This window comes from Micromonospora sp. NPDC048040, from assembly GCF_055587185.1.
This window is the reverse complement of the sequence record NZ_JBVJGT010000001.1, coordinates 115,066-171,518: the sequence shown is the minus strand read 5'-3', so window position 1 is coordinate 171,518 and position 56,453 is coordinate 115,066. Positions and strand designations below refer to the sequence as shown.

General features: G+C 74.7%; 55 protein-coding genes and 1 pseudogene (2 of these 56 only partly in view). 18 read left to right on the top strand and 38 right to left on the bottom strand.

Annotation, left to right across the window (positions count from 1 at the left end):
- The 8 genes and pseudogenes from lepB to proS all read right to left on the bottom strand — a co-directional run.
- A pseudogene (gene lepB, locus ACZ6O2_RS00765) lies at positions 1–684 on the bottom strand (signal peptidase I); it reaches 191 nt to the left of the window's first position.
- 185 nt (positions 685–869) lie between these two features.
- Complete coding sequence (gene rplS, locus ACZ6O2_RS00760) at positions 870–1,226, bottom strand: 50S ribosomal protein L19 (RefSeq protein ID WP_089001547.1); 357 nt, start codon at positions 1,224–1,226, stop codon at positions 870–872.
- Positions 1,227–1,367: 141 nt separating this feature from the next.
- On the bottom strand, positions 1,368–2,141 hold the full coding sequence (trmD, locus tag ACZ6O2_RS00755) for a tRNA (guanosine(37)-N1)-methyltransferase TrmD (RefSeq protein ID WP_350704866.1): 774 nt from the start codon (positions 2,139–2,141) through the stop codon (positions 1,368–1,370).
- Between the two features lie 20 nt (positions 2,142–2,161).
- Complete coding sequence (gene rimM / locus ACZ6O2_RS00750; RefSeq protein WP_350680457.1) at positions 2,162–2,716, bottom strand: ribosome maturation factor RimM; 555 nt, start codon at positions 2,714–2,716, stop codon at positions 2,162–2,164.
- A 2-nt stretch (positions 2,717–2,718) separates the two neighbouring features.
- Positions 2,719–2,979: an RNA-binding protein gene (locus ACZ6O2_RS00745; RefSeq protein WP_350680397.1), complete on the bottom strand. Its 261-nt coding sequence runs from the start codon at positions 2,977–2,979 to the stop codon at positions 2,719–2,721.
- Entirely contained in the window at positions 2,954–3,412 is a 459-nt protein-coding gene (gene rpsP / locus ACZ6O2_RS00740; protein WP_350704864.1) for a 30S ribosomal protein S16, read from the bottom strand. The genes ACZ6O2_RS00745 and rpsP overlap by 26 nt, the downstream gene beginning before the upstream one ends.
- A gap of 248 nt (positions 3,413–3,660) precedes the next feature.
- Entirely contained in the window at positions 3,661–4,308 is a 648-nt protein-coding gene (locus ACZ6O2_RS00735) for a ribonuclease FAU-1 family protein (RefSeq protein ID WP_466021550.1), read from the bottom strand.
- Positions 4,309–4,414: 106 nt separating this feature from the next.
- Positions 4,415–5,821: a proline--tRNA ligase gene (gene proS / locus ACZ6O2_RS00730; protein ID WP_350704860.1), complete on the bottom strand. Its 1,407-nt coding sequence runs from the start codon at positions 5,819–5,821 to the stop codon at positions 4,415–4,417.
- A 113-nt stretch (positions 5,822–5,934) separates the two neighbouring features.
- On the opposite strand from proS, the gene ACZ6O2_RS00725 reads away from it, so the two are divergent.
- Entirely contained in the window at positions 5,935–6,531 is a 597-nt protein-coding gene (locus ACZ6O2_RS00725) for a TetR/AcrR family transcriptional regulator (RefSeq protein WP_466021549.1), read from the top strand.
- A gap of 63 nt (positions 6,532–6,594) precedes the next feature.
- Here the strand turns inward: ACZ6O2_RS00725 and ACZ6O2_RS00720 are convergent, their stop codons facing one another.
- From ACZ6O2_RS00720 to ftsY, 8 genes are all read right to left on the bottom strand, one after another.
- Complete coding sequence (locus ACZ6O2_RS00720) at positions 6,595–7,674, bottom strand: amidohydrolase family protein (protein WP_350704856.1); 1,080 nt, start codon at positions 7,672–7,674, stop codon at positions 6,595–6,597.
- Between the two features lie 228 nt (positions 7,675–7,902).
- Positions 7,903–8,481: a Uma2 family endonuclease gene (locus tag ACZ6O2_RS00715; protein WP_350704854.1), complete on the bottom strand. Its 579-nt coding sequence runs from the start codon at positions 8,479–8,481 to the stop codon at positions 7,903–7,905.
- Between the two features lie 67 nt (positions 8,482–8,548).
- Positions 8,549–10,105, bottom strand: coding sequence for a signal recognition particle protein (gene ffh, locus ACZ6O2_RS00710; RefSeq protein ID WP_466021548.1), 1,557 nt, complete (start codon positions 10,103–10,105; stop codon positions 8,549–8,551).
- Between the two features lie 307 nt (positions 10,106–10,412).
- Entirely contained in the window at positions 10,413–12,770 is a 2,358-nt protein-coding gene (locus ACZ6O2_RS00705) for a [protein-PII] uridylyltransferase (protein ID WP_466021547.1), read from the bottom strand.
- Between the two features lie 16 nt (positions 12,771–12,786).
- Positions 12,787–13,125, bottom strand: coding sequence for a P-II family nitrogen regulator (locus ACZ6O2_RS00700; protein WP_350705125.1), 339 nt, complete (start codon positions 13,123–13,125; stop codon positions 12,787–12,789).
- 25 nt (positions 13,126–13,150) lie between these two features.
- Positions 13,151–14,560, bottom strand: coding sequence for an ammonium transporter (locus ACZ6O2_RS00695; protein WP_466021546.1), 1,410 nt, complete (start codon positions 14,558–14,560; stop codon positions 13,151–13,153).
- Between the two features lie 195 nt (positions 14,561–14,755).
- The gene (locus ACZ6O2_RS00690) at positions 14,756–15,619 is read right to left on the bottom strand and encodes an aminoglycoside phosphotransferase family protein (protein WP_350704846.1); all 864 of its coding nucleotides are present in this window, start codon (positions 15,617–15,619) and stop codon (positions 14,756–14,758) included.
- A 7-nt stretch (positions 15,620–15,626) separates the two neighbouring features.
- On the bottom strand, positions 15,627–16,814 hold the full coding sequence (ftsY, locus tag ACZ6O2_RS00685; protein WP_350704844.1) for a signal recognition particle-docking protein FtsY: 1,188 nt from the start codon (positions 16,812–16,814) through the stop codon (positions 15,627–15,629).
- 151 nt (positions 16,815–16,965) lie between these two features.
- On the opposite strand from ftsY, the gene ACZ6O2_RS00680 reads away from it, so the two are divergent.
- The 4 genes from ACZ6O2_RS00680 (at position 16,966) to ACZ6O2_RS00665 (ending at position 20,338) form a co-directional block, all read left to right on the top strand.
- Complete coding sequence (locus tag ACZ6O2_RS00680; protein WP_466021545.1) at positions 16,966–18,678, top strand: alkaline phosphatase D family protein; 1,713 nt, start codon at positions 16,966–16,968, stop codon at positions 18,676–18,678.
- Positions 18,679–18,702: 24 nt separating this feature from the next.
- Positions 18,703–19,143, top strand: coding sequence for a MarR family winged helix-turn-helix transcriptional regulator (locus ACZ6O2_RS00675; protein WP_350704840.1), 441 nt, complete (start codon positions 18,703–18,705; stop codon positions 19,141–19,143).
- A 66-nt stretch (positions 19,144–19,209) separates the two neighbouring features.
- The gene (locus ACZ6O2_RS00670; RefSeq protein WP_350704838.1) at positions 19,210–19,704 is read left to right on the top strand and encodes a universal stress protein; all 495 of its coding nucleotides are present in this window, start codon (positions 19,210–19,212) and stop codon (positions 19,702–19,704) included.
- A 112-nt stretch (positions 19,705–19,816) separates the two neighbouring features.
- Positions 19,817–20,338, top strand: coding sequence for a DinB family protein (locus tag ACZ6O2_RS00665; RefSeq protein ID WP_350704836.1), 522 nt, complete (start codon positions 19,817–19,819; stop codon positions 20,336–20,338).
- A 113-nt stretch (positions 20,339–20,451) separates the two neighbouring features.
- Here ACZ6O2_RS00665 and ACZ6O2_RS00660 read toward each other — a convergent pair whose 3' ends face one another.
- The 3 genes from ACZ6O2_RS00660 to ACZ6O2_RS00650 all read right to left on the bottom strand — a co-directional run bounded on the left by ACZ6O2_RS00660 (position 20,452) and on the right by ACZ6O2_RS00650 (position 25,196).
- Positions 20,452–21,075 (bottom strand): HAD family hydrolase, encoded by a 624-nt coding sequence (locus tag ACZ6O2_RS00660; protein WP_350704830.1) that lies wholly within the window; start codon positions 21,073–21,075, stop codon positions 20,452–20,454.
- The gene (gene smc / locus ACZ6O2_RS00655; RefSeq protein ID WP_466021544.1) at positions 21,075–24,689 is read right to left on the bottom strand and encodes a chromosome segregation protein SMC; all 3,615 of its coding nucleotides are present in this window, start codon (positions 24,687–24,689) and stop codon (positions 21,075–21,077) included. Before smc ends, ACZ6O2_RS00660 begins: the two co-directional genes overlap by 1 nt.
- A 312-nt stretch (positions 24,690–25,001) precedes the next feature.
- On the bottom strand, positions 25,002–25,196 hold the full coding sequence (locus tag ACZ6O2_RS00650; RefSeq protein ID WP_091096806.1) for a hypothetical protein: 195 nt from the start codon (positions 25,194–25,196) through the stop codon (positions 25,002–25,004).
- A 372-nt stretch (positions 25,197–25,568) separates the two neighbouring features.
- Between ACZ6O2_RS00650 and ACZ6O2_RS00645 the strand changes: the two genes are divergently transcribed.
- Both ACZ6O2_RS00645 and ACZ6O2_RS00640 read left to right on the top strand, forming a co-directional pair.
- Positions 25,569–26,831, top strand: a complete 1,263-nt coding sequence (locus ACZ6O2_RS00645) for a CAP domain-containing protein (protein ID WP_466021543.1) — start codon at positions 25,569–25,571, stop codon at positions 26,829–26,831.
- 108 nt (positions 26,832–26,939) lie between these two features.
- Positions 26,940–27,782: an endo alpha-1,4 polygalactosaminidase gene (locus tag ACZ6O2_RS00640; RefSeq protein WP_466021542.1), complete on the top strand. Its 843-nt coding sequence runs from the start codon at positions 26,940–26,942 to the stop codon at positions 27,780–27,782.
- A gap of 166 nt (positions 27,783–27,948) precedes the next feature.
- Here ACZ6O2_RS00640 and ACZ6O2_RS00635 read toward each other — a convergent pair whose 3' ends face one another.
- From ACZ6O2_RS00635 to ACZ6O2_RS00585, 11 genes are all read right to left on the bottom strand, one after another.
- Positions 27,949–30,165: an MMPL family transporter gene (locus ACZ6O2_RS00635; protein WP_466021541.1), complete on the bottom strand. Its 2,217-nt coding sequence runs from the start codon at positions 30,163–30,165 to the stop codon at positions 27,949–27,951.
- A gap of 221 nt (positions 30,166–30,386) precedes the next feature.
- On the bottom strand, positions 30,387–31,244 hold the full coding sequence (mutM, locus tag ACZ6O2_RS00630; protein ID WP_350704821.1) for a bifunctional DNA-formamidopyrimidine glycosylase/DNA-(apurinic or apyrimidinic site) lyase: 858 nt from the start codon (positions 31,242–31,244) through the stop codon (positions 30,387–30,389).
- On the bottom strand, positions 31,237–32,019 hold the full coding sequence (rnc, locus tag ACZ6O2_RS00625; protein WP_466021540.1) for a ribonuclease III: 783 nt from the start codon (positions 32,017–32,019) through the stop codon (positions 31,237–31,239). Before rnc ends, mutM begins: the two co-directional genes overlap by 8 nt.
- Positions 32,016–32,990: a phosphate acyltransferase PlsX gene (locus ACZ6O2_RS00620; protein WP_466021704.1), complete on the bottom strand. Its 975-nt coding sequence runs from the start codon at positions 32,988–32,990 to the stop codon at positions 32,016–32,018. Before ACZ6O2_RS00620 ends, rnc begins: the two co-directional genes overlap by 4 nt.
- Positions 32,991–33,125: 135 nt before the next feature.
- The gene (gene rpmF / locus ACZ6O2_RS00615; RefSeq protein WP_091096818.1) at positions 33,126–33,299 is read right to left on the bottom strand and encodes a 50S ribosomal protein L32; all 174 of its coding nucleotides are present in this window, start codon (positions 33,297–33,299) and stop codon (positions 33,126–33,128) included.
- A gap of 5 nt (positions 33,300–33,304) precedes the next feature.
- The gene (locus tag ACZ6O2_RS00610) at positions 33,305–33,868 is read right to left on the bottom strand and encodes a YceD family protein (protein WP_350704818.1); all 564 of its coding nucleotides are present in this window, start codon (positions 33,866–33,868) and stop codon (positions 33,305–33,307) included.
- A gap of 108 nt (positions 33,869–33,976) precedes the next feature.
- A complete protein-coding gene (locus ACZ6O2_RS00605) occupies positions 33,977–34,474 on the bottom strand; it encodes an SPFH domain-containing protein (protein ID WP_350680447.1) in 498 nt (165 codons plus the stop codon).
- Between the two features lie 219 nt (positions 34,475–34,693).
- Positions 34,694–35,182 carry a pantetheine-phosphate adenylyltransferase gene (coaD, locus tag ACZ6O2_RS00600; RefSeq protein ID WP_350704816.1) on the bottom strand — a complete coding sequence of 163 codons (489 nt, stop codon included), beginning with the start codon at positions 35,180–35,182 and terminating at the stop codon, positions 34,694–34,696.
- The gene (gene rsmD, locus ACZ6O2_RS00595) at positions 35,179–35,742 is read right to left on the bottom strand and encodes a 16S rRNA (guanine(966)-N(2))-methyltransferase RsmD (protein ID WP_466021539.1); all 564 of its coding nucleotides are present in this window, start codon (positions 35,740–35,742) and stop codon (positions 35,179–35,181) included. Before rsmD ends, coaD begins: the two co-directional genes overlap by 4 nt.
- Before the next feature lie 111 nt (positions 35,743–35,853).
- A complete protein-coding gene (recG, locus tag ACZ6O2_RS00590; protein WP_466021538.1) occupies positions 35,854–38,055 on the bottom strand; it encodes an ATP-dependent DNA helicase RecG in 2,202 nt (733 codons plus the stop codon).
- On the bottom strand, positions 38,052–39,665 hold the full coding sequence (locus tag ACZ6O2_RS00585; RefSeq protein ID WP_466021537.1) for a DAK2 domain-containing protein: 1,614 nt from the start codon (positions 39,663–39,665) through the stop codon (positions 38,052–38,054). Before ACZ6O2_RS00585 ends, recG begins: the two co-directional genes overlap by 4 nt.
- 367 nt (positions 39,666–40,032) lie before the next feature.
- Here ACZ6O2_RS00585 and rpmB point away from each other — a divergent pair, with 367 nt between their 5' ends.
- Positions 40,033–40,224, top strand: coding sequence for a 50S ribosomal protein L28 (gene rpmB / locus ACZ6O2_RS00580; RefSeq protein WP_088963534.1), 192 nt, complete (start codon positions 40,033–40,035; stop codon positions 40,222–40,224).
- Between the two features lie 306 nt (positions 40,225–40,530).
- Positions 40,531–41,787 (top strand): ATP-grasp domain-containing protein, encoded by a 1,257-nt coding sequence (locus ACZ6O2_RS00575; RefSeq protein ID WP_350704810.1) that lies wholly within the window; start codon positions 40,531–40,533, stop codon positions 41,785–41,787.
- A 60-nt stretch (positions 41,788–41,847) separates the two neighbouring features.
- Here ACZ6O2_RS00575 and ACZ6O2_RS00570 read toward each other — a convergent pair whose 3' ends face one another.
- A complete protein-coding gene (locus tag ACZ6O2_RS00570) occupies positions 41,848–42,315 on the bottom strand; it encodes a GNAT family N-acetyltransferase (RefSeq protein ID WP_350704808.1) in 468 nt (155 codons plus the stop codon).
- Positions 42,316–42,344: 29 nt separating this feature from the next.
- On the bottom strand, positions 42,345–43,283 hold the full coding sequence (locus tag ACZ6O2_RS00565; RefSeq protein ID WP_466021536.1) for a thiamine-phosphate kinase: 939 nt from the start codon (positions 43,281–43,283) through the stop codon (positions 42,345–42,347).
- 123 nt (positions 43,284–43,406) lie between these two features.
- Here ACZ6O2_RS00565 and ACZ6O2_RS00560 point away from each other — a divergent pair, with 123 nt between their 5' ends.
- Together ACZ6O2_RS00560 and ACZ6O2_RS00555 are read left to right on the top strand one after the other, a co-directional pair.
- Positions 43,407–43,640: an Lrp/AsnC ligand binding domain-containing protein gene (locus ACZ6O2_RS00560; protein ID WP_350686149.1), complete on the top strand. Its 234-nt coding sequence runs from the start codon at positions 43,407–43,409 to the stop codon at positions 43,638–43,640.
- Complete coding sequence (locus ACZ6O2_RS00555; protein ID WP_350704804.1) at positions 43,641–44,285, top strand: DUF3515 family protein; 645 nt, start codon at positions 43,641–43,643, stop codon at positions 44,283–44,285.
- Between the two features lie 79 nt (positions 44,286–44,364).
- Here the strand turns inward: ACZ6O2_RS00555 and ACZ6O2_RS00550 are convergent, their stop codons facing one another.
- Positions 44,365–45,471 carry a D-alanine--D-alanine ligase family protein gene (locus ACZ6O2_RS00550; RefSeq protein ID WP_350705121.1) on the bottom strand — a complete coding sequence of 369 codons (1,107 nt, stop codon included), beginning with the start codon at positions 45,469–45,471 and terminating at the stop codon, positions 44,365–44,367.
- A 208-nt stretch (positions 45,472–45,679) separates the two neighbouring features.
- On the opposite strand from ACZ6O2_RS00550, the gene ACZ6O2_RS00545 reads away from it, so the two are divergent.
- Entirely contained in the window at positions 45,680–46,963 is a 1,284-nt protein-coding gene (locus ACZ6O2_RS00545) for an ATP-binding protein (RefSeq protein ID WP_350704802.1), read from the top strand.
- 114 nt (positions 46,964–47,077) lie between these two features.
- Here ACZ6O2_RS00545 and ACZ6O2_RS00540 read toward each other — a convergent pair whose 3' ends face one another.
- Positions 47,078–47,296 carry a hypothetical protein gene (locus tag ACZ6O2_RS00540; protein ID WP_350704800.1) on the bottom strand — a complete coding sequence of 73 codons (219 nt, stop codon included), beginning with the start codon at positions 47,294–47,296 and terminating at the stop codon, positions 47,078–47,080.
- A 279-nt stretch (positions 47,297–47,575) separates the two neighbouring features.
- On the opposite strand from ACZ6O2_RS00540, the gene ACZ6O2_RS00535 reads away from it, so the two are divergent.
- The gene (locus tag ACZ6O2_RS00535) at positions 47,576–48,421 is read left to right on the top strand and encodes a helix-turn-helix domain-containing protein (protein ID WP_350704798.1); all 846 of its coding nucleotides are present in this window, start codon (positions 47,576–47,578) and stop codon (positions 48,419–48,421) included.
- Positions 48,422–48,425: 4 nt separating this feature from the next.
- A complete protein-coding gene (locus tag ACZ6O2_RS00530; RefSeq protein WP_466021535.1) occupies positions 48,426–48,626 on the top strand; it encodes a DUF397 domain-containing protein in 201 nt (66 codons plus the stop codon).
- A 181-nt stretch (positions 48,627–48,807) separates the two neighbouring features.
- Here ACZ6O2_RS00530 and ACZ6O2_RS00525 read toward each other — a convergent pair whose 3' ends face one another.
- The 4 genes from ACZ6O2_RS00525 to ACZ6O2_RS00510 all read right to left on the bottom strand — a co-directional run bounded on the left by ACZ6O2_RS00525 (position 48,808) and on the right by ACZ6O2_RS00510 (position 52,732).
- Positions 48,808–49,596 carry a putative protein N(5)-glutamine methyltransferase gene (locus tag ACZ6O2_RS00525; RefSeq protein ID WP_466021534.1) on the bottom strand — a complete coding sequence of 263 codons (789 nt, stop codon included), beginning with the start codon at positions 49,594–49,596 and terminating at the stop codon, positions 48,808–48,810.
- A 209-nt stretch (positions 49,597–49,805) separates the two neighbouring features.
- Positions 49,806–50,918 (bottom strand): cystathionine gamma-lyase, encoded by a 1,113-nt coding sequence (locus ACZ6O2_RS00520; protein WP_466021533.1) that lies wholly within the window; start codon positions 50,916–50,918, stop codon positions 49,806–49,808.
- 4 nt (positions 50,919–50,922) lie between these two features.
- Complete coding sequence (locus ACZ6O2_RS00515) at positions 50,923–51,921, bottom strand: NAD(P)H-dependent glycerol-3-phosphate dehydrogenase (RefSeq protein WP_350704791.1); 999 nt, start codon at positions 51,919–51,921, stop codon at positions 50,923–50,925.
- Positions 51,922–51,997: 76 nt separating this feature from the next.
- Positions 51,998–52,732, bottom strand: a complete 735-nt coding sequence (locus tag ACZ6O2_RS00510) for a lysophospholipid acyltransferase family protein (RefSeq protein ID WP_350704789.1) — start codon at positions 52,730–52,732, stop codon at positions 51,998–52,000.
- A gap of 118 nt (positions 52,733–52,850) precedes the next feature.
- Here ACZ6O2_RS00510 and cofC point away from each other — a divergent pair, with 118 nt between their 5' ends.
- The 4 genes from cofC to ACZ6O2_RS00490 form a co-directional block, all read left to right on the top strand.
- On the top strand, positions 52,851–53,495 hold the full coding sequence (gene cofC / locus ACZ6O2_RS00505; protein WP_466021532.1) for a 2-phospho-L-lactate guanylyltransferase: 645 nt from the start codon (positions 52,851–52,853) through the stop codon (positions 53,493–53,495).
- A 72-nt stretch (positions 53,496–53,567) separates the two neighbouring features.
- Positions 53,568–53,765, top strand: coding sequence for a cold-shock protein (locus ACZ6O2_RS00500; protein WP_350684722.1), 198 nt, complete (start codon positions 53,568–53,570; stop codon positions 53,763–53,765).
- A 221-nt stretch (positions 53,766–53,986) separates the two neighbouring features.
- Entirely contained in the window at positions 53,987–56,152 is a 2,166-nt protein-coding gene (locus ACZ6O2_RS00495; protein WP_466021703.1) for an RNA degradosome polyphosphate kinase, read from the top strand.
- A gap of 24 nt (positions 56,153–56,176) precedes the next feature.
- A protein-coding gene (locus ACZ6O2_RS00490) for an NUDIX hydrolase (RefSeq protein ID WP_466021531.1) crosses the window boundary here: on the top strand, positions 56,177–56,453 show its start. 692 nt of this gene lie beyond the right edge of the window; the window shows 277 of its 969 coding nt (coding positions 1–277); the start codon lies at positions 56,177–56,179; the stop codon falls past the right edge of the window.

Sequence of the window (56,453 nt, the reverse complement as noted above, 5' to 3'; positions counted from 1 at the left end):
CGGCCAGACCACCGCGAAGGCGCGGCCCACCACGTTGTCGATCGGCACCGGCCCCTGGCAGCGGGCGTCCTGGGAGACCAGCCGGTGGTCGCCCATCACGAAGATCTGCCCGGGCGGAACCAGGACCTCCTCGAAGCGCCGGGACCGGCACTCGCGGGGGTTCGGCGGGATGTCGAGCGGCGAGTCCCGGATGACGTACGACGACTCGTCGAGCGGCGTGCCGTTGACCAGCACCCGGCCCTGGGCGTCACAGCACCTGACGCGGTCACCGGGCAGCGCGATGACCCGCTTGATGAAGTCCTTCTCGCCGGGGCGGCTGACGCCGACCAGGTCGCCGACCGTCCGGCCGAGCTTGCCCACGAACCCGGGCTCCGGCTGCTCGTCGACCTGCGGGGCCCACCGGTCGGTGCCCCGGAAGACGACCACCTCGCCCCGCACCGGGTCGCGTACGTCGTAGACGACCTTGTTGACCAGGACCCGGTCGCCGACGAGGAGCGTGTCCTCCATCGAGCCGGAGGGGATGAAGAACGCCTGGAGCAGGAAGGTGCGGATCAGCACCGCGAGGCAGAACGCGACGACCAGTAGCAGCGGCAGCTCCTGCCAGAGCGGCATCTGGCGGCGGGGACGTCGCGCCCGACGGCGCCACGGGTCGACGCCGCCGTCCTCGTCGAGCGTCTGCACCACGCCACTCCCCGGTCAGCAGATATGACAACTACCGCCCGGGAGCCTCGTCGAGGCCCCCCGGGCGGTAGTGGACGTCTCCCCCGCCCTCGTGGCGGGACGTCGCCCGGCTGCGCCCGTACGACCAGGGTAGTGCGGTCCGGTCGGTACGACACGCGCGCAGCTCGGGCGGCGTGGCGAGCGTGAGGTCAGCTCGGCTGCTTCTCGCGCTTCTCCTTGATCTTGGCCTTCTTGCCCCGCAGCTCGCGCAGGTAGTAGAGCTTGGCGCGACGCACGTCACCGCGGGTCACGACCTCGATCCGGTCGATGGCCGGGCTGTTGATCGGGTAGGTGCGCTCGACACCGACACCGAAGCTGATCTTGCGGACCGAGAAGGTCTCGCGCAGACCGTCACCCTGGCGGCGGATGACGACGCCCTGGAAGATCTGGACACGGGACCGGTTGCCCTCGACGACCCGGGCGTGCACCTTGACGGTGTCACCGGCACGGAAGTCGGGGAGGTCGGTCCGCTTCGACTGGGCGTCAAGGGCGTCCAGGATGTTCATCGCTGCGTCCTCGTGAGGCTCACGGCGCACCGTCAATCGGTGCGCGGGTGGGTGATTCTGATCCCCGGGTGTGGTCGATGGCCCGACCTCGGTCGAGGATCCTCGCAGCCGTCCGCGGCGCGGCCGGTTGCGGCAACCCCCCTACTTTGCCACATCCCCCGGGGGCACCTGAAATCCGGCCCCGTCCAGCGCGGCGATGTCCCGTTTGTCCAGGCGCTCCGGGTCGAGCGCAGCGAGCATGTCCGGGCGGCGCCGGGCGGTGCGGGTCAGCGCCTGGTCCCGCCGCCAGCGGGCGATCCGCCCGTGGTCGCCGGAGCGGAGCACCTCCGGCACCTCCAGCCCGCGCCAGGTCGCCGGCTTGGTGTACATGGGGGCCTCCAGCAGCCCGTGGGCGTGCGACTCCTCGTCCAGCGAGCCCGCGTTGCCGAGCACCCCGGGCAGCAGCCGGGTGACCGCCTCCAGGATCACCAGGACGGCCACCTCCCCGCCGAAGAGGACGTAGTCGCCGAGGGAGACCTCGGTCACCGGCATCCGGGTGGCGGCGTGGTCGAGCACCCGCTGGTCGATGCCCTCGTACCGGCCGCAGGCGAAGAGCAGGTGCGGCTCGGCCGCCAGCTCGTGCGCCATCGCCTGGGTGAAGGGGGTGCCCGTCGGCGCGGGCACCACCAGCCGGGGCGGGGCCACCTCCGCCGGGGCGAGGGCGTCGAGCGCCTCGCCCCACGGCTCCGGCCGCATCACCATGCCGGGCCCGCCGCCGTACGGCGTGTCGTCGACCGTGCGGTGCACGTCGTGGGTCCAGCTCCGCAGGTCGTGTACGGCCAGCCGCAGCGTGCCGTTCGCCCGCGCCCTGCCGATCAGCGACAGGTCCAGCGGGGCGAAGTACTCCGGGAAGATCGACACGATGTCGACGCGCATGCGGGGGTGCTCCAGCGGCTCTAGAGGTCGAGCAGACCGGCCGGCGGGTCGACGACGACGCGACCGCCGGCGAGGTCAACCTCGGGGACGATCGCCTTGACGAACGGGATGAGCGCGGTGCGGCCCTCAGGGCGGCGCAGCACCAGCAGGTCGGAGGCGGGAGCGTGGTCGATCCGGGCCACCTCGCCCAGCCGCTCGCCGCCCGGGGTGACCACGGCCAGCCCGACGAGCTGGTGGTCGTGGAACTCCTCCGGGTCCTCCGGCGGGGCGACGTCGGCGCTGTCGACCGCGACGAGGGTGCCGCGCAGCGCCTCGGCGACGTCCCGGTCCAGCACGCCCTCGAACGCCACCAGCAGCCGTCCCTGGTGCCAGCGGGCGGACTCCACGGTCAGCTCGGCGGGGACCCGGAACGGTTCCCCGTGCTCGGGCGCGGCCTGCTGCGGCGGCGCCGCTCCCGGCTCGGTACGCAGTACCGAACCGGGAGCGAATCGCGCTTCGGGCTCGTCGGTCCGCACCTCCACGGTGACCTCACCGCGGATCCCGTGCGGCTTGCCGATCCTGCCGACGATGAGCAGCATCAGTACGAGTCGACGATGTCGACGCGTACGCCGCGCCCGCCGATGGAGCCGATCACCTGGCGCAGCGCCTTGGCGGTCCGGCCGGACCGCCCGATCACCGTGCCGAGGTCCTCCGGGTGCACGCGGACTTCGAGCCGCTTGCCCCGACGGGAGTCGACCAGCCGGACGCGCACGTCATCGGGGTGGTCGACGATGCCCTTGACCAGGTGCTCCAACGCCGGACGCAGTGCCATGTCAGGCCTGCTCGCCGGAGTCCGCACCGGCCTGCTCCTCGGTCTTCGGCGCCTCCTCGGCGGCCGGAGCCTCGGCCTTGGCGGCCTTCTTGGCCGGCTTGGCCGGGGTCTCGGCCAGCCCGGCGGCAGCCTTCGCCTCGGCCTCGTACGCGGCGGTGCGGTCGACCCGCTCCGCGGCGACCTTCAGCGGCGGCGGGGCCGGCAGGCCCTTGAACTTCTGCCAGTCACCGGTCAGCTCCAGCAGCCGCTGCACCGCCTCGCTCGGCTGGGCGCCGACGGACAGCCAGTACTGGACCCGCTCCGACTTGACCTCGATCACCGAAGGGTCTTCCTTCGGCTGGTAGACCCCGACGAACTCGATCGCCCGGCCGTCGCGCTTGGTGCGCGAGTCGGCGACGACGATGCGGTACTGCGGGTTGCGGATCTTGCCCATCCGCAGGAGCCGGATCTTTACGGCCACAGTTGTTTCGCTCCTGTTGCGATCTCACCAGCCCTGACGAGGGCGGTGCACGGGTGAGCGCCGACCGGCACAGTGGGGTTTGGGCCGGAGACTGCTCGGTGGACTGGCGCGGTGCCCGGGTTAGAGGGCGCCGGACACACGCCGGATACCAGCCAGCCATTCTGCCAGATCGGGCCCGGATCTCTCACACCGGACCGCCCGGGGTCACCCGCGCACCGACGGAAGTGACCGAAAACACACCTGCCGGGTCAGCGCACCGGGGCGCGGTCCCAGCCGGGCGGAAGCTCGTCGGGAGTGGTCCACTCCGGCGGCGGGGCGAAGTCGCACCAGGTGCCGTCGAAGGGGAACTCCCCCGCCTCGGCCAGCGCGATCACCCGCTTGCCCTCGGCCCGGACGGCGTCGGGGTCGGCGACCCAGTAGTGCTCGGGGAAGGCGAGCCGCTCGACGAACTCGTCCTCGTCCTTCCACTCCCAGCCCAGATCCGGCCGGACGACCACGTCGAGGTCCTGGTCCACCATGTCGACCCCGGCGAGCGCGCCGTCGTCCCAGCGCACCCCCGGCTCCTCCAGGTTGACGTACCAGGCGGCGAAGCGGTCGTGCGCGTCGCGGAACCACCACACCGAGTGGCTTGCCCCGGCGGGCAGGAACTTCAGCACGGGCGGGCCGTTCCACCGGCCGGCGGCCAGGCGGTAGGACGAGGAGATCCACTCGGCGAACGGCACCGCCCGCATGCCCAGCCCGGCCTCGGTGACCTCGCTCGCCACCGGGGAGTTCCGGGCCACCCAGAGCACCAGGCCCCGGTCGTCGTCGCTGACCACCCGTGCGGTACGCACCCAGCCGATCCGGCCCCGGCGCACGTTGCGGTGCACGATCAGCCGCCCCGGTTCCAATCTCACGCCCCGACCCTACCGGCACCGACACCGGCCGCCGGCAACCCGCTCAGCGGGTGCGGAAGGGCCCTTCCCAGAACCGAAGTCGCCAGGAAGGGCCCTTCCGCACACCTCAGTAGGCGCGGGCCAGGATGGCGACGAGGTCCGGCTCGTCCTCGGTGTCGGGCACGGAGCCGTCGGCGCGCACCAGGCAGCGCACGGTGACGCCCTGCCCGTTGGCCTCCGCCTCGCCCTGGACGCCGACCGCCGACCACGGCACCCGGGCCCAGCCGGTGGCGGCCGCCTCGATCGCCTCGGCCAGGGTCGACACCTCGACGGTGCGGGACTGGCGGTGCGCCAGGGCCTGGTCGTGCAGCGCCTGCTGGTCGGCGTCGAGGGCGGCCAGCACGGTGGTGACCACGTCGGCCACGGCCGTCGGGGACTTCGAGCCGTCGGTGCGCCGCACCACGACGGCGTTGCCGGCGGCCAGGTCGCGGGGGCCGACCTCGACGCGTACCGGATAGCCGCGCAGCTCGGCGTCGACGGCCCGGCGGCCGAACGGGGTGTCGGTGCGGTCGTCGAGCGCGACCCGGACGCCGGCGTCGCGCAGCGCGTCGCGCAACTTGGTCGCCGCCTCTCCGACGCCCTCGCCGTCCTTGACCACCATGACGTACGCCTGCACCGGCGCCAGCTTCGGCGGCACCCGCAGGCCGTTGTCGTCGCCGTGGCACATGATCAGGCCGCCGAGCATCCGGGTCGAGGTGCCCCAGGAGGTCGTCCAGGCGTGCTCCCGGCCGCCCTCGGCCGACGAGTAGCTGATGTCGAACGCCTTGGCGAAGTTCTGCCCCAGCTCGTGGCTGGTGCCGAGCTGGAGGGCCTTGCCGTCACCCATCATGCCTTCGCAGGTGTAGGTGGCGGTCGCGCCGGCGAAGCGCTCGCGGGCCGTCTTCAGGCCGACGACCACCGGGATGCCGAGCACGTTGACCATCAGGTCCTCGTACGCCTCGTGCAGGATCCTGCGGGCGTAGGCCCGCGCGTCGGAGCGGGTGGCGTGCGCGGTGTGCCCCTCCTGCCACAGGAACTCGCTGGTGCGCAGGAATACCCGGGGGCGCAGCTCCCAGCGGACCACGTTGGCCCACTGGTTGAGCAGCAGCGGCAGGTCCCGGTAGGAGTCGATCCACTTGGCCATGAACTCGCCGATGACGGTCTCGCTGGTGGGGCGCACCACGACCGGCTCGGCGAGCTGCTTGCCGCCGCCGTGGGTGACCACCGCGAGCTCCGGCGAGAAGCCCTCGACGTGCTCGGCCTCCCGCTTGAGGTAGCTCTCGGGGATGAAGAGCGGGAAGTACGCGTTCTCCGCGCCCGCCGCCTTGATCCGGGCGTCCATCTCGGCCTGCATCCGTTCCCAGATGGCGTAGCCGGCCGGCCGGATGACCATGGTCCCCCGGACCGGGCCGTTGTCGGCCAGCTTCGCCTTGGCGATCAGGTCCTGGTACCAGCGGGGAAAGTCCTCCGCACGGGGAGTGAGCACGCGTGCCATGACCGCACATCCTATGCGTCGGCCGTCCGGACGGCGCGATCGGGCGCGGTGTCGTCGTCAGCTGCCGGGACGGCCGGGTGCGGCGGACCGGGGGCGTACGCCACCATGGCAGCGTGAACAACGGCAGCCGGTCCAGGGACGCGATCGTCGATGCCGCCCGGGAGCTGACGGTCGCGAGCGGCTGGGACGCCGTCCGGATGGGCGCCGTCGCGCGGGCGGCCGGGGTCAGCCGGCAGACGGTCTACAACGAGTTCGGCTGCAAGGCGGGGCTGGCCGAGGCGCTCGCCCGGCGGGAGGTCGACCGGTTCGTCGGCGACGTGCGCGCCCTCCTGCGCGCGCACGGCGACGACGTCCGGGCGGCCGCGCACGCCACCATCTCGCACACCCTCACGCAGGCGGCCGGCGACCCGTTGATCAAGGCCGTCCTGACCAGCACCGGGGGTGGCTCCGACGAGCTGCTGCCCTACCTGACCACCCGGTCGGAGCTGGTCCTGACCGAGGCCACCGAGGTGCTCCTGGAGTGGGCCGACGGCGTGCTGCCGGACGCCGACCGGGCCGCGGTCGCCTTCGCCACGGACTCGGTCATCCGGTTGGTGATCAGCCACATCGTCCTGCCCGGCGCCCCGGTCGCACAGACCGCCGCCGCCCTCGCCGACCTGGCGGTGTACCTGCTCCTGCACGCGGTCACCCAGGGCGCCCGCACCGGCTGACCAGCACGGCACCGGAGCGGGAGCACCCACGCGCCGGCTCGCCGGCGGGCGGGCACGGCAAGGTCAGCGGACGACTCGACCCCGCAGCACGATGCGGGCGGGGCTGCGCACGGCGCGCAGGTCGGCGCGCGGGTCCTCGGGATAGACGACGAGGTCCGCCAGGCCGCCCTCGACCAGGCCGGGGAAGCCCAGCCACTCGCGTCCCCGCCAGGACGCGGCGGCGAGGACGTCCACCGCCGACATGCCGGCCTGCTCGTGCAGCAGCAGCATCTCCTCGGCAGCCAGGCCGTGGTCGATGCCGCCACCCGCGTCCGTGCCCACGTAGATCGGCACCCCCGCCTCGTACGCGGCCCGCACCACCTCGGGGAAGCGGTCACGCAGGGCGAGCATGTGGTCGGCGTACCCGGGGAACTTGGGCCGGGCCTGCTCGGCGATCCCGCCGAAGGTGCGAATGTTGATCATCGTGGGGACCAGGGCGGTGCCCTGCCGGGCCATCAGGTCGACCAGGTCGAGGCTCAGGCCCGTGCCGTGCTCGACCGAGTCCACCCCGGCCCGCACCATGATCTCCACGGCCGACTCGCTGAAGGTGTGCACCGCGGCGCGTACCCCGGCGGCGTGGGCGGCCGCGACGGCCGCGGTCATCGTGTCGGCGTCCCAGGACGGCGCCAGGTCCCCCACGCCCCGGTCGATCCAGTCGCCGACCAGCTTGACCCAGCCGTTGCCGGCGGCCGCCTGCGCGGCGACCGTGTCGGCGACCTCCGCCGCGCCGACCTCCACGCCGATGTCGCGCAGGTAGCGCTTCGGCGGCGCGACGTGCCGGCCGGCGCGGGCCAGGCGCGGCAGCCCCGGCTCGTCGTCGAGTTCCGGGTACGGGTACGGCGAGCCGGCGTCGCGGATGGCGAGCACCCCGGCGTCGACGTCGGTGCGGGCCAGCTCGCGGGCCTGGTCGAGGGAGGTGATCGGCGCCCCGCCCCGGGCGATGCCGATGTGGCAGTGCGCGTCGATCAGGCCGGGCAGCACGAAGCCGCCGTCGACGATCGTCTCCGCGCCGGGCACCGGTTCGAAGGTGACCCGGTCGCCGACCAGCCAGAGGTCCCGGACCTCGTCGTCGGGCAGCAGCACGCCGCGTACGTGCCAGGCCATGCGTCCTCCGGTCTGTGGGCGAAAGAGCGGTCTGCGGCCATTCTTCCCGGTCGGCGTGGGCCGGTCCCGGCCGGGCCGTCCCCGGCGGGCGACAGGCCGCCGGGGCGGCCCGGGCATCGGCGCTCCCACTCCGCCGTGAGGCCCGGCCGGGCCTGGTGTCCTGACCGGTCGCACGGAAGCGGGGCCCGGCCGCGACCGGCCGGGCCCCGCCCGTGTGGATCGGTGCGGTCAGCCGCCGTCGCGCGCGAGCAGCCCGGCCCGCCGCGTCGTCAGCGCGGGCAGGTCGACGGAGACCTTCCAGGGCCGCTCGGTGACGAAGAGGTCCTCGGTGTGGGTCACCACCTCGTACTCGCCGGTGGGGCCGAGCGTGTATTCCGTCAGGGTCATCCGCTCGTGCAGCGGGTCGACCACCCAGTACGTCCGCACCCCGGCGTGCGCGTAGACCTTCGCCTTGTCGTAGAGGTCGCGGAACGTGGAGGTCGGCGAGAGGACCTCGACGGCCAGCAGGGCGTCCTCGACGGGGACGGGCGACCGGTCGGCGTGTTCGCGGCGGATCGCGACCACGTCGGGGCGGGGTTCGTTGCGGCGGTCGATCCGCATCGACAGGTCGATGCTGACCAGGTAGTCGGCGGGGCAGTTGACCTCGAGAGCGAGCAGCAGTCGCACGCAGAGGTCCTGGTGCACGGCGGTGGGGGACGGCACGATCAACCTTCCGTTGACCAACTCGTACGGAAGGTCCTTCGGCAGGTCGCCGAGGTCGTCAACCGTCCATTCCGACCGCTCGGGCAGGATCGGTGCCACGGTCATGACTCCTCCTTCCAGGGGCGACATCACCCTAGGCAAGGATGACGTCACCCGCCGCCAACGACACGCCTCAGCGGGGCCGGCCGTCGCCGCCCTTGCCGAGCTTGTTGAAGTCGATCTTCGGCAGCTTGAAGCCCGGGGGCAGGCCCTGGCCGGCGGCCAGGTCGTTCGGGTCCATCCCCGGCGGGAGCTGCGGCATGCCGCCCGGGAAGCCGCCCGGCAGCCCGGCGCCCGCCCCGGCGCGCGGCCGACCGCCGCCCTTGGTGCCCTTGCGCTTGTTCTTCGGCGACTTGGTCGCCTTGCGCCGACCGCCGGGCAGGCCCATCATGCCGCCCATCTGCTTCATCATCTTCTGCGCGTCGGCGAAGCGGTTGAGCAGCTGGTTGACGTCCATCACGGTGACGCCGGAGCCGTTGGCGATGCGGGCCCGGCGGGAGCCGTTGATGATCTTCGGGTTGGTGCGCTCGCCCGGCGTCATCGACCGGATGATCGCGGTGACCCGGTCGAAGTGCTTGTCGTCCAGCTCCGCGAGCTGGTCCTTCATCTGCCCCATGCCCGGCATCATGGCCAGCACGTTGGCGATCGGGCCCATCCGGCGGACCGCGATGAGCTGGTCGAGAAAGTCCTCCAGGGTGAACTGCTCGCCGCCCATCAGCTTGGCGGTCATCTTCTCCTTCTGATCGGCGTCGAAGGCCTGCTCGGCCTGCTCGATCAGAGTGAGGACGTCGCCCATGCCCAGGATCCGGCTGGCCATCCGGTCGGGGTGGAAGACGTCGAAGTCCTCCAGCTTCTCGCCGGTGGAGGCGAACAGGATCGGCTGCCCGGTGACCTCCCGGACCGACAGCGCGGCGCCGCCGCGGGCGTCGCCGTCGAGCTTGGAGAGGACCACACCGGTGATGCCGACCCCGTCGCGGAACGCCTCGGCGGTGCGCACGGCGTCCTGACCGACCATGGCGTCGATGACGAAGATGACCTCTTCGGGGTCGACCGCGTCGCGGATGTCGGCGGCCTGCTGCATCATCTCGGCGTCGATGCCCAGCCGGCCGGCGGTGTCGACGATGACGATGTCCCGGGCCGCCCGCTTCGCGTGCTCGATCGAGGCGCGGGCGACCTGCACCGGGTCGCCGACGCCGTTGCCGGGCTCGGGGGCGTACACCTCGACGCCGGCGCGGCCACCGAGCACCTGGAGCTGCCCGACGGCGTTGGGGCGCTGGAGGTCGGCGGCGACCAGCAGCGGCTGGTGCCCCTGGGCCTTCAGCCAGCGGGCCAGCTTGCCGGCGAGGGTGGTCTTGCCGGAACCCTGGAGACCGGCCAGCATGATCACGGTCGGCGGCTGCTTGGCGAACTGGAGCCGCCGCCCCTCGCCACCGAGCACGGTGACCAGCTCGTCGTTGACGATCTTGATGATCTGCTGGGCGGGGTTGAGCGCCTGGGAGACCTCGGCGCCGCGCGCCCGCTCCTTGACGTTCGCGATGAAGCCCTTGACCACCGGCAGCGCGACGTCCGCCTCCAGCAGCGCGAGGCGGATCTCGCGCGCGGTGGCGTCGATGTCGGCGTCGGTGAGCCGGCCCTTGCCGCGGAGCTTGGTGAAGATCCCGGACAGGCGGTCACTCAAGGTGTCAAACACGCGAACATCCCGTTTGTCAGTGTTTAGGCGGGCACAGGTCGGCCGGCACGCACAAGGCCGGCCACCCGCAAGGGTAACCGTCCCACCTCGCCATTGCTTCCGGGCGGCCCGACCACCCCGGCCCGCCCGGCGCCGTCACCCCGCGACCAGCCCCGACCGGTCCGCGGAGACGACCAGCCGGGCCCGGCCCCCGGGCGCCCACCTGCACCATCGCCCGACCCAGGTGGGTACGCGCGGTCGCCGGCCGCGGCGGGCGGGCGGCTCCCCGCACACGCGGCTCGACGTGGTGCGGCCCGGGCGTCCGCGCTCAGACGGCGCCGAGGACGGCAGCCTCCAGGCGGGCGCGCGCGACGTCGTCCGGCCAGCCGCCGACGAGGTAGAACGCGTCCACCACGTCCCCGCCGAGGGTGGAGATGCGCGCCGCGCGCACCTGGGCGCCGGCCTCGTCGAGGGCGCAGGCGACCCGGTAGAGCAGGCCCGCCGCGTCGGCGGCGCGCAGCTCCAGCAACACGGCGTCCGTGGCCGCCTCCCGGTGCCAGACCACCCGCGGCGCGGCCCCCTCGGCCCGCGCCGCCAGGGCCCGGCCGCGCAGCCGCTGGGTGACCGAGACGTCGCCGCTCACCGCGCGGCGCAGGTCGGCGCCGAGGGCGATCGGGTCGGGGGCCAGGCCGTAGCGGGGCTGCACCCGGCACTCGACCAGAGCCCGGCCGTCGACCGTGGCGGCGTCGGCGGAGATCACCTCCAGCCGGTGCAGGGCCAGGCACCCGGCCACCGTCGCGAGCAGGCCGCGCCGGTCCGCCGCGGCCACCGCCACCCGGTCCCCGGTCAGCTGTACGACCGGCAGGGGCCCCGCCAGCAGCGCCGGGTCCGGGACGGGCGGGGCGGGCAGCGCGCCGGTGTCCAGCGCCGTGCGGACCCGGGCGACCAGCTCGGCGACCAGCCGGCCCTTCCAGTCCGACCAGGCGGCCGGCCCGGTGGCCGCGGCGTCGGCGCGGACCAGGACGTGCAGCAGGTCCAGGGTGGTGGTGTCGCCGACCCGCTCGGCCACCCCGGAGATGGTGACCGGGTCGGCGAGGTCCCGCCGGGTGGCGACGTCGGGCAGGAGCAGGTGCAGCCGGACCAGCGTGCCGATCAGCGCCACCTCGGGCTCGGGCAGGCCGATCCGGGCGGCCACCGCCTCGGCCAGCGGAGCCCCGACCGTGCTGTGGTCCCCCGGCAGCCCCTTGCCGACGTCGTGCAGGAGCGCGCCGAGCAGCAGCAGGTCGGGACGGTCCACCTCGCGGGTGTGCCGGCTGGCCTCGTACGCGGTCTGCACGAGGTGCCGGTCGAGGGTGAACCGGTGCACCGGGTTGTGCTGCGGGAGGCTGCGCAGCCGGGTCCACTCGGGCAGCCAGCCCTCGATCAGCCCGTACCGGTCGCAGGTCTCCCAGGCCGGCACCAGGCCGGGACCGGCGCCGAGCAGGGTGACGAGCGCGGCCCGGGCCTCGGCCGGCCACGGCGCCGGCAGCGGCGGACAGTACACGGCCAGCCACTCGCAGGTGGCCCGGGCGACCGGCAGCCGGGTGGTGGCCGCGGCGGCGGCGACCCGCAGCGACAGGCTCGGGTCGGGTCGCGCGCCGATCGCGGTGCGGGCCAGCACCAGCTCGCCGTCGTGCTCCACGACGTCCCGGGCCACCGGCCGGCGCACCGGGCGCCCGTCGGCCCCCCGGCGGCGGCCCGAGCGGAGCCGGTCGGCGGCGCGGAAGGCGTCGTCGAGGGCGTGGCTGACGGTCCGGGCGTCCCCGGCCACCCGGCGCAGCAGCGCGTCGCCGTCCTCGGCGACCGCTCCGGCCCGCAGCCCGGCGGCGGGCGCGCCGGGCGAGGGTCGGCGCACCCCGGCGTCGGGCGCGGGCTGGCGCAGCCCGAGCAGCGCGGCGACGCCGTCGCGTTCCTGGGCTACCAGCCGGTCGACCCGGCGGCCGACCTGCACGTGCAGCGCGTCCCGGGTGTCCAGCAGCCGCCGGTGCGCGGCGCGGACGGCGGGGCGCAGCGCGTCGGTGATTCCGGCGGTGGCGATCGCCCGCAGGATCCCCACGTCGCGCAGCCCGCCGGCGGCCTCCTTCAGGTCGCCCTCCAGCAGGAAGGCCAGCTCGCCGTGGGCCGCCCAGCGGGCGGCGGTGACCTCCCGCAGCCTGGGAAGCTGCCGTACGGCGGTGCGCCGCCAGTGGTCGACGGCGGACCGGACGAGCGTGTCGGCGAGGCCGGCGTCCCCGGCGACCAGCCGCGCGTCGAGCAGCCCGAGGGCGACCTTCAGGTCGTCCCGGGCGACCGACAGCGCCTCGGCGACGGTGCGGACGGAGTGGTCGAGCCGCAGCCCGGCGTCCCAGACGGGATACCAGACCGCCGCGGCGAGCTCGTCCACGCCGGGCACCCCGGCGTGCAGCAGCACGAGGTCGAGGTCGCCGTGCGGGGCGCACTGCCGCCGTCCCAGCCCGCCGACGGCGACGAGCGCCACACCGGGCCGGTCCGGCAGCAGCGCGCGCAGCCACCGGTCGTGGGCGTCGGCGCGCGCGGCCCGGGCCGCCTCCCCCACGCCCGCGTCCGCGCCGACGAACCCGTCGGCCGGGAGGGCCGGGCCGCCGTTGCCGGCGTGGCCCGACGCGTTCCTCCCGGTCGACGAGGTCATGTCGGTCGTGGCCCGGTCAGAGCGCGTCGAGGCCGCGCTCGCCGGTGCGGACCCGGACGACCTCGTCGACCGAGGTCACCCAGACCTTCCCGTCGCCGATCTTGCCGGTCCGGGCGGCGACGACGACGGCGTCGACGATCTTCTCCAGGTCGATCTCGTCGGTGAGCACCTCCACCCGGATCTTGGGCAGGAACTCGACCGTGTACTCGGCACCCCGGTAGACCTCGGTGTGCCCCTTCTGCCGGCCGTAGCCCTGGACCTCGCTGACGGTCAGGCCGGCCACGCCGAGGGCGTGCAGGGCCTCCTTCACCGCGTCCAGTTGGTACGGCTTGATGACCGCGGTCACCAGCTTCATGTCCAACCCCTCCATCACAGGAACGTTAACCGGCGATCTTCTCGTCGACCGGCTCGGCGGGGGACGCGGCGGGTGCGGCCGGGGCCGCCGTCTGCTTGGCGCCGGTCAGCCCGGCCATGGCGAAGGCGCTGCCGCCGCCGCCCGTGGTCGGCGACAGGTCGTAGCCGCTCTCGGCGTGCTCGGCGATGTCGATGCCGCCGACCTCGTCCTCGGCGCGGAGCCGGAAGCCGATGGTCTTCTCGATCGCGACGGCGAGCACCCAGGCCACCGCGAAGGACCAGACGGTGACGATCAGGCCGGCCAGGGCCTGCCGGCCGAGCTGGGTCACCCCACCACCGTAGAACAGGCCGTCCGAGGCGCCGACCACGTCGGTGATCGCGCCGTTGACCGAGTTGGTGGCGAACAGGCCGAGCCAGAGCGACCCGATCCAGCCGCCGACGAAGTGCACGCCGACCACGTCGAGCGAGTCGTCGTAGCCGAGCCTGTACTTGAGGCTGATCGCCAGCGCGCAGACCGCCCCGGCGACGACGCCGAGCAGCACCGCCGCCCAGGGCGCGACGAAGCCGCAGGCCGGGGTGATGGCGACCAGGCCGGCGACGGCGCCGGACGAGGCACCGACCAGGGTCGGCTTCCTGTCCTTGATCCACTCGACGGCGATCCAGCCGAGCACCGCGGCGGCGGTGGCGAGCTGGGTGTTGATGAAGGCCAGGCCGGCGACCGAGTCGACGGTGAGCTCGGAACCGGCGTTGAAGCCGAACCAGCCGAACCAGAGCAGCCCGGCGCCGAGCGCGACGAGCGGGATGTTGTGCGGCTTCATGCCCTCCCGGGGCCAGCCGAGCCGCCTGCCGAGCACCAGGGCCAGGGCCAGGGCCGCCGCGCCGGCGTTGATGTGCACGGCGGTGCCGCCGGCGAAGTCGAGCGCGTGGATGTCGCCGCCGATGATGCCGCCGCCCCACACCCAGTGCGCGACCGGGAAGTAGACCAGCGTCGCCCAGCCGAACGCGAACAGCAGCCAGCCGGCGAACCTCGCCCGGTCGGAGATCGCACCGCTGATCAGCGCGACGGTGATCACGGCGAAGACCATCTGGAAGGCCATGAACACGTAGAGCGGGACACCGATGCCGCTCGGGTTCTCCGCCGTCGCGCCCCAGAGGTCGGTCTCGGCGAGGAAGGTCCTGGTGCCGAGGTAGGCGCCCGGGTCGCCCCAGAAGCCGTTGACATCGCTGCCGAACGCGATGCTGAAACCGTAGAGCCACCACAGAACGGAGATGAGCCCGATCGCGGAGAAGCTCATCATCATCATGTTCAGTACACCCTTGGCCCGGTTCAGGCCGCCGTAGAACAGCGCCAGTCCGGGCGTCATGAGCAGCACGAGCGCCGTCGACACCAGCAACCAGACGGTGTTGCCGGAATCGATCGTGGGTGCGTCAGGCACGCCGGCCTCCTAAAGGTGAAGTCCCTCCTTCCCGGCTTCCGGGGCAGCGTCGCCCGTACGCCGGATGCGCGGAAGCCTGCTCGCTCCCTGTTTCCCCCAGCGTCACCCGTCGATTTCCGGACGGTGACGCCTTGTTTCGGACGTGTGAAGACAACCTCACCGCCGGCGGAAACGGCCCTCGGCGGCACGGACCGGTCAGCGCAACGCGTACTCGAGGGCGTTGCGCTCGTAGTCGAGCAGCCGCAGGTCCCGCATCGGCCGGCGCAGGTGCCCCTTGTGCACGATCCGGACGAAGGCCGGCTCACCGGCGGCGGCCATCCGGCGGATGCCCTCGACGTGGTCCACGATCCGTTTGCGGATGGTCCGGATCAGCCGGTGCCGGTCCCGCGGGATCAGCCCGTACGCGTCGGCGAAGAGGCGCAGCCGGCGCGGCCGGTCGGGGTGCTTCCAGCCGAGCGTGATCGAGTCCCGGTCGGAGAAGATCGGCACCCACGTCCAGGCCGCGTACGCCACGTCGTAGATCCGGGCGCCGGGCGAGGCGAGGTCGAAGTCGATCAGCCCGAGGGTGCCGTCGGGCCGCCAGATGACGTTGTGCGGGGCGGCGTCGTGGTGGCAGATCACCTCGGTGTCCGGCGGCGGCGGGCCGAACGAGCGCCACACCGCCCCCGGCGGCGGCACGAAGCCGTACTGGGCGTCGTGGAACATCCGCAGCATGGTGGCGACGGTCACCAGGGCCTCGTCGGTGACCCAGTGCGGGGCCAGCGGGTACTCCCCGCACTCCCCCTCCAGGTACGACAGGACCTCCCGGTTGCGCTCGTCCATGCCGAGCGCGCGGGGGGCGCCGGTGAACCCGACGTACTCCAGGTGGCGCAGCAGGGCGTGCACCGCGGGCGTCCACGGCCCGGCGTTGCGCCGGACCGTGTCGCCCACCCGCACCACGGTGCTGACGTTCCCGCCGTGCAGCGGGATCTCCTGCGAAGTCACGTACGGTCTCCCGAGGCGCTGCGACGGGTGGCTGGGGTCGCGCCACCCGGCGTAGGCGCGATCGTTGCTCGTCACTGCGAGGTTACGCGTCCCGGGCGAGCGGCTCGGTACCGAGCAGCGCGTCGACGAACTGCGCGGGGTCGAACGGGGCGAGGTCGTCCTTGCCCTCGCCGAGCCCGACCAGCTTCACCGGGATGCCCAGCTTGCGCTGCACGGCGATCACGATGCCGCCCTTGGCGGTGCCGTCGAGCTTGGTGAGCACCACGCCGGTCACGTTGACCACCTCGGTGAAGACCCGGGCCTGCTCCAGCCCGTTCTGCCCGGTGGTGGCGTCCAGGATCAGGATCGTCTCGTCGATCGGGCCGTGCTTCTCCACCACCCGCTTGACCTTGCCCAGCTCGTCCATCAGGCCGACCTTGTTCTGCAGCCGGCCGGCCGTGTCGATCAGCACCGTGTCCACGCCGGTGTCGATGCCGCGCTTGACCGCGTCGAAGGCGACGCTGGCCGGGTCGGCCCTCTCCGGACCACGCACGGTCTCGGCCCCGACGCGGCCGGCCCAGGTCTCCAGCTGGTCGGCGGCGGCGGCCCGGAAGGTGTCGGCCGCGCCGAGGATCACGCTCCGGCCGTCGGCGACCAGCACCCGGGCGATCTTGCCGCAGGTCGTGGTCTTGCCGGCGCCGTTGACGCCGACCACCATCAGCACCGCCGGCACGCCGTCCTTGGGCGCGGTGTGCAGCGAGCGGTCCAGCGTCGGGTCGAGGGCGTTGACCAGCTCGGCGGCGAGCAGGGCCCGCAGCTCGGTGCCGGACCGGGTGCCGAGCACCCGGGTGCGCTCGCGCAACCGGTCGACGATCTCCCGGGTGGCGTCGATGCCGACGTCGGCGGTGATCAGGCTGTCCTCGATCTCCTCCCAGGTGTCCTCGTCCAGGTGGTCGCGGCTGAGCAGGCCGAGCAGGCTCTTGCCGAAGACGTTCTGCGAGCGGGACAGCCGGGAGCGCAGCCGGACCAGCCGCCCGGCGGTCGGCTCGGGCACCTCCAGCACCGGGGCCGGGGCCTCCACGACCGGCGGCTCCACCAAGATCCCGGTGGAGATTTCGGCCTCCGGGGCCGCCACCGGCGGGCCGGCGAGACCCTCCTCGGCCCGGGTCTCGACCTCCGTCTCGGGCAGCGGCGGCTCCGGGCGCCGGCGCAGCCGCGGCACGACCAGCCCGATGCCGCCAAGGATCAGCACGCCGAGCAGGGCGAGTGCGATGAGGAGGTATTCGGTCATGCCGGAATCCTGTCAGATGCCGGCGAAGCTGTCCCAGCCACCGCTCCCGGCGGGCCCGTCCGGGAGCCGGCGGTAGGCTCGGTCACAGCCAGCAGTGGTGCGACCGCCGGCCGGGTAGTAGAAGTGAAGTCCGCTTACCTGGAGGTCGACCATGCCCGCGGCACACCTGCTCATCGGCCCGTTGCTGCGGCGGGTGGTCGGCACGCGGGCCACCGTCTGGGTCGAGACCAGCGCGCCCGCCGTGGTCACCGTCCGCACGGCCGACGGCGCCCGCGGCACCGCGCCCACCTTCTCCGCGTACGACCACCACTACGCGCTCGTCGTGGTGGAGGGGCTCACGCCCGACAGCGCCACCAGCTACGAGGTGCTGATCGACGACGAGGTCGCGTGGCCGGTGCCGAGCAGCGGGTTCCCGCCCAGCGTCATCCGCACCCGGGCGGCCGACGACCTCGACCAGCCGGTCCGGTTGATCTTCGGATCGTGCCGGGAGACCACCCAGCACGCCACCACCCGCCGGCTGCCCCCGGACGCGCTCGACGCGTACGCCCGGCGGCTGGCGGCCGACCCCGACCCGGCCGGCCTGCCCGACCTGCTGGTGCTCCTCGGTGACCAGGTCTACGCGGACGTGACCTCCCCCACGGTGCGGCGGCTGCTGAAGCGGCGCCGCCGGCGGCCCAGGGGCGCGCCCAGCGACCAGGTGGTCAGCTTCGACGAGTACACCAAGCTCTACCTGGAGTCCTGGCGCGACCCGGAGATCCGCTGGCTGCTCTCCACCGTGCCGAGCGTGATGATCTTCGACGACCACGAGATCATCGACGACTGGAACACCTCGGCCGCCTGGCGGGCGGACATGCGCGACCAGCCCTGGTGGGCGGAGCGGATCGCCAGCGGCCTCGCCTCCTACTGGGTCTACCAGCACCTGGGCAACCTCTCCCCCGACGAGATCGCCGCCGACCCGGTCTTCGCGAAGGTCAGCGCGGCGGAGGACGCCACCGGCGTGCTGCGCGAGTTCGGCCAGCGGGTCGACGCCGAGGCCGACCTCGCCCACGACACCGAGCGGTGGCGGGCCGTGCAGTACCAGTGGAGCTACGCGCTGGACCTGGGCCGGACCCGGCTGGTGATGCTGGACAACCGGTGCAGCCGGGTGCTGGAGCCCGGCCAGCGGGCGATGCTGCCCCCGGGCGAGTGGTCGTGGTTCCTCGACCGGGCCCACGGCGTCTACGACCACCTCGTGGTGGGCGCCTCGCTGCCCTGGCTGCTGCCGCCGGGCATCCACCACGTGGAGGCGTGGAACGAGAAGCTCGCCGACTCGCGGCGGCGCGGGGTCGGGCGCCTGTCGGAGAAGCTGCGCCGGGGGCTGGACCTGGAGCACTGGGCCGCGTTCCGCCGCTCGTTCGACGCGCTCGGCGCGCTGTTCGCCCGGATCGGCAGCGGCACCCCCGGCAAGCCCGGCGACCGGGTCGGGGCCGGGCCGGCGTACGCGCCGCCGGCGTCGATCAGCGTGCTCTCCGGTGACGTGCACCACTCGTACGTGGCGCGGGCCCGGTTCGACGACCGGAGCGTGGTCACCCCGGTGCACCAGCTCACCTGCTCGCCCATCCACAACCAGGTGCCCGCCGGGATGCGCCCGCTGATGCGGCTGGGCTGGTCGTCCGGGCCGGCCGGAGCCGCCCGGGCGCTCGCCCGCTCCGCCGGGGTACGCCGCCCGCCGTTCCGCTGGAAGCGGCTGGCCGGCCCCTACTTCGGCAACGCGGTCGCCACGCTGGTGCACACCGGGCGGGCGGCCGAGGTGACCATCGAGGGCACCACCAGCGACGGCCACCTGCGCGAAGTGATGCGGCAGCGGCTGGCGCCAGGCGCCTGACACCGTCCGCCGTACCCTGACCACGTGGACGATCACCTGCCGGAGACGATGCGGGCGGTGGAGCACGAGCTGACCGCCCTGCTGCGCCGGGGGCGGGCCGTCTCCTCGGAACTCGCCCGGGAGGTGCACCCCGGCCTGGAGCCCGACGCGTACGGGCTGCTGCTGTGGCTGCGCCGGTGCGGCTCGGTCCGGCTCACCGACCTGGCCGCCCGGCTCGGCGTCGGCAAGGGGACACTGAGCCGGCAGATCCACGGTCTGGAGGGCCTGGGCCTGGTCCGGCGCGACCCGGACCCGACCGACCGGCGCGCGGCGCGGCTCAGCCTGACCGAGGAGGGGCAGCGCCGGTTCGACGCCGCGCAGGGCGGCCGGCTCGAACGCTTCCGGCAGACCCTGGGCACCTGGTCGGCGGCGGACGTCGGGGACTTCGCCCGGCTGCTGCGCCGCTTCAACGAGGAGTACTTCTAGGCCGCCGGAATAGGGCCGCGCCCGGCCCGGTTGTTGCCTAGGGCAACCGGAGAGGACGGAGCTGGCATGAGCACGGACGCGCCGGAACGGGAGGAGTACGGCCCGCGCACCCGGCCGGGGCCCTACGAGCGCGGCACGGACGGGCCGAGGGTCGTGCTGGTCGGCGTGGACGGCACCCGCACCTCGGAGCGCGCCGGCTGGTACGCGGCCGGGCTGGCCCGCCGGCAGGGCTCCGCCCTGGTGGTGGTCCACGTCAGCCCCGCACCCGGGCTGACCACCCTCGTGCCGGGCCTGGACGCCGGGGAGGTGCAGCGCTGCCACGACGAACTGACGGCGGAGCTGCGCCGGGAGTGCCGGCGCGGCGCCGAGGAACTCGGCCTGCCGGTCACCTTCCTGCGCCGGCGCGGGGACGCGTACGCCGAACTGCGCGCGGCGGCCGACGAGTTCCGGGCCGACCTGGTGGTCGTCGGCTCCTCCGAGCAGGCAGGGCACCGGCTGGTCGGCTCGGTCGCCACCCGCCTCGTCCGGGCCGGCCGCTGGCCGGTCGTCGTGGTGCCCTGACCCGTCGCGGCGCGGCGGCGAGCCGCGGAGCCCGGACAAGTCCTGACGCCGGGACGGGTCGTGGCGGATATGCGGTCGCGGATCGTCGGGCGGGCCGGCGAGGATGGCCGGCATGACCTGGAGAGCACCGGAGATCACCCGGACCCCCGAGCCGTACGTCGGCGACGAGCGCACCATCCTGGAAGGCTGGCTGGACTACCACCGGCAGACGCTGCTGCTCAAGTGCGCCGGGCTGACCGCCGAGCAGTTGCGGACGCCGAGCGTCGAGCCCTCCGGGCTGACCCTGCTCGGGCTGGTCCGGCACCTGGCCGAGGTGGAGGCCTGGTGGTTCCGGGAGAACCTCGCCGGCGAGCGCGTCGACTACCCCTACTTCACCCCCGACAACCCGGACGCCGACCACGACGTCAGCGCCGCCGACGCCGAGGCCGACCTCGCCACGTTCCACCGGGAGGTGGAGCTGGCCCGGGCCGCCGCGGCGGGCCGCTCGCTCGACGACACCTTCACGGAGGTCGGCCCGAAGCGCCGGACGTTCAACCTGCGCTGGGTCTACGTGCACATGATCGAGGAGTACGCCCGGCACAACGGCCACGCCGACCTGATCCGCGAACGCATCGACGGCGTCACCGGCGACTGACCGCCCGGGGCGGCGCCGCGCCACAGCGCCGCCCACCGGCACCCGGGGAGCCCCGCGCCGCCGGCCCGGCAGCCCCCCGCACGACCGCCGAGCGGACGAGCCCGGGCAGCGCCTCAGTACGCCAGCGCCGCCCGCAGGTAGCGCAGGTCCTCGGGGCGGCCGCTCCAGCGGAGCGCCGACAGCCCGGCGGCCCGGGCACCGCGCACCGACCAGTCCTCGTCGTCGACGAAGAGCACCCGGTCCGGCGGGGTGGCCACCGCCCGGCAGGCGGCCTGGAAGTACTCCTTGGCCGGCTTGTTCACCCCGAGCCGGTACGAGTTGACCACCGCGTCGAACTCGCCGACCAGGCCGAGCGCGGCCAGGTCGTCGTCGAGCAGGTCGGTGGCGTTGGTGGCGAGGCCGACCGGGAGGCCGCCGGCGCGTACCCCGCGGACGAAGTCGAGCACCTCGGTGTCCACCTCGCCCCGGTAGCGCTGCCACTGCTCGACCGCGGCCCGGGCGCGCTCCGGCCCGCCGGCCGGCCCGGCCAGCGCGTCGGCCACGCTGGTCATCCAGTCGGCGTGGCTGACCTGGCCGGTCAGCACCGGCTGGAGCCGCCCCCACTGCATGGCGATTTCGGTGAGTACGCCCTCGGAGAGGCCGTACTCCCGCTCCACGCCGGCGGCCACCGCCGGGTCCCAGCGTCGCAGGACGCCGTCGAAGTCCACCAGGAGCGCCGTGGCGCGTTCCCGACCCACTACTCGTTCTCCTCGCCGCGGCCACGCCGCTCGTCGTCCCCGTCGGCCCGGTTGAGCCGTTGGCTGATCACCTGGGTCACCCCGTTGCGCATGGTCACGCCGTACAGGGCGTCGGCGACCTCCATCGTCCGCTTCTGGTGCGTGATGACGATGAGCTGGCTCTTCTCCCGCAACTGGGCCAGCAGCGTGATCAGCCGGCCCAGGTTGACGTCGTCGAGCGCCGCCTCCACCTCGTCCATGATGTAGAACGGGCTGGGCCGGGCGCGGAAGATCGCCACCAGCATCGCCACCGCGGTCAGCGACCGCTCGCCGCCGGAGAGCAGCGACAGCCGCTTGATCTTCTTACCCGGCGGGCGGGCCTCCACCTCGACGCCGGTGGTGAGCAGGTCCTCCGGGTCGGTGAGCACGAGCCGGCCCTCGCCGCCGGGGAAGAGCACGGTGAAGACCTGCTGGAACTCGCGGGCCGTGTCCTCGAACGCGCTGGCGAAGACCTCCAGGATCCGGTCGTCGACGTCCTTGACCACGGTGAGCAGGTCGCGGCGGGTGGCCTTGAGGTCCTCCAGCTGCTCCGAGAGGAACTTGTAGCGCTCCTCCAGCGCGGCGAACTCCTCCAGCGCGAGCGGGTTGACCTTGCCGAGCAGGGTCAGTTCCCGTTCCGCCTTGGCGGCCCGCTTCTCCTGCACCGGCCGCTCGTAGCGCACCGGCTCGGGCACCGGCAGGCCGTCCCGCTCGGCCGCCGCCACGTCGGCCTGGGTGGGCGGGACGGGCTGGTGCGGGCCGTACTCGGCGACCAGGGTCTCCACGTCCAGCCCGAAGTCCTCCGCGGCCTTCGCCTCCAGCTGCTCGATGCGCAGCCGCTGCTCGGCGCGGGCCACCTCGTCCCGGTGCACCTGGCTGGTCAGCCGCTCCAGCTCCGCGCCGAGCCGCTTGGCCGCGCCGCGTACCTCCTGCAGCTCGGCCTCGCGGGAGGCGCGCTCGCGCGCCACGGCGTCGCGGTGCTCCTCCGCCGCGGCGATGGAGGTGGTCAGCCGGGTGAGGGCCTCGCGGGCACCGCCCGCCACGGCCCGGGCGATCCCCGCGCCGCGGGTCCGCGCCGCCCGCCGGGCCGCCGCGCGTTCCCGCGCGGCCCGCTCGGCGGTGGCCTGCCGGCGCAGCGAGTCGGCGCGACCGGCGATCGAGGAGACCCGCTCCTCGGCCGTACGCACCGCCAGCCGGACCTCCATCTCGTTCTGTCGCGCCTGCGGCACCATCGCGGCGAGCTGGTCGCGTTCCTCGGTGGAGGGTTCCGCGTCGACCGGGGTCTCCTCGGCCAGCCGCAGCCGTTCCTCCAGCTCGGCCAGGGTGAGCAGGTCCCGTTCCCGGGCCGCTTCGGCACGGGCCCGGGACTCGCCGAGCCGGTCGGTCTCGGCCTTCGCGGAGCGGGCGGCCGCGCCCAGCTCGGCCAGCCGCCGGGCGGCGGCGTTGCGGTGGCTCTCCGCCTCCCGCTTGGCGGCGGCGGCGTGCTGCACGGTCTCCTTCGCGGCGGCCACCTCGGCGCGGGCGTCGACGAGCTGTTCGCGCAGCTCCGCGCCGGTCCGCTCGGCCGCGAGCCGGTTCGACCGGGCCTCCTCGACCGCCGCCTGCACCTCGATGAAGCTGGGCGCCTTGGCCGACCCGCCGGCCGCCGCGTACGCGCCCACCACGTCGCCGTCCGGGGTGACCGCGCGCAACTCGGGATTGCCGGCGACCACCTCGGCCGCGGCGGCGAGGTCGTCGACCAGCACCACGTCGCGCAGCGCCCGGTGCACCGCCGGTCGAAGCTGCGGGGAGCACTCCACCAGGTCGGGCGCCCAGCGGGCGCCGTCGGGCAGCTTCGGCCGCAGCGCGTCGGGGTGGGCGTCCATGCCCGGGCCGGCGGGGCTGCCGACCAGCAGGCCGGCCCGGCCGGCGTCGGAGATCTTCAGCAGCCGCATCGCCTCGACGGCCTCGTCGACGCCGCTGACCGCGACCGCGTCGGCGAGCCCGCCGAGCGCGGCGGCGAGCGCGGCCTCCTGCCCGGGGGCGACGGTGAGCAGCCCGGCCAGGCTGCCCAGCAGGCCCGGGACCTCGTCGGCGCGGGCCAGCAGCGCCCCTGCCCCGTCCTTGCGGCGCAGGCCCAGGGCGAGCGCCTCCTCCCGGGCCTTCCAGGTGGCGGCGTCCTTCTCCGCCGACCGCTCGGCGTCGGTCAGCGACCGCACGGTGGCCTGCGCCCGCTCCAGGGCGGCGGCGGCCTCGGCGTGCCGGGCGTCGAGGTCGGCGTTGTCCCGGTCGGCCTCGGTGGACTGCTCGGCCACCGCGTCGAGCTCGGCCTGCGCCTGCTCTGCGCGGGCGAGCGCGTCGGCGTGCGCGGCGGCGAGCCGTTCGATCTCCTCGCCCGCGCTGGTGGTCCGGGCCCGGGCGGAGTTGACCTGGCCGGTCAGCCGGGCCAGCCCCTCCCGCCGGTCGGCGATCGCCTTCGCGGCGGCGACCAGCTCGCGTTCGGCCGCGGCGAGCTGCCGTTCCAGCTCCTGGCGGTGCTCCACCGCCTCGGCGAGCCGGATCTGGTCGTCGGTGAGCGCGGCGCGCAGCTCCTCCTCCTGCTCGCGGACCCGCTCGGCCTCGGCCTCCAACTGGTCCGGGTCGCGGCCGGGGCGCTCGTCGTCCGGGGTGGCGCTGAGGTGCCGCAGCCGCTCCCGGGCGAGCTGCTCGATGGAGCGGAACCGCTCGGAGAGGGCGGAGAGCTTGTACCAGGTGTCCTGCGCGGCGGCCAGCAGCGGCGCGTCCTCGGCGAGGGCCGCCTCCAGCTCGGCGAGGCGGGACTGCACCTCGGTGTGCTCGGCCTCGACCTGCTCACGCCGCTCGCGCACCGCCGTCTCGTCGGCGATCTCCCGGTTCAGGGTGGTGCGCAGGGTGGCCAGGTCGTCGGCGAGCAGCCGCAGCCGGGCGTCGCGCAGGTTGGCCTGGATCGCGGCGGCGCGCCGGGCCACCTCGGCCTGCCGGCCCAGCGGCTTGAGCTGGCGGCGCAGCTCGGCGGTCAGGTCGGTGAGCCGGTTGAGGTTGGTCTGCATCGCGTCGAGCTTCCGCAGCGCCTTCTCCTTGCGCTTGCGGTGCTTGAGGACGCCGGCCGCCTCCTCGATGAACGCCCGCCGGTCCTCCGGCTTGGCGTGCAGCATGCCGTCGAGCCGGCCCTGCCCGACGATGATGTGCATCTCCCGGCCGATGCCGGAATCCGACAGCAGCTCCTGGATGTCGAGCAGCCGGCAGGAGTCGCCGTTGATCTCGTACTCGCTCTCGCCGGAGCGGAACATCCGGCGGGTGATCGACACCTCGGTGTACTCGATCGGCAGCGCGCCGTCGGTGTTGTCGATCGTCAGGGTCACCTCGGCCCGGCCCAGCGGGGCCCGGCCGGCGGTGCCGGCGAAGATGACGTCCTCCATCTTGCCGCCGCGCAGCGCCTTGGCGCCCTGCTCGCCGAGCACCCAGGCGATGGCGTCGACGACGTTGGACTTGCCGGAGCCGTTCGGGCCGACCACGCAGGTGATCCCGGGCTCCAGCTTCAGCGTCGTCGCGGAGGCGAAGGACTTGAAGCCCTTCACCGTCAGGCTCTTGAGATACACCTTCTCGATCCTCGTCCGGTGGCCGCCGTACCGTCGCCGGCTGCGCGGACCTGGGTGAACCCGCAGACTAACCCGGGACCGACGGCCGCCCGGCACGCGACCCGCCTGCCGGAGCGCCCGGCCGCACCGCGCGGCGGCCCACCGGGGTACGCCGGGCGGCGTCGGCAGGACCATTTCCGCCGGTCCCCGACAGATCCGCACAAGATCGCGAATTGGTGCCGACGAAAAGGGGCGTGGACAGAACTGCGCGCCGGCACAGAAGTGTCGGCGCGCTTTTTTGCGTGGTGCGATTCAGTTTTTCGATGCCGGAGCTCAGGTCAGCGCGGGCTCGGCCAGACGGAGCAGATCGTCCGCCTCCGCCGCAGCCGCCGCGAGCCGATCGTTCTCGGCACGCAACCGCGTGATCTCGAACTCCAGTGCCCGAACCGTGGCACGCAGTCGGGTGACCTCGTCGAGCAGGCGCCGATCGGGCGCCGCACCTACGTGGCCGTACAGGGCCTTCGCCATGATGACTCCTTGATATGCGCTGCCGGAAAGGCCGGCCAACGCGCGCCCAATGTGCACGCGGCTGTCATTCCAGGCGATTCTGGGCATGACCGGGCGCGACTGGCGACACCTATATATTGAGCCGATACCCCCTCCTTCGTCAAGTTCTCGCAGGCCGTAGATCATTTCCACGTCGACCTGTCCACTTGTCGGGGGGCTGCCACAAGGCGCGGACACTCTCTGTCCGGACACCTTGACTCTACGCCCCGGATCCCGGGAAGTCCCTACCCGGCCGTCCGACTTCCCCTTAACTCTTCCTTAGCCACGTTGCCGCTGCTCAGGCCCCCCACGTAGCGTCACTTCGCCCGCACCCGACCCCTTGGAGGCAGAGGCGTGTACCGCTGGACCGACCCGAACGACCCGGACGGCGCCACCCGGCACCCCGAGCAGCCGCGCAGCGAGGAGCCGGGCTGGCTGACCGACCGTCCGGAGCCGAGGTCGGCCTACCTGTTCGGGGACGCCCCGGACCGACCCGCCGACGAGTGGCGCCGCGACCAGCCGACCGCCCGCTGGCAGGCCGAGCCCGCCGAGCCGGCCGCACACCAGCAGGCCGAGCCCGCCGCGCACTGGCAGGCTGGACCCGCCGACGCCGCCGAGCCCACCGAGCGCTGGTCGGCCGAGCCCACCGGGGCCTGGCCGGCCGGGCCCGCCGCGCCGGCCGCCACCTGGCTGGCCGAGCCGGGCGTCCGCTGGCACGCCGACGCCGACCTGCGGGACGGCGGGCCGTACGGGTCGGACGCGCCCCCGGCCGACGAGCGGGCGGCCGGCGGCTGGCCGGTCGACGCCCCGACCGCCCCGATCGACCTCGGGACGCACCAGGACACCGACGCCGGGACGACACCCGCCGAGGGCCGGCACCGCCGCCACCGCCGCTTCCCCCGCCCCGTGCTGATCGGTGGCGCCGCCGCAGCCGCCACGCTGGTGGTGAGCCTCGGCGTCGGCGCGGTCGCGTTGGGCGGCGACGGCCCGGAGACCGACCCGACCGCCGCCGACGACACGATCGCCGCCGCCCCGGCGCTGCCGGTCACGCCTGGTGACGCGCTGACCGCCCCCACCCCGAGCACCGCGCCGGCCACCGCCAGGCCCGCCCCGTCGCCCACGAAGGCCACCAGGCCCACGCCGGCGCCCTCGCGTTCCACCGCGCCCTCGCGGCGCACCGAGCGGAGCAGCGCGCCGTCCGGCGGCGGCACGAAGGCCCCCGTGAGCAGCGGGGTCAGCGCCCAGGCCCGCGAGGTCGTGAACCTGGTCAACGCCGAGCGCGCCAAGGCCGGCTGCGGGGCGCTGAGCATCGACGACAAGCTGATGACCGCCGCCCAGCGGCACAGCCAGGACCAGGCGGACCACCGGGACATGTCGCACACCGGCAGCGACGGCAGCGACGCCGGCGACCGGCTGGACCGGGTCGGCTACGCCTGGCGCACGTACGGCGAGAACGTCGCCTGGAACCAGAAGACGCCGGCCGCGGTGATGGACGCCTGGATGAACAGCTCCGGTCACCGGGCCAACATCCTGAACTGCGCCTTCACCGAGATCGGCGTCGGCGTGGCGAGCAGCAACGGGCCGTACTGGACGCAGGTCTTCGCCGCGCCGCGCTGAACGCGAGTCGTGGCCGGGTCCGCGCTCGTTTGACCGGGTGAGGTACGCCGCACCGGCGTACCCGCTCCGGGCGGCACTCCCGCCGCCCCGGTACCCGGGAGCTTGCCGATGCGGATCCGGCCGCGTACGCGCGCCGTCGGGCGGAGCCCACGCCAGGTCCTGTCCGCCTGCGTCGTCCTCGCGCTGCTGGCCACGGTCGGCGGTTGCCGGGTCCCGCTCACCCCGCCCGGCGCCCCGACCGCCTGGCCGGCGGAGTCGGCCGGCCGGTGGCGGTGGCAGTGGCAGCTCAGCGGCGTGCTCGACCCGACCGTCGACGCCGACGTCTTCCTGCTCGACCCGGTCGCCACCACCGCCGCGCAGACCGCCGAACTGCGGTCCCGCGACCGCCGGCTGGTCTGCCAGGTGCACGTCGGGTCGGTCCTGCCCACGGATCCGGACGCGAGCCGCTTCCCGGCCGCCGTGTGGGGCGCCGCGGCCCGTCGCCCGCAGAGCCGCTGGCTCGACGTACGGCAGTGGGACGCGCTGCGGCCGGTGCTGGCGGACCGGCTCCGGCTCTGCCGGGGCAAGGGCTTCGGCGCGGTCGCGCTCGCCGACGCCGACGGGTACGCCCACCGCGCCGGCTTCCCGCTCGGCTTCGACGACCAGTTGCTGTTCAACCGCCGGCTGGCCGAGCTGGCCCGGTCCCTGGACCTCTCCCCCGGCCTGGTCAACGACGTGCCCCAGGTGGCCGCCCTGGCGCCGGACTTCGACTTCGCCGTCAACGAGGAATGCGTGCGGCTGGGCCTGTGCGCCAAGCTGCTGCCGTTCGTCGAGGCGGGCAAGCCGGTGTTCCACGCCGAGTACACCGGCTCTCCCACGGACTTCTGCGTCACCACGGTGGGCTACGGCTTCTCCTCGATCCGCAAGGACCGGGAGTTGGGCGCCTGGCGGGCCTCCTGCCCGGTGTTCTGACGCCGACCGTCACGCACCCGGGCCATGCCGGCCGCCCCGCACACACCACGTGCCGGGCAGGCCGCCCCGCACGGAAGCCGGCCCGACGGCAGGACCCACCGCGTACCGACGGACGGACGGCAGGGGCCGGACCGCGGGTGCGGTCCGGCCCCTGGTGTGGCGTGGGTCAGCGGGCGCCGACCAGCTCCGGGGTCGGGGCCGGCGGGTCCGTGGGGGCCTTCGCGGGGCGCCCCCGCAGGAACTTCGGGGCCCACCAGTTCGCGTCGCCGAGCATGGTCATCAGCGCCGGCAGCACCACCGCGCGGATGATCGTGGCGTCCAGCAGGATCGCCGCCGCCAGGCCGATGCCGAGCTGCTTCATGTCGATCGTGCTCAGCGTGGCGAAGATCGAGAAGACCCCGACCATCACGATCGCCGCGCTGGTCACCACGCCGGCCGACGAGGTGATGCCGTACGCCACCGCGTCCCGGTTCGACATGCCGGCCCGGACGCCCTCGCGGATCCGGCTGACCACGAAGACGTGGTAGTCCATCGAGAGCCCGAACAGCACCACGAAGAGGAACAGCGGCAGCCAGGTGACGATCGCGCCCATCGAGGTGAAGCCGAGCAGGCCCTCGGCCCAGTCGCCCTGGAAGACCAGCACCAGCAGCCCGTACGCGGCGCCGGCGGAGAGCAGGTTGAGCAGGATCGAGCTGAGCGCGATCACCACCGAGCGGAACGTCAGCACCATCACCACGAAGGTCAGCACCAGCACGAAGCCGATGACGACCGGCAGCTTGTCCCGGATGTGCTGCGAGTAGTCCTCGCTGTCGGCGATGTCCCCGCCGACCGCGTACTCCACGCCGGGCACCCCGCCGAGCGCGGCCGGGACGAGGTCGACGCGCAGCCGCTCCAGGGAGCGGGCCGCCTCGGCGGTGCGGCTGGCGTGCGGGGTGGCGACCTCCAGCACCGACACCCGCCGGTCCGCCGACACCTTGATCTTCGGGCCGTCCGCCTCGGTCGGCGCGAAGAGCGGGTCGGCCGACGCCGCGCCGGCCAGCGCGGTCAGCGCCGCCGCGACCCGGTCCGCCTCGGCCGCCGGGGCCCGCACCGCGACCGTGTGGCTGGTGCCGTTGCTCGGGAACGCCGCGGTGAGCCGGTCGTACGCCTGCATGGCCGGCGTGCTGCGCGGCAGGTCCTCCATGCCGGGGAACTTCATCTTCATGCCCAGCGCGGGCGTGGCCAGGGCGAGCAGCAGCCCGACCGAGATCACCAGGGTGGCCACCGGCGCCCGCAGCGCGGGCCTCAGCACGGCCGGCCAGAACCGCGGCTTCGCCTCGCCGTGCCGCCCGGTACGCGGGGCGGTGAGCCGCCACAGCAGCGGCACCCGGGGCCGGTCGACCCAGCGGCCGAGCTTGGCCAGCAGGGCCGGCAGCACGGTCAGCGAGCCGATCACCGCGACCGCGACCACCAGCATCGAGCCCACCGCGAGGGAGGAGAAGATGGCGTCGTTGGCGAGCAGCAGCCCGCCCATCGAGATCATCACGGCGAAGCCCGAGACCACGACGGCGTGACCGGAGGTCTCCGCGGCGATCTCCACCGCGTCGAGGCCGGAGCGCCCCTTGGCCCGCTCCTCCCGCTCGCGCCGAACGTAGAACAGCGAGTAGTCGACCCCGACCGCCATGCCGATCAGCAGGATGACGCTGGCCGTCGTGTCGGTCGCCGGCACCAGGTGCGAGGCGAGGGTGGAGAGCCCCATCGCCGCGGCGACCGAGGAGAGCGCCAGCAGCACCGGCACGCCGGCGGCGATCAGCGCCCCGAACGCGATGATCAGGATGAGCAGGGTCACCGGCAGGCTCAGCAGTTCGGCCCGCTTGAAGTCCTCGCCGAGCGTGTCGTTCAGCGCCTTGCTGATCGACGGGCCGCCGACCTGCTCGACGCGCAGCTGCGGATGCCCCTCCTGCACCCGGGCGGTGGCGTCCCGCAGCGGCTGCACCCGGTCGGACGCGGTCTCCGCGTCACCCGACATCGTGATCGGCACCAGCAGCGCGGAGCCGTCCCGTGCCGTCACCGGCTCCCCCACCGAGGCGACTCCGGTCACCGAGCGCAGTTCGGTCGCCGCGTCGGCGGCGGCGGCCTTCGCGGCGACGGGGTCCAGGGTGCCGCCGCGCGCCGTGATCAGGACGTTCTCCACCGCCGGGTCGGCGAAGTCGCCGGCGTCCACGATCAGCCCCGCCCGGCCCGACTCGCCGACGGCCTGGTCGGCGCCGGTCGCCTCCTTGAGTCCCGCGGCGTTCCCGCCGACGAAGCACACCGCCACGAACACGACCCACAGCGCGATGGCCCGCCACGGATGCTCCGCGCTCCACCGCGCCAGCCGCACCGTCACCGGTCTTGCCCCCATTCCGGGTCCCCCTGTCACGTCAACCCCTGTCAACGGGGTTGACGCTATGGACGGAACGGGCCCGGGACATCAGGGAACGGCCCCGGCCCTTCCCCGGAACCTGTACGCGGCCTGAACGGCGGTCCGGCCGGGCGAGCCGGGCCGATACCGGCGTGTCGGGAGGGCGATCCCCGACCGGCCGGGGCCGACGCGCCGACGGCGACCCGGAAAACGCCTCGGGGTCATCCCCGAAGGGCCCCCCGGGGGCGGGGCTGACAGCGCGGGCAACTGTACGACGAACGGTTCATGAACGCCTCCCGACGCACGGGCGCGCCGCAGCGGTGGCACGGCAGACCCTCCCGGCCGTAGACGTTCAGCGACCGGTCGAAGTAGCCGCTCTCCCCGTCGACGTTGACGTAGAGGGCGTCGAAGCTGGTGCCGCCGGACTTGATCGCCTCGGCCAGGACGTCCCGGACATGGCCCAGCAGCCGCAGCGCGGCCGGGCCGGTCAGCGCGTCGGTGGGGCGGGCGCCGTGCAGCCTCGCCCGCCACAGCGCCTCGTCGGCGTAGATGTTGCCCACCCCGGAGATCAGCGTCTGGTCCAGCAGGGCGCGCTTGACCTCCGTACGCCGCCGGCGCAGCGCGGCGGCGAACGCCGCGTCGGAGAACTCCGGGTCCATCGGGTCGCGGGCGATGTGCGCGATCTCCGCCGGCAGCTCCGCGCCGCCCGCGGAGACCGACAGCCCGCCGAACGTGCGCTGGTCGACGAAGCGCAGCTCCGGCCCGTCGTCGGCGAAGCGGAACCGGACGCGCAGGTGCGTCTCGTCGGGCGCGGCGGCCGGCTGCACCAGCAGCTGGCCCGACATGCCCAGGTGCCCGACGACGGCGTCCCCGCTGTCCAGCGGCAGCCACAGGTACTTGCCCCGCCGGCGCACGTCGCGCACCGTCCGGCCGGCCAGCACGTCGGCGAAGTGCCCGCCGCCGGGCGCGTGCCGGCGCACCGCGCGGGGGTGGTGCACCTCGACGGTGGCGATCCGCCGGCCGGTGACCCACCGGGCCAGCCCCTGCCGGACCGTCTCGACCTCCGGCAGCTCAGGCACGGCCCAGGCCCGCCTCGACCTCGGCGCCCGCCGCCCCGCCGGCCGCCTCGGCCCGCTCCTGCTCGGCCTGCTCCGTGAGCGTGCGCCAGGCCGCCTCGGCGGCCCGCTGCTCGGCCTCCTTCTTGCTCCGCCCGTCGGCCCCGCCGTAGCGGTTGCCGGCGACCACCACCCAGGCGGTGAAGGTCTTGAGGTGGTCCGGCCCGGTGCCCTCGATGCGGTACTCGGGCACACCGAGCCCCAGCGCCGCGGTCAGCTCCTGGAGGCTGGTCTTCCAGTCCAGGGCGGCGCCCCGCCCGGCCGACTCGGCCATCAGCGGGTCGAACAGCCGGTGGATGACGATCGCCGCGGTGTCCAGCCCGTACTGGAGGTAGATCGCGCCGAGCAGCGCCTCCAGGGTGTCGGCGAGGATGCTCGCCTTGTCCCGGCCGCCGGTGGTCTCCTCCCCCTTGCCCAGCAGCAGGTAGGCGCCGAGCCCGTCCGGGCCCAGGCCGCGCGCCACGTCGGCGAGGGCGCGCATGTTGACCACGCTGGCCCGGAGCTTGGCCAGCTGCCCCTCGGGCAGGTCGGGGTGGTTGTGGAACAGCGCGGTGGTGATCACCACGCCGAGCACCGAGTCGCCGAGGAACTCCAGCCGCTCGTTGGTGGGCAGGCCGCCGTTCTCGTACGCGTACGAGCGGTGGGTCAGCGCGCGCTCCAGCAGTTCCGGATCCAGGCTGACGCCGAACGCGGCTTCCAGGTGACCGACGGACGCCCGCCGCCGCTTGTCGTTGCTCATGATGTGGGTACCTCGGTGTCGGTGGTGCGGTCGGTGCATTCCTCGCGGTCGCCCGCCTCGGCGCCGTCGAGCAGCGCGCGGACCTGGTCGGCGGCGCGCCGCCGCCAGAGATGGGCCGCCAGGGCGATGCCGGAGGCGATGTCCTCGGGACGGGCCGCGCCGTGGCAGACGACCACCGTGCCGGCCACCCCGAGCAGGGCGGCTGCCCGGGGAGCGCCACCGCCGGGCGGGGGTCCGCCGGCCATCGCGTACGCGCCCTCGATCGCCTTGAGCAGCACGTTACCGGTGAAGCCGTCGGTCACCACCACATCCGCGCGCGTGCCGAGGGAGACGTCGTACCCCTCGACGAGGCCGACGTAGCGACCACCGCAGGGCAGCGACGCGGCGGCGAGGACGGGATCGGCGAGCCGGCGGGCACGGTCGCCCTTGCCGGCCTCGGCGCCGACCGAGAGCAGCCCGACGCGCGGGGTCGCGACGGTGTGCGCCACCGCGGCGTAGGCCGCGCCGAGGACGGCGTGCCGGGCGAGGGTGGCCGGGCGCGGCTCGAGCGAGCCGCCGACGTCGAGCAGGACCACCGGGCCGGCGACGGCCGGCAGGGTGGCGACCAGCGCGGGACGGCGTACGTCCGGCCAACGGCCGAGACCGAGGGCGACGGCGGTGACGGTGGCGCCGGTCGAGCCGGCGGAGACGAGGGCGTCCGCGGCGCCGTCGCGCACGGCGTGCACGGCGGCGCGGACGGTGCTGTCGGAGCGGGCGGCCACGGGGTGGTCGGCCATGCTCACGGCGGTGCGGACCGGCCGGACGGCGACCCGCGCGCGCTGCGCCGGGTCGAGGGCGTGGACCACCTCGCCGGCGGCCTCGGCCGGGCCGACGAGCAGCAGGTGCAGGTCGGGATCGGCGCGCACGGCCCGCAGAGCGCCGTCAACCACGACGTCGGGAGCGTCGTCCCCGCCGAGGAGGTCAACGGCGATCCGCGCGGTGCCCGGCTCCGCCGCGACGCCGGCCGGACCAGGCCGGCCGGCGTCGGTGGGAGCCGGGGCACCGGGCGTTCGCCAGGGTGCGCGCGCCGCCCGACCTGCGGTCGGGGGCGTCACTCGGCGTCCAGGTCAGACCTCGAGGACCTGGCGGCCGTTGTAGGTGCCGCAGACGGAGCAGGCGGCGTGCGGCAGCTTGGCGGACTTGCACTGCGGGCAGGCCACGGTCGCGACCACGGCAGCCTTCCAGTTCGCCCGGCGGGCGCGGGTGTTGCTGCGCGACATCTTGCGCTTGGGGACGGCCACGGTTCCTACTCCTCTTTACGGGTCAGTTGCGACAGGCCCGCCCATCGCGGGTCGATCTGCTGGTGACTGTGGTCGGCCGGCAGATCGTCCCAGTGCACCCCGCAGTCGGGGCACAGGCCTGGGCAGTCCTCCCGGCAGAGCGGGTTGGTCGGCAGCGCGAGCACCACCGCATCCCGCAGCGCCGGCTCCAGGTCGATCAGGTCTCCCTGCATCCGGCCCACCTCGTCCTCGTCGGTCGTGGAGTCCGTGGTGCTGTTCTCGTACGCGTACAGCTCCTGGATCCGCACGGCCACCGAGTCGTTGATCTCGCGCAGGCAGCGGCCGCACTCGCCCCGCACGGGACCGGTGACGGTCCCCGAGACGAGCACGCCCTCGGACACCGACTCCAGCCTCAGGTCGAGGTCGAGGTCCGCGCCCTCCGGCACGCCGATCAACTCCACGCCGAGGTCCGCCGGTGCCGGCACCACCCGCTCGACCGTACGCAACGCACCAGGTCGGCGCGGCAGCTCCCTCGTGTCGAGGACCAGCGGCGACCTGGGGTTGAGTGGTGAAGGCGTGTGCTTGGGCATAGTCAGACTCCGGCCGGTGAGAGGCCGACAAAAAAGGTTACCTGGCGACCGCCGCACCGTCGAACCGGGGGCGACGCCCGCCCCGTCCGTCGGCTGGTGAGGTGCCGCTCAGAAGGGTAGCGGGCGTTCCGCCTCGTCCCCAGCGAAGGTGCCGATCTCCCGCAGCGCGTGCATCTTGTCCCGGCCGCGCTCTATCGAGGCCAGCGCCCTGGTGAGGAACTGCTCGAAGTTGGCCAGCGCGGTGTCGACGTAGTCGTCGACCTCCTCGCGCAGGCGCTGCGCCTCGGCCCGCGCCTCGGCGATGATCCGGGCGCCCTCGTGCTCGGCGGAGACGGTGATCTCGTTCACCGAGACCAGGCGGGCGTGTTCCGCCTCACCCTCGCTGATGATCCGGTCGGCCTCCCGCTTGCCGGCCTCCATGATCTTGTCCCGCTCCTCCAGCAGCGCGACGGCCTTGCGCACCTCCACCGGGAGTTCGGCGCGCAGCTCGTCGAGGGCCGCGATGAACTCGCCCCGGTCGACCATGCAGTTGTTACGCGACATCGGGACGGAACGCGCCTGCTCCACCATGGCGATCAGTTCGTCGATGCGATCGAGCGAGTCCACCGGTAGCTCACTCCTGTCGTTCGTCGGGCCGACCTACATGATGCGGGCTACGGCCGGGTTCCCGCTCCACACATCATGTCGCGCCACGGCCACACCGCGCCTCTCACCCCGGCCCGGCGCGTCGCGCCGGCCGTCCCGCCGACCCCGGCGGGACGGGCGGTGGGCAGGAGCCGGCGGACGGTCGGGCCGGCGCCCGACCGCCCGGTGGCACGGCGGAGGTCAGTCGCGGGCCGGCGGCGCGAGGCGGGCCCGCAACTCCTCCCGGACCCGGTCGGGCACGTGGGCGGAGATGTCGCCACCCCACTTCGCCACGTCCTTGACCAGGCTGGAGGAGAGGAACGAGTAGAGCGGGTTGGTCGGCATGAACAACGTCTCGACGCCGGCCAGGCCGATGTTCATCTGCGCCATCTGCAGCTCGTAGTCGAAGTCGCTGACCGCCCGCAGGCCCTTGATCAGCACGCTCGCCTGCTGCGCCCGGCAGAAGTCGACCAGCAGGCCACGGAACGACTCGACCCGGACGTTGTCGTAGGAGGCGGTCACCTCGCGGAGCATGTCGATGCGCTCCTCGACGGTGAACAGGCCGCTCTTCGACTGGTTCACCAGCACGCCCACGATCACCTCGTCGAACAGGCGACTCGCCCGGCCGATGATGTCGAGGTGTCCGTTGGTGACCGGATCGAACGAGCCGGGACACACCGCACGTCTCATGATCGGCGACCGTACCAAAGGGTGGTCTCGCCGTACCGGCGGCTGCGCTCCCCGGTGACACCGTCCACCCACCCGACCGGCCCGGTGCGGCTGGACCGCTCCACCACGACCAGGGCGTCGGGGGCCAGCCAGCCGCCGTCGACCAGCGCGGCGAGCATCGCGGTGACCTCCGCGTCCGACACCGCGTAGGGCGGGTCGGCGAAGACCACGTCGTACGGGTCGCCGTCCGGGCCGGCCGCCAGCACCGTGGCCACCTTGCCGGTGACCAGCCGGGCGGCCGGGGCGGCGCGCAGCGCCGCGACGTTCTCCCGGATCACCCGGGCCGCGCGCGGGTCGGACTCCACCAGCAGCACGTGCGCGGCCCCCCGGGACAGCGCCTCCAGGCCGACCGCGCCGGACCCCGCGTAGAGGTCGGCGAAGCGGGCGCCCGCCAGGTCCACCTCGGCCTGCACCGCGCTGAACAGCGCCTCGCGGACCCGGTCCGAGGTGGGCCGGGTGCCCGCCCCGGGTGGGGCGGCGATCCGGCGCCCGCCGAGCGTCCCGGCCACGATCCGGGTCACGGTCTCCTCCTGCTCATGCGCACGACGCTACGCGACGCGCCGTCGGCCGACGCCCGGCCGGGCACGCCACGGCCGCGACCTGCGCCTGCCGGCGCCGGCGCGGCAGGAGGGTCAGCCCTTCTCCAGGTATTCCGCGCGTTCCTCGTCGACCAGCGCCGCCACCGACGCGGCCAGCGCCGGGTGCCGCGTCAGCTCCGGATCCTCCTCGACCAGGGCGATCGCCTCGGCCCGGGCGTCCCGGATCAGGTCGGCGTCGCGCAGCAGCGACAGCAGCCGCAGGTGCGACCGCCGCCCCGACTGGGTGGCCCCCAGCACGTCGCCCTCGCGCCGCTGCTCCAGATCCAGCTCGGCGAGCTTGAACCCGTCCGTCGTGGAGGCGACCGCGTCGAGCCGCTCCCGCGCGGACGCGCCCTCCAGCGCCTCGGTGACCAGTAGGCAGAGCCCGGGCGCCGAGCCCCGGCCGACCCGGCCGCGAAGCTGGTGCAGCTGGGACACGCCGAACCGGTCGGCGTCGAGCACGATCATCACGGTGGCGTTCGGCACGTTGACGCCCACCTCGACCACGGTGGTGGCGACCAGCACGTCGACGTCGCCGGCGGCGAAGGAGCGCATCACCGCGTCCTTCTCGTCGGCCGGCAGCCGGCCGTGCAGCACGCCGATCCGCAGGCCGTGCAGCGGCCCCTCGGCGAGCAGCGGCGCCACCTCGGTGACCGCCATCGGCGGTCGCCGCCCGTTGTCGTCGACCGGCGGCGGCTCCTCCTCACTGGCCGGGCCCTCCCCGATGCGCGGGCAGACCACGTACGCCTGGTGGCCGGCGGCCACCTCCTCGCGCAGCCGCCGCCAGGCCCGGTCCAGGAAGGCCGGCTTCTCGGCGGCCGGGACCACGTGCGAGGCGATCGGCGAGCGGCCCTGCGGCAACTGGGAGAGGGTCGAGGTCTCCAGGTCGCCGTAGACCGTCATCGCCACCGTGCGCGGGATCGGGGTGGCCGTCATCACCAGCACGTGCGGCGGCTGGTCTGCCTTGGCGCGCAGGGCGTCGCGCTGCTCGACGCCGAACCGGTGCTGCTCGTCCACCACCACCAGGCCCAGGTCGGCGAAGTCGACGCCCTCGTAGAGCAGGGCGTGGGTGCCGAGCACGATGCCGGCCGCCCCGCTGGCCACCTCGGCCAGGGCGCGCCGGCGGGCCGCCGCGCCCAGCGAGCCGGTGACCAGCTCGACCCGGGTGGCGTCGTCGGCCGCGCCCAGCTCGCCGGCCCGGCCGAGCGGCCCGAGCAGGTCGAGGATGCCCCGGTGGTGCTGCGCGGCGAGCACCTCGGTCGGGGCCAGCAGCGCGGCCTGCCCGCCGGCGTCGACCACCTGGAGCATCGCGCGCAGCGCGACCACCGTCTTGCCGGAGCCGACCTCGCCCTGGAGCAGCCGGTGCATCGGGTGGGCGGTGGCCAGGTCCGCCGCGATCTCCACCCCCACGTCCCGCTGGCCGGGGGTCAGCTCGTACGGCAGCCGGGCGTCGAACGCGGCGAGCAGGCCGCCGGGCTTCGCCGGGCGGGGCCGGGCCGGCCACGCGGCGGCCCGGTGCTTGCGCTGCACCAGGGTGAGCTGCACGGCGAACGCCTCGTCCCACTTGAGCCGCCGGCGGGCCCGGTAGAGCGCCTCCTTGCTGGACGGCCGGTGGATCTCGCGCAGCGCGACGTCGATGCCGGCCAGCTTGCGGCTCGCCCGCAGGGTGGCGGGCAGCGGGTCCTCCGGCGGGGTGAAGGTGTCCAGCACCACCCGGACGCAACGCGCGATCACCCAGGTGGGCACCGCCGCAGCGGCCGGGTAGACCGGGATCAGCGCGCCGGCGAACTCCTCGATCTCCTCGCTGGCCGCCGCCTCGCCGTCGCCGCCCTCGCCGAGCAGGACGTACTCCGGGCCGTTGAGCTGCCGCTTGCCCCGGAACTCGGTGACCTTGCCGGCGAACAGCCCCCACCGGCCGGGGCGCAGCTCCCGCTCCCGCCACGCCTGGTTGCCGAAGAAGGTGAGGGTCAGGGTGCCGCCCGAGCCGTCGCCGACCGTCACCTCCAGCAGGTTGCCCCGGCGCTGGCGCATCGGGCGTACGGCGGTGCGCTGCACCTGGGCCAGCACGGTGACCTGCTCGCCGACGTCGAGCGACCGGATGTCGGTGTGCTCGCCGCGCTCGTCGTAGCGGCGCGGGAAGTGGTAGACCAGGTCACCCGCGGTGTGCAGGTCGAGGTGGCTCGCGAGGGCCTTCGCGGTCTTCTCCCCGACCAGCTTCTTCAGCGGCGTGTCCACCGTGCACGGCTCGGACGTCATTCGACCCCCACCAGGAGCGGATAGTACGGCTGCCCGCCCGGGTACGCCTGCACCTCGACGAACGGCCAGCGCCGGGCGACGTGCTCGCGGACCGCCTCGGCCAGCCCGGCCGGGGCGTCCGCCCCGGAGAGCAGGGTGACCAGCTCGCCGCCGCCGCCCAGCATCCGGTCGACCACGGCGGCGCAGGTGTCGGCCAGGTCCGCCCCGATCAGGTGCACCTCGCCCTCGACCAGCGCCAGCACGTCACCGGGGCGGCAGGGGCCGGCGACGGTCAGCGCCTCGCGGCTGGCGTAGCAGACCTCGGCGTAGCGGCAGGCGCCGGCCGCCTCCGCCATCGCGATCACGTCGTCCTCGAAGCGGCGGGCCGGGTCGCGCACCGCGAGGGCGGCCAGCGCCTGCACCGGGGACCGGGTGGGCACCACGCTGACCTTGATGCCCAGCCGGTGCGCCTCCTTGGCGGCGGCGCTCGCCACCGCCTGCGTGTTGGGGTCGTTGGGCAGCACCACCACCCGGGCGGCGCCGGTCGCGCGGATCGCGTCCAGCAGCTCGCCCGTGGACGGGTTGCCGGGCACCACCGTGGCGCCCTCGCCGGCGACGAGCTCGGCGATGCCCGCGCCGGCGGCCACCACCACCGCCGCGCGGCCGTCGCGCGCCATCGGCGGGGCGGGGGCCGCCTGGTCGGCGAAGCGGGTCACCGAGATGCGGTGCGGCCGGCCGGCGACCACGCCCGCCTCGATCGCCGCGCCCACGTCGTTGACGTGCACGTGCACGTTCCAGGTGCCCGCACCGGCGCTCCCGTCGCCGACGACCACGAGCGAGTCGCCCAGGGCGGCCAGCTCGGCCCGCAACCGGCCCACCGCCTCGGGCGCGGCGTCGAGCAGGAACTGCACCTCGTAGGCGTACTCCTCGGAACCGGTCTCGCGGACGGCGGTGGCCGGCGGGCGGGCCGCACGCGGCGCGGGCGCGGGATGCTCCGGGCTCTCCCCCGTGACGACCTCGACCAGGGCGTCGAGCAGCAGGCAGAGGCCCCGGCCGCCGGCGTCGACCACGCCGGCCCGGGCCAGCGCGGGGAGCTGCTGCGGGGTGCGCGCCAGCGCCCGCGCCGCCTCGCCCGCCGCCGCCCGGGCGACCGCCCGCAGGTCGTCGCTGTCCGCCCGCTCGGCGGCGCGGGCCGCGGCGGCGACGACGGTGAGCAGCGTGCCCTCGACGGGGCGGGCGACCGCGGCGTAGGCGGCCGTGGTCGCGTCGCGCAGCGCGGCGGCCAGCTCCCGCCCGCGCACCGCGGGCACGGCGGCGACCGCGTCGGCGAAGCCGCGCAGGATCTGCGACAGGATCACCCCGGAGTTGCCCCGGGCGCCGAGCAGCGCGCCCCGGGCCATCAGCCGCAGCGCGTGCCCGTGCGGGGTGGGCCCGTCCTCCGGGAGGGTGCCGAGGTCCATCGCCAGCGCCTGCTGCGCGGAGGTGAGGGTGAGCACCAGGTTGGTGCCGGTGTCGCCGTCGGGCACCGGGTAGACGTTCAGGTCGTCGATCTCGCCCTGGTGCCGCCTGAGCGCGGCCAGCCCGCCCGCGCACCAGCGGCGGACCGCGGCGGCGTCGAGGGTGTCCAGCACGGCGAGAAGCCTACTGGCGGGCACCGACGCGCGCCGGGGTCGTCGGCCGTCCTGCGTGTCCGGCCCGGCGCTCCCCGGCCGCCCGTCACGTCGGCGCCCCGCCGAGCCGGCGCGACCCCGGCCCGCTGGTCGGGGGCCGCCGGCTCCGGTGGCCCCGGCCGGACTACCCTCGTGGTCGCGTCCCTTCGTACGGTGCTGCCGGAAGGGACGGCGCCGACCGGGCGACCGCGCCGCGCCGAGCCGGCCCCGCTCCGGGCACCGCCCGGGGCCGGTTGGTCGGGTGTGCGGGTCATCGGGTAACCTGGCCAGGTTGCCCGGGCAGCGCCTGGCGGCGACCTCATGAACGTTTCAAACCCAGGAGTATCCCGTGGCTAGCGTGTGCGACGTCTGTGGCAAGGGACCGGGCTTCGGCCACAACGTGTCCCACTCGCACCGGCGGACCAACCGCCGCTGGAACCCGAACATCCAGTCGGTGCGTACCCCGGCCGGTGGCGGGAACACCAAGAAGATGCAGGTCTGCACCTCGTGCATCAAGGCTGGCAAGGTCACCCGCGCCTGACGCGGTAGTCCCCAGCTTCACACTCGTCATTGCCGGCGGGCCCTCGTGGGCCCGCCGGTTCTGTCGTGTCCGGGATCGCCGGCCTCGTGCCGGGTCCCGGCGCCCCCGCCTCGTGCCGGGTCCCGGCGCCCCGCCTCGTGTCGGGTCCCGGCGGGCCCCGGGCCGGTTCGTGTCGGGTCCGGGCGGGTCGGCTGACGGGTACGCGACCGCCCTTCGAGGTGCGGCGCGAGCCCGGTTAGGGTCTGCGTGCGCCGCGAGTCCGGTTCGGGCCGGCGCGGGGAGCAACGGAGCGCGGAGGAACGACTGGTGCAGCTTGATCTAGGCCGGGACGAGATGGTCATCGTCGGTGCCTCCCTCGGGATGCTGCGCTGGTTCAGCGAGGAACTGCCCGCGGGCAGCGTCGTCCTCGTCGAGGAACCCGACGTCATCGAGCGCCGGGGGCTGGAGCGGTTCGCCCGCGAGATGCCCTTCATCTCCCGCGTGGTGCCCGCCGAGTACCAGCTCGGCTTCGACGCCGCCGCGCTGGTCGCCCGGGAACCCGGGCTGGCCGCCGCCCGGCTGGTCATGCCCGGCCTCGAGTACGCCGTCGGGGCCACCGCCCGGCTCGCCGAGGCGCTCGGCCTGCCCGGCGCCGGTCCGGCGGCGGCCGACGTCTTCTCCGACAAGCACCGGATGCGGCTGCTCGCCGCCGAGGCCGGCCTGGCCAACCCGGCCTTCGCGCTGGTCGACTCCGCCGCCGGGGCGACCGAGTTCGCCCGGCGGCACGGCGGCCGGTGCGTGCTGAAGCCCACCCGCCGCTCGGGCAGCCTGGGCGTGCAGATCATCGCCGACCCGGCGGAGGTCGCCGGGGCGTGGGCGGGCACCGCCTCGCCCGAGGACCCGCCGGAGGCGACCGGCCGGGGGCTGCCCACGGGCGTGCTCGTCGAGCAGGTCGTCGACGGGTGCGAGCACAGCGTCGAGCTGCTCGTCGCCGACGGCGAGGTGATCTTCGCCAACGTCACGGACAAGCGGGTGCTCCCGGGTCGCTCCCCGGTGGAGACCGGCCACACGGTGCCGACCGCGCTGCCCGACCCCACCCGCCGGGAGCTGGTCGAGGTGGCGACCCGGCTGGCCGCCGCCGCCGGCTTCCGCACCGGCACGCTGCACAGCGAGTGGATCGTCGCCGACGGGGTGCCGACGCTGGTCGAGTGCGCCGCCCGGCTGCCCGGCGACATGATCACCGCGCTGGTGTCGATCGCGTACGAGTGCGGGTTCATCGAGGCGTACCTGCGGACGCTGTGCGGGGAGCGGCCGGCCCTGCCGGCGCGGCCGACCGGCGCGGCGGCGGTCGAGTTCCTGCTGGCCGAGCCCGGCACCGTCACCGCCGTCGACGGGCTGCGCGCGGCCCGCCGGGTGCCCGGCGTGCTGGAGGTGCAGCTCGACGTGGCGGTCGGCGACACCGTGACGGAGGTGACGTCCTCGCTGCGGCGCAGCGGTCACCTGCTGGCCTGGGGCGCCGACCCGGCCGAGGCGACCGACGCGGCCGGCAAGGCCGCCGAGCAGATCCGGTTCACCACCGCCTGATCGTGCCGTAGCCGGCCCGGCGGGTTGCCCGGCCGGGCCGGGAGTCCCCGGGCCGGTGGCTCAGAGGGTGCGGCCGAACGAGAGGCAGCCCGGGGCGTCCTTGTAGAAGCCGAAGTTCGGGATCCGCTCGTAGCCGGCCGCGGTGTACATGGCGATGGCCTCGGGCTGCTTGTCGCCGCACTCCAGGACGATCCGCTTGCGCCCGTGCTCGCGGGCCGAGCGCTCGACGGCGGCCAGGACCGCCCGGGCCACGCCCCGGCCCCGGGCCGCCGGGGCGGTGTACATCCGCTTCAGCTCGGCCGTGTCGCCGTCGTCGCCGTGGCTGCGCCAGCCGCCGCAGCCGACCGGCTCGCCGCCGAGGTGGGCGACGAGGAAGGCGCCGGCCGGCGACACGAACTCGCCCGGGTCCACCGGGGTGTCGTCGCCGCTGCCGCCGTACCGGGCGCCGAGGTCGGCCAGCGCGGCGCGGATCAGCCGCTGCGCGACCGGCGAGTCGAAGCGCTCGGCGCGGATCTCGATCTCACTCACGGCGTAAAGGGTACGACCAGCGCCGGCCCTTACCGGAAGTGGTCCCAGCCGGCGGGTCCGTCGTACGGGCCGCCGTCGACCGTGACACCGGAGCCCGCCGTCACCCGCCCGATCGGGCGCCAGTCGGGCGGCAGCGCCACCGCCGGCGGGAAGGTCGCGGCCAGCGCGTGGTCGTCGCCCCCGGTGAGCAGCCAGGAGTACGGGTCGACGCCCAGGGCCTGGGCGGCGTCGCGCATCTGCCGGGGCACCTCGAAGGCGTCCCGGCGCACGTCGAGGGCCACGCCGCTGGCCTTGGCCACGTGCCCGAGGTCGGCGAGCAGCCCGTCCGACACGTCGATCATCGAGGTGGCGCCGAGCCGGGCCGCGTGCGGTCCGGCCCGGTACGGCACCTCCGGCCGCCGGTACGCCTCCACCAGCAGCCGCGGGGTGCGGAAGCCCCGGGAGAGCACCGTCAGCCCGGCCGCCGCGTACCCGGTCCGGCCGGCCAGGGCCAGCACGTCCCCGGGCCGCGCCCCGGAGCGCGTCACCGGCGGCCGGCCGCCGAGGTCGCCGAGGGCGGTGACCGCGACCGTCAGCGTGGGGCTGGCGGACATGTCCCCGCCCACCACGCTCGCGCCGACCTTCGCCGCCTCGGCGCCGAGCCCGTCGGCGAGTTCCTCGGCCCACCCGGTCTCCAACTCCGGCGGCATGCAGAGCGCGACCAGCAGCGCGGTCGGCTCGGCCCCCATCGCGGCGATGTCGGCCAGGTTGGCCGCCGCCGCCCGGTGGCCGACGTCACGCGCTGCGGACCAGTCCCGCCGGAAGTGCCGCCCCTCCACCAGCACGTCCGTCGAGGCCGCGACCCGGGCGTCCGGGGCGGCCACCACCGCCGCGTCGTCCCCGGGACCGAGCAGAACGGTCGATCCGTACGACAACCGGGCGGTCACCCGGTCGATCAGGCCGAACTCGCCGACCCCCGCGACACTCATGCCGGCCCTCCGCCGTGCTCGCTCACCGCTTCTCCTTGACCACCGATAGGGATCAGACCTGGTCCGTAAGGTACTTTCTCCTCTCGGGCCGCCCCGCAGGCGGCGACGGACGGAGGTCGAGTCGTGGTACAGGCGTACATCCTCATCCAGACCGAGGTCGGCCGCGCGCGCGACGTGGCCGGTCACATCGGGGACCTTGCCGGCGTGGTGCGGGTCGACGCCGTCACCGGGCCGTACGACGTGGTCGTGCTCACCGAGGCGAACACCGTCGACGAGCTCGGCAAACTCATCGTCAGCAAGGTGCAGATGGTGCCCGGCATCACCCGCACCCTCACGTGTTCGGTGGTGCGCCTGTAAGTGGACAAGATCACTGACTCTCCCGTGACCGATTCCGCCCAGGCGGACGAGGCCGCCCCCGACCGCCCGGCCCGGGACCGGACGACCCGGAGCGCCGCGCTGATCGCCACGCTGGTCGCGCTGCCGATCACCGCGCTGGTCGGCGTGCTCGCCTTCGTCCAGCTTTCCCCGGACGAGCCGGCCGAGCCGGCCGCCGCGCCGAGCCCGACGGCAAGTGCTCCCCGCGCCCAGTCCACCGCTCCGGTCGAGATGGCCGCCCCGGCGCTGGCCGAACGGCCCGCCACGGTCTGCCGGGCGCTGCTCTCCCAGTTGCCGCCGACGGTCAACGACCTCGCCCAGCGTACGGTCACCGCCGGCCCGGAGCAGAACGCCGCGTACGGCGACCCGGCGCTCACGCTGGCCTGCGGCGGCGCCGAGCCGACCGTCGGCGAGACGGACGACGTGTGGACGGTCAACAAGGTCTGCTGGTACGCCCAGGAGGAGACGGACGCCACCGTGCTCACCACGCTGGACCGGGAGACCGCCGTGACGGTCCGCGTCCCGCGGTCGTACGGGCAGGCGTTGCAGTGGGTCTCCCCCATCTCGGAGACGATCGTGGCCTCCGTGCCCTCCGGCGGCGACATGCCGCGGGGCTGCCAGGGCTGACGGCCCACCACCGAACCGGAAAGAGTGGCCCTCCCGATCGGGAGGGCCACTCTTTTCCGCGTACGGGCGGACCGCGGGCTCAGTGCAGGCCGACGCCCCGGTGCAGGGCGGTGCGGATGAGGCGGTTGACCAGCTTCGGGTACTCCAGGCCGGACGCCGCCCACATCCGGGGGAACATCGACGTCGAGGTGAAGCCCGGCATCGTGTTGATCTCGTTGAGGTAGACGTCCAGCTCCGGGGTGACGAAGAAGTCGACCCGGGCCAGGCCGGCGCAGTCCAACGCGGTGAAGGCGCGGACGGCGTACTCCTGGACCTGCCGGGTCACCCGCTCGGGCAGGCCGGCGGGGATGTCGTACTCGCAGGCCTCCTCGGAGTCGATGTACTTCGCCTCGAAGTCGTAGAAGTCGTACTCGCCGACCACCCGCACCTCGGCGAGCACCGACGCCTCCGGCGCGCCGCCGGCCTCGCCCTCCAGCACGCCGCACTCGATCTCGCGGCCGACGATTGCCCCCTCGACCAGCACCTTCGGATCGATCTGACGGGCGGCGGCGACGGCGGCGTCCAGGTCCGCCCAGTCGGTGACCTTGGTGATGCCGAACGACGAACCGGCCCGGGAGGGCTTGACGAACACGGGCAGGCCGAGCCGCTCCTTGTCCGCCTCGCTCAGCGTCATCCCGTTGCGCAGCACCGCGTACGGGCCCACCGGGATGCCCTCGGCGGCGCAGAGCTTCTTGGTGAACTCCTTGTCCATCGCGGCGGCGGAGGCGAACACGTTCGCCCCGACGTACGGGATGCCGGCCATCTCCAGCATGCCCTGGATGGTGCCGTCCTCCCCGTACGCGCCGTGCAGCACCGGGAAGACCACGTCGACGTCGGCGAGCGCCCGGGGACCCTCGGTCGGGTCGAGCACCATCAGCCCGTTGCCGGTCGGGTCGGCGCGCAGCACGATGTCGGCGCCGGACTCGGCGGTGATCTCCGGCAGCCGGCGCGCGTTGATCGCCAACTGGGCCGGGTCGCCGCTGGTCAGCACCCACTGACCGGCCCGGGTGATGCCCACCGGCACCACCTCGAACTCGTCCGGGTCGAGGGCGCCGAGCACGCTGCCGGCGCTGACGCAGGAGATGCCGTGTTCCGGGCTGCGGCCGCCGAAGACGATCGCCACGCGGGTCCTGCCTGGGGTGGTCACTCCGGTCACCTCTTCGTACGCGACTGCTGCGCCGGTGGTGGCGCTCACCCGGTTGACCTTACTGTGCGTGGCGGGCCTCGGCTGCCGATACCCGGGGGACAGGCGACAGGACGCGGCAATCGGTCAACAAAGGATATACGTTGTGTAATCGCTCGCGCGGAGATCCGGGGCGGTGACGGCACCGGACGCCCACTACGCTGCTCGTCCTATGAGCGCTGATCCCCTCATCGAGTCCCTGACGGCGGCCCTGGACGCCCGCCCCGACGACCTGCCGCTGCGACTCCACCTGGCCTCGCTGCTGTTGGACGCCGGCCGGGCCGGGGAGGCGATCGCGCAGGTCGGTCAGGCGCTCGCCCGGGATCCGGGCAACGACCAGGCACAGGCCCTGATGCAGCGGGCGCTGGGCGGCTCCGTACCCCCGCCGCCGGCGCCGGCCCCGGCGGCCCCGCAGCCGCCGGCGCAGCGCCCGGCGCCGGCCGGGCCCGGCGGCCCCGCCGCGACCGCCGGCCACGACCCGCTGGCGGCCTACGAGCAGGAGCTGGCCGACGTCGTGCCGCCGCGCTTCGCCCGCGCCGGCGACGAGCCGGAGCCGGTGACCGGCGACTCCGACCGGGTGTACGACGTGGAGACCTCCGGCATCCGGCTGGCCGACGTGGGCGGCATGGCGGCGGTCAAGGAGCGGCTGGAGCTGGCCTTCCTCGGCCCGCTGCGCAACCCGCAACTGCGCAAGATGTACGGCAAGAGCCTGCGCGGCGGCCTGATGCTCTACGGCCCGCCCGGCTGCGGCAAGACCTTCCTGGCCCGCGCGGTCGCCGGGGAGATGGGCGCCAAGTTCATCTCGCTGTCGATCGTGGACGTGCTGGACATGTGGATGGGCAACTCGGAGCGCAACCTGCACGAGCTGTTCCAGGCGGCCCGCCGCAACGCCCCCTGCGTGCTCTTCCTCGACGAGGTCGACGCCCTCGGGCACAAGCGCTCGCAGGTCGGCTCCAGCTCGATGCGGACGCTGGGCAACCAACTGCTGGCCGAGCTGGACGGGATGGAGGGCAGCAACGAGGGCGTCTTCGTGCTGGCCGCCACCAACACCCCGTGGGACGTCGACCCGGCGCTGCGCCGCCCGGGCCGGCTCGACCGGGTGGTGCTGGTGCTGCCGCCGGACGCGGAGGCGCGCGCGTCCATCCTGGAGTACCACCTGCGGGAGCGGCCGATCGCCGGGATCGACCTGCGGAAGATCGTGGCGGCCACCGAGGACTACTCCGGTGCCGACCTGGCCCACCTCTGCGAGACCGCCGCCGAGTACGCGATGGCCGACTCCGTGCGCACCGGCGAGGTGCGGATGATCGAGCAGCGGGACCTGGAGCGGGCGGCGAAGGAGGTCCGGCCCTCGACGAAGCCGTGGATGGCCACCGCCCGCAACGTGGCGATGTTCGCCAACGAGGGGGGCGTCTACGACGACCTGGTGGCGTACCTGAAGCGGCGCCGGATGCTGTGACGCCGGACGGCCCGGCGGGGCGCCGGGCCGCGCCTCTCCGCCGGGCCGGGCCGCCGGCCGGGCGGGCCGTCCGCCCGGCGGGGCCGACTCCCGACCGCGCCGCCCGTGGCGGCGTCAGCCGCGCGCGTGCCGCCGGCCGATGGCGATCACCTTGACCCGCTGCCGGCCGGCCCGCACCATGCCCAGCGCCATGAACGCGCCGGCGATCCGGTCGGCCGCCTCGCGGCTGGTCGCGCCGACCACCTGGCGGCGCCGCTCGGGGCAGGTCCGCTCGTCGCGGCCGGCGCCGTCGACGGGGCGGACGTCGGTGAGAACCACGAGGAACCGTGTCATCGGAGGCCGCCGGCGCGGTCGGCGCGGGCCTGCTGACCAGTACTCACGTCGAATCCCTTCCGGCTGGCGGGCCACGGGGCGTGGCACGCGGCGATCGGGCTCGGGGGAGAAACCCGATCGCCGCGCGCCCCATCCCCTCCGGTCGCTCACCACCACCGTCGCCACGACAACCGGCGGTGAGGACGCGACGACAGATTGACATCTCTACAGCCATGAATGCAACTCTCATCGACGTTCTCTCATCTACACCTTCCCGGAAAGATGTGCGACGATCGATGCATGGCTCCCAAGACCGCCCGCGCCCGACGCCTGGGCATCGCGTTGCGCACCCACCGGGAAGCCGCCGGCCTCACGCTGGAGGCGGCGGCGGACGAGATCAGCAGCACCCGCAGCACCCTGTCCCGCTACGAGAACGCGCAGACGCTGGTCAGCCCGGCCACCGTGCGCGCCCTGCTCACCCTCTACGGGGTCGGCGCGGACGAGGTGGCGGCGGCCGTCCAGTTGGCCAAGGACGCGCGCAAACCCGGCTGGTGGGTGTCGTACTCGTACCTGCTGGACCGGCGCACCATCGACTTCATCGCGCTGGAGGCCGAGGCGACCGGGATCGCCAACTTCGAGCCGTCCGTGGTGCCGGGGCTGTTGCAGACCGCCGACTACATCCGGGGCGTCATGCGGGGCGGCCCGCACACCCTCGGCGACGACGAGGTCGAGCAGCGGGTCCAGGTCCGGCTAGACCGACAGCAGCGGCTCACCGGCGACAAGCCGCCGATCCTGGACGCCATCATCGACGAGGGCGCGCTGCTGCGGCCGGTCGGCGACCGGTCGGTGATGGAGAGCCAACTGCACCACCTGCTGCGGATGGGCGAACTGCCCAACATCACGGTGCAGGTGATCCCCCTCGCCGCCGGCTACCACCGGGGCACCCGGGGCTCGCTGCACATCCTGGAGTTCGCCGACCCGGAGGACCCGATCATCGCCTCGGTGGAGACCGTGGCCGGGCAGATGGTCCTGGACCGGCCGGGCGACCTGCGTACCTGCACCAAGATCATGGAGCACCTGCGGACCGTCGCGCTCAGCCCGCCGGCCAGCCGAGACCAGCTCCTCCAACTCCTGAAGGGACGGTAGGACCATGACACCGACGACCAGCGCGACGCTCGCCGCGGCCCGGTGGCGCAAGAGCAGCCGCAGCGGCGACGAGGGGGCGTGCGTGGAGATGGCGGTGCTCCCGGAGACCGTCGCCGTCCGCGACTCCAAGGACCCGTCCGGCCCGGCGCTGCTCTTCCCGCCCGCCGCCTGGGCCGTCTTCGCCGGGGCGCCGCCGCGCCGCTGACCCCACCCCGGCGCCGGCGCCGCTTGCCCGCACGCGACGCCGGCGCCCCCGCGCCGTCGACGGTCCCGCCGTTGGGAGCCGGTGGGGCCGTCGACGGGCGGGTCACGGCGGGGCTGCCGCGCGGCGCCGCCACCTGTCGCGCGTCGCGAGCGGCGGCCCGCGCCGAGACGCGAAGCCCCGGTCAGGCGGGGCGGCGGGCGGTGACGGCGGTGGCGTCCCGGTCGTCGTCGCGGGTCACCGTGGGGTGCAGGCCGGCGGCGGTCAGCGCCGCGCAGAGCGCGTCCGCCTGCGCCTCGCTCGTCTCCACCACCAGGTGCCCGCCCGGGGCCAGCCAGCGCGCCGCGCCCACGCCGACCCGGCGCAGCACCGCCAGCCCGTCCGACCCGCCGTCCAGGGCCACCTGCGCCTCGTGCAGCCGGGCCTCCGGCGGCATCAGCGCCACCGCCGCCGTCGGCACGTACGGGGCGTTGGCCACCACCAGGTCCAGGCTCCCCCGCCAGCGCACCGGCAGCGGCTCGTACAGGTCGCCGTGGAAGACCGGCACCCCCAGCGGCGCCAGGTTGCGCCGGGCGCAGGCCACGGCGGCGGGGTCGACATCGGCGGCGGCCAGCCAGCGCGGCGCGAGCCGGCGGGCCAGCGCGACGGTGGTGGCGCCGGAGCCGCAGCACAGGTCCACCACGGCCGCCGCCGGGCCGGTCACCGCGACGGCGGCGTCGACCAGCAGGGCGGTACGCGCGCGCGGCACGAACACGCCGGGATCGACGGTGATCCGCTCGCCGCAGAACTCGGCCCAGCCGAGCAGGTGTTCCAGCGGGAGCCCGGCGACCCGGCGGTCGGCCAGGTCGGAGAGCGCCTGCGGCGAGTCCGCGGCGGCGATCAGCAGGTCCGCCTCGTCCTCGGCGTAGACGCAGCCGGCGGCGCGCAGCCGGTGCACGAGGGCGGGTCGGTCGGGGCGGAAGGAAACGGTCATGGTGGACCTCCGGGAACGCTCGTCGACGCTCCCGGGCGCCGGGTCAACCGGCGTGGCGTCGGAGGGGAGCGTCGGTCCTGCCTGTCGGGTGGATCGGACTCACCTCCTCCGGTCGGGCCCGGCGCGGGCCGCGGACGGCCCCGCTCGGGGCCACGGTCACGATAGCCCGACATCCGACACCGGGTGCTCGACGGCCCGCGCCCGAGCGCTCAACGGCTGGCGTCGAGCGCGGCGGCCACGTCGGCGACCAGGTCGACGGCGTCCTCCACGCCGCAGGAGAGCCGGACGAAGCCGGGCGGGGTGTCGTCGCCCCACTGGGCCCGCCGGTCGGCGGTGGTGTGCAGGCCGCCGAAGGAGGTGGCCGCGGCGACCAGCCGGGCCGCGTCGAGGAACCGCGCCACCCGCGCGGCGTCGCCGAGGTCGAAGGAGAGCACGCCGGGGATCCGTCGCATCTGGACCGACGCCACCGGATGGGCCGGGTCGTCGGGCAGCCCGGGCCAGCGCAGCCCGGTCACGTCGGGCCGCCCGACGAGCAGCCCGGCGAGCGCCTCGGCGTTCGCCGTCTGCCGGCCCAGCCGCAGGTCGAGGGTGGCCAGCGACCGGTGCGCGAGCCAGGCGTCGAACGCGCCGGGCACCGCACCGGTGACGTTCCGCCAGGCGGTCACCGCGTCCAGCAGTTCGGACGAGCGGGTGGCGACGTAGCCGAGCAGCAGGTCCGAGTGCCCGGTGAGCGCCTTGGTGCCGGAGGCCACCACGAGGTCGGCGCCGAGGTCGAGCGGGCGCTGCCCGAGCGGCGTGGCGGTGGTGTTGTCGACCGCGACCAGGGCGCCGGCCGCGTGCGCGCGGGCAGCCAGCGCCGACACGTCGGCGACGTCCAGGCCGGGGTTCGCCGGCGTCTCCAGCAGCACCAGGCGTACGCCGTCGAAGTCCGGGTGGGGGCCGGCGGTCGGGGTGAGAAGCACCCGCACCCCGATCCCCTCCAGCGTGTCCCGGGCGAAGGCCCGGACGGCGAAGTAGCCGTCCGACGGGAGCACCACGGTGTCCCCCGGCCTCAGCACCGTCAGCAGCAGCCCGGTGATCGCGGCCTGTCCGCTGGCGAAGACCCGGCAGTCGCCCCCCTCCAGCTCCCCGACGGCCGCCTCCAGCAGCCGGCGGGTGGGGTTGTCCGGCCGGCCGTAGCCGTTCGGCGCCGCCGCCGGCCCCGCCCACGGGTCCAGGTGGTACGGCGCGGCGAAGACCGGCCCCGGCAGGAACGGCTGGCCGGGGGCCGGCTCGGGCAGGCCGGCGCGGACGCATCGGGTGCCGTCGTGCGGTGCGGTCACTCGCTCACTCCGGTTTCGTCGTCCGGCTCATCAGGGCGTCGACGGCGAGGCGCGGGTCGACACCCTCGTGGCAGACCAGCTCCACCTGCTCGGTGATCGGCATCTCCACCGCGTGCGCCCGGGCCAGGTCGCGGATGGCGAGGGCGCTCTTGACCCCCTCGGCGGTCTGCCGGGTGGCGACGCGGGCCTCCTCCAGGGTCGCGCCCCGGCCCAGGTGCTCTCCGAACGTGCGGTTGCGGGCCATCGGCGAGGAACAGGAGGCGACCAGGTCACCCATCCCGGCCAGGCCGGCGAAGGTGAGCGGGTCGGCGCCCAGGGCCACCCCGAGCCGGGCGGTCTCGGCCAGCCCCCGGGTGACCAGCATGGCCCGGGTGTTGTCGCCGAAGCCCATCGCGACGGCGATGCCGTACGCCAGCGCGATCACGTTCTTCACCGCGCCGCCCAGCTCGCAGCCGATCACGTCGTCGTTGGTGTACGGGCGGAAGTAGGAGGTGGTGATCGACCGCTGCACCAGCGTGGCCCGGTCCGGGTCGGTGCAGGCGACCACGGTGGCGGCCGGCTGCTCGGCGGCGATCTCGGGGGCCAGGTTGGGCCCGGAGACCACCACCACCCGGTCCGCCGCCACCCCGGCGGTCTCCACGATCACCTCGCTCATCCGCCTGGTGGTGCCGAGCTCGATGCCCTTCATCAGCGAGACCAGGGTGGCGTCCGGGTGCAGGTGCCCGCTCCACTCGGCGAGGTTGCCGCGCAGCGTCTGCGACGGCACGGCCAGCACCACCAGCTCGGCCCCGGTGATCGCCTCGGCGGCGTCCCCGGTCGCCGTGACCCGGGACGGCAGGAGCACGTCCGGCAGGTACTCCGGGTTGCGCCGCTCGGCGCGGATCGTGTCGGCGACCGGCCGGCGGCGCGCCCAGATGGTGACGTCCCGGCCGGCGTCGGCGAGGATCTTGGCGAAGGCCGTCCCCCACGAGCCGGCCCCCAGCACCGCGACGTGCCCGCTCACGCCGCCACCTCGCTCTGCTCGGCGACGGCGCGAGGCGCCACGCTGCCGTGCCTGATGGTTCGCTCGCTCCACTCGCTCACGCCGCCGCTCCCGGCCGGCGCTCGCCACCGGGGCGGCCCGGTCGTTCCCACAGGGGCGGCGGCGTGCCGCCCCGAACCTCCGCGAGCATGTCACGCAGCCGCAGCATGATGGTGTCGGTCATCTCCTCGAGGACAGCCTTCGTCGGGGTGGCTTCGGTCCACCGGCTCAGGTCGACCGGCGGGCCGGCGACCACGGTCACCGGGATCCGGGGCCGCGGGTTGAGCCGGGCCCTGCGCGGGTCGAAGATGCGCTCCGGGCCCCACATGGCGACCGGGATCACCGGCGCGCCGGTGGCGAGCGCGAGCCGGGCCGCGCCGGTCTTGCCCTTCATCGGCCACAGGTCCGGTTCGCGGGTGGTGGTGCCCTCCGGGTAGATCACCACGGCGCCGCCCTCGTCGAGCGCGGCGACCAGGGCGTCCAGCGACTTCACCGCGTCCACGGTGCCCCGCTCGACCGGGATCTGCCGGCACCGGTGCAGGATCCAGCCGACCACCGGGACCCGGAACACGCTGGCCTTGCCGAGGAAGCGCGGCCAGCGGCCGGAGTCGTAGACGAAGTGCGCCGCGACCAGGGGGTCGGCGTGCGAGATGTGGTTCGGCACGATGATCACGCCACCGTCGCGGCGGAGGTGCTCCATGCCGCGCCAGGTGCGCCGGGTCCAGACCGTCATGACCGGCTTGACCAGCACCACGGCGAACCATTGCCAGAACCCCAGCCTCCGCCGTGTCACTGCGCCTCCTCGTCCCGCCCCGACCCGCACCGGTCCGCACCCGGTTACGCCCGCAGCGGAAATCATGCCTGCTCGCCCCGGGTCCGGCCAGAGAGGGTACCGCCGTCCGGCTGGCAGGATGGCGGGTGTGAGTCAGCCGAGGTGGACCGTCGTGGTGCCGGTGAAGCGCCTCGCCGCCGCGAAGAGCCGGCTGCGGGGGGCGCTGCCGGCCGTACCGCACGAGGCGCTGGCGCTGGCCCTGGCGGCCGACACGGTCGCCGCGGTGCGGGCCTGCCCGGCGGTGGCCGGGGTGCTGGTGGTCACCGACGACGCCCGGGTGGCCGCGGCGGCCCGCCAGGCGGGCGCCCGCGCGCTGCCGGACGCCCCGGACGCCGGCCTGAACGCCGCCTTCCGGCACGGCGCGTCGGCCGCCGGCGGCGGCTGGGTGGCCGGGCTCACCGCCGACCTGCCCGCGCTGCGCCCGACCGAGCTGGCGGCGGCGCTGCACGCGGCACAGGCCGGCCCGGCGGACGTACGCCGGTACGTGCCCGACGCCCCCGGCGACGGCACCGTGCTGCTGGCCGCGCCACCGGGCGTGCCCCTGGATCCCCGGTTCGGGGTCGGCTCGGCCGCCGCGCACGCCACAAGCGGGGCGCTGGCCCTGACCGGGGACTGGCCGAGCCTGCGCCGCGACGTGGACACCGCCGACGACCTGGCCGCGGCGGCCCGGCTCGGGCTGGGGCCGGAGACCGCCGCGCTCGCCGCCGCCGGCTGCCCCGCCTGACCCGCGCCGGCCGGCGTGGACGCGGCGGTGTGCGGGCGGGGTGCGGGGTGCGGGCGGTGTAGCGTGCGGGGCATGCAGGGCACGGTGGCCACCTACGACGCGGCGACCCGCAGCGGGATGCTGCTCCTCGACGACGGCACCGAGCTGGCCTTCCCGGCCCGGGCGTTCGACGCCTCCGGCCTGCGGCTGCTCCGCCTCGGCCAGCGGCTGCGCGTCGAGACCGACGCCGCCGGCGAGGTCGTCCGGGTGACGTTGCCGACGATGGCCTGAGCGACTGGTCGATGTTCATTTTGCGTTAACCCGGACCGGGTGATTATGGGCGGGTGAGCACCCCTCGCGAGCCCGCCAACCGACCGCCACGCGCCGCCGAGTCGGCCGCAGCCCGCAACGGCACCCGCTCCCGGGGCGCCGACGGCCGCTTCCGCCCGAGCGAGCCGCCCGGGGCCGCCCGGACCGACGACGGCCCCGACGCGGCGACCGCCTCCGCCGGCCTGGAGGAGGTGCTGGACCCGGTCACCGGGCCGTCCCCCGCCGCCCCGGCGGCCCCGGCCCCGGCGGCGCCCGGCGCCGACGACGAGCCGCCCGCCGTGGCGCCGCTGCCCGAGGACCGCTTCCTCAACCGGGAACTCTCCTGGCTCGACTTCAACGCCCGGGTGCTGGCGCTCGCCGAGGACCCGCGCACGCCGCTGCTGGAGCGGGCCAAGTTCCTGGCCATCTTCGCCAGCAACCTGGACGAGTTCTACATGGTGCGGGTGGCCGGGCTGAAGCGGCGGCTCCAGGCCGGCCTGCCGGTACGCGGTGGCGACCGGATGCCGCTGCGCACCCAGCTGGAGCTGGTCGCCGAGAAGGCCGCCACGCTGGTCACCCGGCACTCGGCCTGCTTCACCGACGACGTCCTGCCGAAGCTGGCCGCCGAGGACATCCGCATCCTGCGCTGGGCGGCCCTGGACGACCCCGAACGGGAGCGGCTGCGCGCGTACTTCCGGGAGCAGATCTTCCCGGTGCTGACCCCGCTGGCGGTCGACCCGGCGCACCCGTTCCCGTACATCTCGGGGCGGTCGCTCAACCTGGCCGTGGCGGTGCGCGACCCGGACGGCGGCTCCGAGCTGTTCGCCCGGGTGAAGGTGCCGAACAACGTGCCCCGGTTCGTCCGGGTGCACCGGGACCTGCCGGGCGTGCGGATGCTGCCGGTGGAGGACCTGATCTCGGTGCACCTGGGACAGCTCTTCTCCGGCATGCAGGTGGTCGAGTGCCACCTGTTCCGGGTCACCCGCAACGCCGAGGTGGAGGTCGACGAGGACCGCGACGAGGACCTGCTCCAGGCCCTGGAACGGGAGCTGGCCCGGCGCCGGTTCGGCCCGCCCGTCCGGCTGGAGGTGGACGCCTCGATCTCCGACCACATGCTGGAGCTGCTCGTCCGCGAGCTGGACATGCACGACCAGGAGGTGCTGCGGGTGCCCGGCCTGCTGGACCTCTCCGCGCTGTGGCAGCTCTACAACGAGGCCGACCGGCCGGACCTGAAGGACCCGCCGTTCGTGCCGGCCACCCATCCCCGGCTCACCGAGGGCGAGGTGCCGCGCAGCGTCTTCGCCACCCTGCGCGACGGCGACATCCTGGTGCACCACCCGTACCACTCGTTCGCCACCAGCGTGCAGCGCTTCATCGAGCAGGCCGCCGCCGACCCCGACGTGCTGGCCATCAAGCAGACCCTCTACCGCACCAGCGGCGACTCGCCGATCGTCGACGCGCTGGTCGACGCGGCGGCCGCGGGCAAGCAGGTGGTGGTGCTGGTCGAGCTGAAGGCGCGCTTCGACGAGGTGGCCAACATCGGCTGGGCGCGCACCCTGGAGCGCGCCGGCTGCCACGTCGTCTACGGCCTGGTGGGCCTGAAGACGCACTGCAAGACCGCCCTGGTGGTACGCCAGGAGGGCAACCAGATCCGCCGCTACTGCCACATCGGCACCGGCAACTACCACCCGAAGACCGCCCGGCTCTACGAGGACTTCGGCATGCTCACCGCCGACCCGGAGATCGGCGCCGACCTGACCGACCTGTTCAACGTCCTCACCGGCTACAGCCGGCAGACCGCGTACCGGCGGCTGCTGGTCGCCCCGCAGGGCATCCGCAGCGGGCTGATCGAGCGCATCGAGCGGGAGATCTCGCACGTGCGGCTCGGCATGCCCGGGCTCGTGCAGATCAAGGTGAACTCGCTGGTCGACGAGGAGATCACCGACGCCCTCTACCGGGCCTCCCGGGCCGGCGTGCACGTCGACCTGGTCATCCGGGGCATGTGCACGCTGCGGCCGGGGGTGCCGGGCCTGTCGGAGAACATCCGGGTCCGCTCCATCCTGGGCCGGTTCCTGGAGCACTCCCGGATCTTCCGGTTCGGCAACAACGGCGACGCCGAGTTCTGGATGGGCTCGGCCGACCTGATGCACCGCAACCTGGACCGCCGCGTCGAGGCGCTGGTGCAGGTCAGCGACCCGGTCGCCCGGGCCGAGCTGGACCACGTCATGGCCGCCGCGATGAGCCCGGACGTGGAGGCGTTCGAGCTGGCGGCGGACGGCAGCTGGAGCCGGCGTACCGGCACGGCCGAGGAGCCGCTGGTGCACCTGCAGGAACTGCTGCTGCGTCGCGTCGGTGGCACGGCGGGCTGACCGGCGCGCGCATAGGCTGACCGGATGCTGGATGAGCGGGACGCGGCCGGCCCGGGTCGGAGCTGGGCGGCCGACGTCACCGACGGGACGACGCCGATCCGGGCGGCCGGCGGCGTCGTGTGGCGCCCCGCCGACGACCCCGGCCCCACCGCCGTGGGCCCGGGCGCGCGGCGCGCCAGGGTGCTGGTGTGCCTGGTGCACCGGCCCCGCTACGGCGACTGGTCGCTGCCGAAGGGCAAGCTGGAGCCGGACGAGCACCCCCTGCTCGCCGCCGTACGCGAGGTGGCCGAGGAGGCCGACG

Excerpts from the sequence above, each read along its gene's own strand:
- rplS (WP_089001547.1), bottom strand. The coding sequence starts at position 1,226 with ATGAACATCCTGGACGCCCTTGACGCCCAGTCGAAGCGGACCGACCTC.
- trmD (WP_350704866.1), bottom strand. The coding sequence starts at position 2,141 with ATGCGCGTCGACATCGTGTCGATCTTCCCGGAGTACTTCGCCCCGCTG.
- proS (WP_350704860.1), bottom strand. The coding sequence starts at position 5,821 with ATGGCACGCGTGCTCACTCCCCGTGCGGAGGACTTTCCCCGCTGGTAC.
- ACZ6O2_RS00720 (WP_350704856.1), bottom strand. The coding sequence starts at position 7,674 with ATGGCCTGGCACGTACGCGGCGTGCTGCTGCCCGACGACGAGGTCCGG.
- ACZ6O2_RS00715 (WP_350704854.1), bottom strand. The coding sequence starts at position 8,481 with ATGACCGTGGCACCGATCCTGCCCGAGCGGTCGGAATGGACGGTTGAC.
- ACZ6O2_RS00705 (WP_466021547.1), bottom strand. The coding sequence starts at position 12,770 with ATGACCTCGTCGACCGGGAGGAACGCGTCGGGCCACGCCGGCAACGGC.
- ACZ6O2_RS00700 (WP_350705125.1), bottom strand. The coding sequence starts at position 13,125 with ATGAAGCTGGTGACCGCGGTCATCAAGCCGTACCAACTGGACGCGGTG.
- ftsY (WP_350704844.1), bottom strand. The coding sequence starts at position 16,814 with ATGACCGAATACCTCCTCATCGCACTCGCCCTGCTCGGCGTGCTGATC.
- ACZ6O2_RS00680 (WP_466021545.1), top strand. The coding sequence starts at position 16,966 with ATGCCCGCGGCACACCTGCTCATCGGCCCGTTGCTGCGGCGGGTGGTC.
- ACZ6O2_RS00670 (WP_350704838.1), top strand. The coding sequence starts at position 19,210 with ATGAGCACGGACGCGCCGGAACGGGAGGAGTACGGCCCGCGCACCCGG.
- ACZ6O2_RS00665 (WP_350704836.1), top strand. The coding sequence starts at position 19,817 with ATGACCTGGAGAGCACCGGAGATCACCCGGACCCCCGAGCCGTACGTC.
- ACZ6O2_RS00650 (WP_091096806.1), bottom strand. The coding sequence starts at position 25,196 with ATGGCGAAGGCCCTGTACGGCCACGTAGGTGCGGCGCCCGATCGGCGC.
- ACZ6O2_RS00640 (WP_466021542.1), top strand. The coding sequence starts at position 26,940 with ATGCGGATCCGGCCGCGTACGCGCGCCGTCGGGCGGAGCCCACGCCAG.
- ACZ6O2_RS00635 (WP_466021541.1), bottom strand. The coding sequence starts at position 30,165 with ATGGGGGCAAGACCGGTGACGGTGCGGCTGGCGCGGTGGAGCGCGGAG.
- rnc (WP_466021540.1), bottom strand. The coding sequence starts at position 32,019 with ATGAGCAACGACAAGCGGCGGCGGGCGTCCGTCGGTCACCTGGAAGCC.
- ACZ6O2_RS00610 (WP_350704818.1), bottom strand. The coding sequence starts at position 33,868 with ATGCCCAAGCACACGCCTTCACCACTCAACCCCAGGTCGCCGCTGGTC.
- coaD (WP_350704816.1), bottom strand. The coding sequence starts at position 35,182 with ATGAGACGTGCGGTGTGTCCCGGCTCGTTCGATCCGGTCACCAACGGA.
- recG (WP_466021538.1), bottom strand. The coding sequence starts at position 38,055 with ATGACGTCCGAGCCGTGCACGGTGGACACGCCGCTGAAGAAGCTGGTC.
- ACZ6O2_RS00565 (WP_466021536.1), bottom strand. The coding sequence starts at position 43,283 with ATGAGTGTCGCGGGGGTCGGCGAGTTCGGCCTGATCGACCGGGTGACC.
- ACZ6O2_RS00545 (WP_350704802.1), top strand. The coding sequence starts at position 45,680 with ATGAGCGCTGATCCCCTCATCGAGTCCCTGACGGCGGCCCTGGACGCC.
- ACZ6O2_RS00540 (WP_350704800.1), bottom strand. The coding sequence starts at position 47,296 with ATGACACGGTTCCTCGTGGTTCTCACCGACGTCCGCCCCGTCGACGGC.
- ACZ6O2_RS00535 (WP_350704798.1), top strand. The coding sequence starts at position 47,576 with ATGGCTCCCAAGACCGCCCGCGCCCGACGCCTGGGCATCGCGTTGCGC.
- ACZ6O2_RS00530 (WP_466021535.1), top strand. The coding sequence starts at position 48,426 with ATGACACCGACGACCAGCGCGACGCTCGCCGCGGCCCGGTGGCGCAAG.
- ACZ6O2_RS00525 (WP_466021534.1), bottom strand. The coding sequence starts at position 49,596 with ATGACCGTTTCCTTCCGCCCCGACCGACCCGCCCTCGTGCACCGGCTG.
- cofC (WP_466021532.1), top strand. The coding sequence starts at position 52,851 with ATGGCGGGTGTGAGTCAGCCGAGGTGGACCGTCGTGGTGCCGGTGAAG.
- ACZ6O2_RS00500 (WP_350684722.1), top strand. The coding sequence starts at position 53,568 with ATGCAGGGCACGGTGGCCACCTACGACGCGGCGACCCGCAGCGGGATG.